We start from the raw sequence: 47,558 nt of genomic DNA, 5'->3' as shown, positions 1-47,558 counted from the left end.
GAACTGCTGGGCGACCAGGTGAACGCTTCCACCGGACGCCACAGCACGAACGATGCGTTCCCGCAAGTCCAGCCCATACCCTCGCCCGCCCACCGCTTTCATACCTTCATTATGACAAATGCTCTAATTCAGCCAGCTGCCGTTGCAGAGTCTGGCGTTGGATAAACGTCCTCTCCTGCTGCGCCTCCGCGACTGACCGTTGAACAGCCGCATCGACTGCTCGCTGCAAAGCTAAGCGTTCACCAGCTGGCACGAGGCCCAGCACCACCCGGCTCACCGGGGCACTGACCTCGTGCCGTTGCAGCGTGGCCAAGTGTTCGCCGTAGATGTCGTACCGACTCTGTGCGGGGCCTCGATCAGACCGAAAGCTCTGGACCAATGTTTGCGCCACCTGACGTTGCAACGCGGTAAACTGCGCGTATTGCCGACTGTCCAGTGACTTGCCTTCGACCTGTTCGGCTTGGTGGCGCATCACGGTCACCCAATCAGCGGGGCTCTGGGGCTTGGCTGGGATGGAATGGACCTGACGCTGGAACATCACCGTTTCTGGCTGTGGTAAGGCGTCCAGTTGCTCTACCACCGTTTGACGCTGCAAATACAGCTGCTCGACCTCTTGGCGCTCCAGACTGGCTGCACGCAGGGGCGCCTGAGCGATCTGTTGCTGCGCTGTGACGGGCCGTGACGTATGCCGCTGCACCGCTTGCTGCGCCATCTGAAGAAAGGCGGACGGTTCATCCCTCAGCGCTGGGGAAGTTGTGGAACGGGTTTCCGGCTGCTCCCGCTTTTTGAAGATGGGCGCGCTCACGTCCCGCAGCGTACTTCACAGGTGCACGCATGGTCAGCGCACATGTGGTTTCCTTCCCCTGCACCCTGCGTCACCCTTTGCCGAACCTTCATTCGGTACACTGGCGCGTTATGCCGCGTGCCCGCATCAAACCCGAAGTCATGAGCCCCGTGGGGGGACAGGCGCAGTTGCGCGCCGCTGTGGAGGCCGGCGCCGACGCCGTGTTTTTTGGGGTCAACCCGGCGCGCGGCGAGGGCCGCGCCGACGGGGCCGGCTTCCACGCCCGCGCCAAGGTGGGCTTTGACCTCGAAGCCCTGCCCGAGATCATGCGGGGGCTGCACGCACGCGGGGTAATGGGCTTTGTCACCTTCAACGTGCTGGTCTTTGACCGGGAACTGCGCCAGGCCGAGCGCCAGCTGATCGCCCTGGCCGAGGCGGGGGTGGACGCCCTGATCGTGCAGGACCACGGCGTGGCCTGGCTGGCGCACGAAATCTGCCCGGACCTGCCCATTCACGGCTCCACCCAGATGAGCATCACATCCGCCGAGGGCGCTGAACTCGCGCGGCGCTTCGGGGCCAGCCGCGTGGTGCTGGGGCGCGAACTGAGCCTGCGCGACATTGAGCGCATTGCGGGCGCCACCGACGTGGAGCTGGAAACCTTCGTGCATGGCGCGCTGTGCGTGAGTTACAGCGGCCAGTGCTTTTCCAGTGAAGCGTGGGGCGGGCGCAGCGCCAACCGGGGCCAGTGTGCCCAGGCGTGCCGCCTGCCCTACGACCTGCTGGTGGACGGTGAATGGCGCGATCTGGGTGACGCGCGGTATCTGCTGTCGCCCGGCGATCTGTACGCACTGCATCAGGTGCCGGAGCTGGTGCGCATCGGCGTGGACTGCCTGAAGATTGAAGGCCGCTACAAGGACGCCGAATTCGTGGCCCTGACCACCGCCGCCTACCGCAAGGCCGTGGATGAAGCCTGGGCGGAGCGGCCCCTCAGCGTGACCCCGCAGGAGGAGCGCGATCTGGAGCAGGTGTACTCGCGGGGGCTGGGGCCGCACTTCATGGCAGGCACCAACCACCAGACCGTGGTGCGGGGCCGCGCCCCCAGGCACCGGGGCGTGCGTGTGGGCACCGTGCGCGGCACCACCGAACGCGGCGTGCTGGTCGAGCTGACTGAACTGGTCAAGCCCGGCGACGGCCTGGTGTTCGACCCCGCCAACTGGCGCGCCCCCGAGGGCCGCGAGGAAGGCGGCTTTGTGTATCAGGTGAACCCGGTGGCCGCGTCGGGCCGGGGCCAGCACCAGAGGGCGCTTCACGAACTGCGCTTTGGGCGCGGCGCGGTGGACCCCGCGCGGGTGCGTGAAGGCGACCCGGTGTGGCGCACCCAGGACCCCACGCTGGCCGCCCGGGTCAGGCCGCTGGTGGAGGCCGCTGACCCGGTGCATACCCGCGCGGTGGACGCCCACTTTATGGGGACGGTGGGCGAGGTGCCTGCCCTGACCCTCACCGACGAGGCCGGGCGGAGCGTGACGGTCACGCTGCCCGAGCCGCTGTCCCCGGCCCGCAACCGCGCCCTGGACGAGGCCACACTGCGCGAGCAACTGGGCAAGCTGGGCGGCACGCCCTACCACCTGCGCACGCTGAGCGTGGACCTTCAGGGCGCGGGGTTCCTGCCGGTGAGCGCCCTGAACAGCCTGCGCCGCGAGGCCGCCGCCGCCCTGAGCGCCCGGCGCGAACAGGCCCCGGAGCGCCGCGTGGCGCCGCGCCTGGAAGGCACCCTGCGCCGCCTGGGCCAGCCGACCCCACCTGACCAGGGACGGACCCGCCTGCACGTCCTCGTGCGTGCGCCCGAACAGCTGGACGCTGCGCTGGAGGCCCGCCCCGATTCCATGACCCTGGATTACCTGGAACTGTACGGCCTGAAGCCCAGTGTGGAGCGCGTGAAAGCGGCGGGTCTGCCGGTGCGGGTGGCCAGCCCGCGCATCCTCAAGCCTACCGAACAGAACCTGCAGAAGTTCCTGCTGTCGCTGGACGCCGGCATTCTGGTGCGCTCGGGTGGGCTGCTGGAAGGGCTGCAGGGCCAGAGCGGCGGGACTGAGCTGACCGGGGATTTCAGCCTGAACGCCGCCAATGTCCTGACCACCCGCGCCCTGCTGGACCTGGGCCTGACCCGGCTGACCCCCACCTACGACCTGAACGCACAGCAGATCACTGAGCTGGCCGCACTGGTGGGCGGGGCCGTGTTAGAACCCGTGGCCTACGGGCACCTGCCGGTCTTTCACACCGAGCACTGCGTCTTCTGCCGGTTCCTGAGTACCGGCACCGATTACACGAACTGCGGCCACCCCTGCGAGGCTCACCGCGTGGCCCTGCGCGATGAACGGGGCCGCGTGCACCCGGTCATGGCCGATGTGGGCTGCCGCAACACGGTGTTTGAGGGCCGCCCGCAGGTGGCCGCCGCCCATCTGGGCGCGTGGCAGGCCGCCGGCATCCGCGACCTGCGCCTGGAATTTGTGCACGAAACGCCCGAGCAGGTGCGCGAGGTGCTGGCCGCCCACCGCGCCTTCCTGAACGGCGACTTCAGTGCGCCCGAACTGGAAGCGGCCCTGACCACCCTGACCGATCAGGGCGTGACGGAAGGCAGTCTATTTGTGCCCCACGACTTCGGGCTGCTGGACGCGCTGCCGGTGGTGTAAGGGCTCTGGGCCATGAGCCGTTTTTTCTGTTCCCCAGGACCCAGGCCTCAGAGCCCATAGCCTTTTCTAAAGCAACACTTAAGCCCGGTTCAGGTTCTCTGGCTCCTTTTCTGACCTGCCAGTCAGCTTGAGCGGGCTCACCGAACTGGGTCCGGCACTCATCTGCCTCCTGCGCTGCGCCCGGTACGCTGGAGCATGGTGACCCTGGTGCCCGCGGCAGTCCATCCCGTCAAGGTGGAGCGGCACGACGTGCCCGCCCTGCGCCACTACACCAACACGGGGGTGCGCCGCGTACAGACCTACGTTGAGACCCCGGCCAGCCTGTATGTCTCCCGCGCCTTCGTGGACCATCCGCGCGTGCGCCACTGGCAGGCGCACCTGCTGCCGACCCTGAATCTGGTGGTGTGCCGCTACGACTTTCATGGCGAGCGCGAACACGACTATCACCTGGATGTGGCCGACATCTGGCGGGAGGGTGAGGTTTGGGTGGTGCGCGACCTGTACCTGGACCTGCTGCTGCACAGTGGCCTGATGGCCGAGATCGTGGACACCGACGAGTTGCTGGCTGCCCGCGCCGCTGGTTTTCTGAACGAGCCGGACATGCACCGCGCCGTGGCCACGGCCCACCGCACGCTCTCGGGGCTGGCCCGGGCGCGCTACGACCTGCACGGCTGGCTGGCGGCGCAGGGAGTGCAGGTGACCTGGGCTGGCATCCCCGGCGCCCCGCACGCCCAGGTGACCGGGAGCTAAGGACGTTGCCTCTCATGGTGCGACTGTTCAGGAGAGCACCGAACAGTCTCCACGCCCGGTACAACGTCCTTTTTTCGAGACTCGCTCCGCTCGGTTGATCTAATGATCAACCGGGCAGGGACAGCGGCGCCGCAGCGCGAGTGGCGAAGTAAAGTGCCTCACACCGGGAATGGACATGTTTCTGCACTGTCCTGAACCGTTGGACTGGGGGAGGGGCGAGGCACTTAGGCCAGAGGGCGCCGGTCCGGGCGGCACCCGCCTGATCATTCTCTTGCGGTTGATTTTCAGATCACCTGGGCGAAGCGAGGAGCGAGCAAGGGGCCCTGCACCGGGACTGAGAACGCTTTGGCACTTTTCTGAACCGTTGAAATGGGAGGGGCGAGGCCCTTAGCCTCCGGTATGACAATGGCTGCGCAAGCCCGCCTGGAAGCCGCTCTGCCTGCCGTGCTGAGGCGCATTCGGGCCACGCCGGGCACCTGTGCCGCGCTGTGGTGTGGCAGCGCCGCGCGGGGAGAGGCAAACCGGCACAGCGACCTGGACCTGCACGTTCTGGTGGAGGGTGATCACCGCTGGCGGGCCAACTGGGTGGTGGATGGGGTGCCGGTGGAGGTCTTTCACAATCCGGCCAGGAAGGTCCGGGCGATGTTCGCGGCGGGGGACGCGGCCACCATCGCCATGTACGCCGAGGGGCAGGTGGTGTGGGCCCACCCAGAACTGGAGGCCCTGATCCGCGAAGCCCGCGCCCTCTTTGCCGCTGGCCCCGCGCCCCGGCCGCTGAGCGCACAGGCCCGCTTCACATTGATTGACGCCGTGGTGGACGCCCGCGCCCTGGCCGAGCAGGCTGACCCGCTGCACGCCCTTATGGCCCAGCTGTGCGTGGGCAAGGCGGTGGGCGCCCTCTTCCAGGCCCGGGGCTGGTGGGAGGTCAAGCCGCAGCGCTGGCTGACCGAGCTGGCCCAGCGGGAGCCCGGCGCTGCACAGGCGCTGCAAGCCGTGCTGACGCGCACCGACGCCCCGGGCCGGCAGGCGGCGCTGGAAGCCCTGGTGACCGGCGTAACTGGCGACCTGACGTACCGCGAGAGTGAGAGCGAGCGGCAGTCGGTGGGGGAGTGAAGAGGGTGAATATGGACTCGGCGAGCGGCTTCGCAGCGCGAGCAGGAGCAGATGCCGACTGCCGCGAGATGGAAGCGCAGACGGTGCCGTTCCGGCCGCGCGGCAATGAACGGCAGTCCGCATCAGGCGTCAGGAAACCTCAATCTTTCGACGCCTGGACTCCTTGACGCTGTTCACTTCCCTCCACCCACCGCTTCGGTCCCCCGCGCCTCGCGCTGCCAGCGGTGCAGCAGTTCCAGCGCCTGCAGGGGGGTCAGGCGGCCCAGGTCCAGGGCGCCCAGTTCGCGCAGCAGGCGGGTGTCGTCGCCCTGGGTGCTCAGGGCGGCCAGCAGCCGGGCGGCGCGCGTGGTTACCGGGCCCGGCAGGCCAGCCAGCCGCGCCACCTCTACCCCGTAGCTCTGCCGGGCGGCGCCGGGCACCACCTGGTGGTAGAAGGTGAGGCCGCCGCTGCCCGCCGCGTCCTCCTCGGCGGCCACATGCAGGTTGCGCAGACCCGGCCATTCGCCCTCCAGCCGGGTCAGCTCGAAGTAGTGGGTGGCAAACAGGGTGTGCGCGCCCGCGCCGTGCAGGTGTTCCAGCGCCGCCTGGGCAATCGCCAGTCCGTCCAGGGTGCTGGTGCCGCGCCCGATCTCGTCCAGAATCACCAGGCTGCGCGCGGTGGCGCCGTGCAGAATGGCGGCCAGTTCGCTCATCTCCACCATGAAGGTGGAGCGGCCCCCCGCCAGATCGTCGCTGGCGCCAATGCGGGTGTGAATGGCGTCGTACACCGGCAGGGCGGCCCCGTCGGCCGGCACAAACGAGCCGATCTGGTGCAGCAGCGCGCACAGGGCGGCTGTGCGCAGGTACGTGCTCTTGCCCGCCATGTTGGGGCCGGTCAGCAGCACCAGCCGCCCGCGTTCGTCCAGGGTCACGTCGTTGGGCACGAAGCGGCCACCCAGGCTGCGCTCCACCACCGGGTGCCGGGCCTGGGTCAGCCGCAGGTCGCCGCCTGTGGTTTCAGGGCGAATCCAGCCGGCTTCTGCGGCCACCTCGGCCAGCGCCGAGAGCACGTCCAGTTCGCTCAGGGCGCCCGCCGCTTCCGAGAGCGCCTCGGCGTGGGCGGCCAGACTGGCGCGCAACTCGGTGAACACCTCCAGTTCCAGGCGGCCCGCCGCCGCTTCCAGCCGGGCAATCTCGCGTTCGCGCTCGCGGAGGTCCGGGCGGGTGAAGCGGGCGCGGTCTTTCAGGGTGGCAATCTGGCGGTAATCGGCCGGCACCTTGCTCAGGTGCGGCCCCGTGACTTCCAGGTAGTACCCGAACACACCCGTAAAGCCCACCTTCAGGTTGCCAATGCCGGTGCGAATGCGCTCGCTGGCCTCCAGTTCGGCCAGCCACGCGCGGTGCCCCAGGGCCTCGGCGCGCAGGGTATCCAGCTCGGCGTGAAAGCCGTCGCGGATCAGGCCGCCCTCGCCCAGGCGCAGTGGGGGCTCGTCCACCAGCGCGGCCCGGATGCGGGTCACCACGTCGGGCAGGGCGCCCAGGCGTTCGCGAACGCCGGCCAGCAGGCCGGCCTGCCCCGAGAGGAGGGCCGCCGCTTCGGGCAGCAGGTCCAGTGTGCGGGCCAGGGCCGCCACTTCACGCGGCGCGGCGCGGCGGGTGGCCACCCGGGCGGCCAGCCGCTCCAGGTCGTGGGCGCGGTACAGCAGGGCGCGCACGCCGCCGCGCAGGTCCGGCGCGCGGGTCAGGGCTTCGACGCTGTCCAGGCGGGCGCGGATGCTCAGTTCGTCCAGCAGCGGCGCGCGCAGCCACGCCCGCAGGCGCCGCCGTCCGCCCGCCGTGCGCGTCTGGCACAGCACGTCGGTCAGGGTGCGGCCCTGGGGCGTGTGCGCCTGAAACAGTTCCAGGGCGCGCACCGCCGCGTCACTCAGGCGCATGTGGGCGCCCGGTTCAAAGCGCACCACCCGCCGCACCATGTCCAGCTGGCCCTGCTGGGTCATGCGGGCGTAGCCCAGCACCGCCCCGCAGGCGCGCACCAGCGCCGATGAACTCAGGCTGCCGGGCACCTCGCCCAGCGTCTGGGCCAGTTCCTCCCGGCTCCGCGCCTCGTCGAAGCTGGCCGGCGAGAGCATGACCGGAAAACGCTGCTGGAAGTCGGCCAGCAGGGCCGCGTTGCCCGATAGCTCGGGCGCCAGCAGCACCTCGCGGGCGCGGCAGCGCGAGAGCTCGTCGTACAGCGCCAGCCGGGTGTGAAAGGCCGCGCAGCGAAATTCCCCGGTCGAGACGTCCAGCAGGGCCAGGGCGTAGCCTTCGCCGGTGGCCACCGCCGCCAGATAATTCTCGTCGGCGCCCAGGTGCCGCTCCTCGGTCACGGTGCCTGGGGTCAGCAGCTGCGTGACCTTGCGTTCCATAAGCCCGGAACCCGGTTCTTCAAACTGGTCGGCCACCGCCACGCACACGCCCGCCGAGAGCAGCCGCTCCACATGGCTGTCCAGCGCCCGCAGCGGAATGCCGGCCATGGGGGTGGAAAAGTCCTTGCTGCTCTTGTGGGTCAGGGCGAGGCCCAGCAGCCGGGCGGCGCGCTCGGCGTCTTCACCGAAGGTCTCGTAGAAGTCCCCCACCTGAAACAGCAGCAGCGCGTGGGGCAGGCCCTCGGCCACCTCGTCGCGCATGCGCACGTACTGCTCCAGCATGGGTGGCAGCGCCCCCGAGCCGGTTCCCTTGAGGACGTTCTGTGCCCGCATCCGGGGCAGCATAGCGCCGGCCCGGGGCTGCGAAAGGACTCTGGCGACGATTGTCCGGGCCCAGTCCCGGGCCGGTCACGCGCCCTCTGGCACGCTGGGCGCCTCAGCCCCCGGCTGGGAGAGAGGCCCCCCATGAACTTCAGCCTCGCCAATGGTCAGCAGCTGACAGTGCCAGTGGGCCGTGTGGAGGAATGTCTGGCCACCAGTCTGGTGTGCGCCGGGCCATGTGTGGTGCTGCCGGCTGGCACGCTGCCGCTAAGGAAGTCGCTGCCAGGCCCCCGATCAACCGAGCGGGCGGGGACAGCGGCGCCGCCCGGCAGAGCCAGCAGGGCGGCGCACTCAATCTCAGGCTGTTCGCTACTCATCGCAGCCCAGGGCGCGCAGCAACTCCAGTTCAGTAATGGCCCGGGGCCGGGGCGCGGGAACAGGGCGGGGAAGACGACGGGCGAACAGACGGCGCAGCAGTGCAGTCATGACCAAACTCTCCTGAAACTGATGTAAGCCTGATTGTATCTAAAGGGTTCTTTATAAAAATGTGAATTGACCTGCGGTCTGCCCTGGTTGGCCCGCGTGCGGCTGTACCCCGTCCCGCCCTTCAGGGCCAAGCGGCCCGCACCCCCTACCATGCCGGGTATGGCGTACGACCCGCGCATGAACTATGACCCCACCCGGAAACTCACCGACGGCGACGTGATGGACCTGAAGCCCGAGGGCTGGTACGGGGACGCCGGCAAGCTGTTTCGTGACTTCACCTTTCCGGATTTCAGGACCGGCATGGCCTTTGCTGTGCGCGTAGCCGAGCAGGCCGAGGCGCGGGGGCACCACCCGGATATTCACGTTCACTATCACAATGTGCGCGTCAACTTCTTTACCTACGACGCAGGCGGCGTGACCCGGCAGGACATTGACGCGGCGTATGCCGTCAACGGGCTGGCGCAGGAAGAGGCTTGAAACTCCGCATTCCAGATGCCGACGTGCTCTGGGAGAGCCTGCCGGATACCCGGCGCCACGAGCGCTTCCTGACTGTGGGCCCCGAGGACCTGGACGACCTGAACCACGTGAACAACACCGTCTATCTGACCTGGTGCGAAACCGTGGCGCGCGACCACGCCAGCCGCCTGGGCATGGGCACGCAGGCCCTGACCGAGCTGGGGGCGGTGCCGGTGGCGCGCCAGCACGTCATCGAGTACCACCGCCCCGCGCGGCTGGGCGACCGCGTGCGGGTGCGCACGGCCCTGACCCTGCACGCCGGGGTGCGCAGCGTGCGCGCCTACGCCCTGGACCGCCTGAACCCCGGCGACCCGCCCGAAGGCGTGCGTCTGGCCGAATGTCAGACCGAATGGGTGTGGGTGGACCCGCACAGTGGGCGGCCCAAGCGCGCGCCGGGCGTGGTGGGCCAGACCTTCGGCTTTGAACCGCCCGCTCCGCGCCCACCCGCCTGAGCCGCGCTCTGGCCTGCACCCCTTGCACTTGACGCAGCGTCAACGTTTAGCGTGACGGGCGGAGGTGCAGGGTGTTTTCCATTGGCATGTTTGCACGAATGGCGCAGGTCACCACGCGGCAGTTGCGCTTTTACGACGCGCTGGGCCTGCTGGTGCCGGACGAGGTGGGCCCCGGGGGGCGGCGCACGTACCGCGCGGCGCAGCTTCCGCAACTGCAGCGCATTCTGGCCCTGAAGGACCTGGGGTTTTCCCTGGACCAGATTCGCGCGCTGCTGCGTGACAGCGTGAGCCCAGAGGAACTGCGCGGCATGTTGCGCCTCAAACAGGCCGAAAGCCAGCAGCGCCTGCAGGCCGAGGCCCAGCGCTGGCGGCGCATTCAGACCCGGCTGGACTACCTGAGCGTGGCCGGGCACGATGACCGGGCGGTGGTGCTCAAATCGGTGCCGGCCGCGCGCTGGGTGCACACGCGCGCGCGGGTCACGGGCCCTGCGCAGGCCGGAGCCCTGTTTGGGCGCGTCACGGCGGCGCTGGGCGGCGCGCCATTTGCCCCGGACAGCCTGTTCGTGGGGGTCATTCACGACCCGGAAGCGTGGAGCGGCGAACTGGAGGTCCAGGCCGGGCGCCTGCTGCCCGAAGGGGGCCACTGGTCTGCCGCTGCCCCCGGCTTTGCGGTGGCCGAACTGCCCGCCCACGACACCGTGGCGGCCGTCATTCACGCGGGGCCGGTGGAACAACTGCCCGTGGCCTACCACGCGCTGGCGCAGTGGCTGGCGCGCGGCGGCGCCGGGCCGGCCGGGCCCGCGCGCGAGGTGCTGCTGTGCCCGCCGCAGGGCCCGGCCGGCGAGGGCGCCGTGACCGAGGTGCAACTGCCGCTGCGGCTGGTGGCCGGGGGCCCGGCATGACGCCGCCCCGCACCGCCCTGATCTCGGGTGCGGGCATTGCGGGGCCGGCCGTGGCCTACTGGCTGCGCCGGGCCGGTTTTGCGCCCACCCTGGTGGAGCGGGCGCCGGCTCTCCGGCACGGGGGTCACCTGATTGACTTCTGGGGGGTGGGCTATGACGTGGCCGGGCGCATGGGCCTGCGCGGCGCCCTGCATGAAGACGGCTACGCCGTGCGGGGCATCCGCTTCATAGACCGCTGGGGGCAGGCGGCGGCCACCCTGCCGGCCGAGGCGCTGCTGCCGGGCCACCACCGCCGCTATGTGAACCTGCGCCGGGGCGACCTGGCCCGGCGGCTGTGGGCCCTGGTCGAGCCGGAGGTGGAGGCCGTGTTTGGGGACAGCGTCACGGCCCTGACGCCGCAGGGCAAGCGGGTGGGGGTCACGTTCGAGCACGCCCCGCCGCGCGAAGTTGATCTGGTGATCGGTGCCGATGGCCTGCACTCCCGGGTCCGGGCCCTGGCGCTCGGCGCTGAACGAGACACGGTGACCTCCCTGGGCTACTGGACGGCCGCCTTCACCGCGTCCGATGCGCACGCGGGTGAGCCGGGCACGTACATCAGCTTCACTGCGCCGGGGCGGCAGGTGGCGCGCTTTGCCCTGCGTGGGGGCCACAGCGCCTATTTTCTGCTCTGGGCACAGCCAGGGCGGCCCACGCCGGGGCTGGACGGCGCCGCCCAGCGCCGCGTGCTGGAGCGGGTGTTCGCCCACAGCGGCGTGCTGGGTGACCGGATGCTCACGGCGTTGCCCCGCGCCCAGGACCTGTATCTGGATGTGGTGGCGCAGGTGCGCCTGCCCCACTGGTCCGCCGGGCGGGTGGCCCTGGTGGGCGACGCGGCGTATGCGCCCTCCTTGCTGTCTGGGCAGGGCTCGGCGCTGGCGCTGGCCGGGGCCTACCTGCTGGCCCACGAACTGGCGCGCACGCCGGACGTACCCGAGGCCGCGTTTGCCCGGTACCAGGCGGCCTTCGGGCCTTTCGTGGCTGCCAAGCAGCGATCTGCGGCCCGCTACGGCCCCTGGTTTGCGCCCCGGACCGAGCTGGGGGTGCAGCTGCGGAACGTTGCCCTGCGGCTGATGGCCGCGCCGGGGGTGGCGCGCTGGGTCGCGGGGCGCGCCTTCCATGACCGCTTCACGCTGCCCGATCAGGTGCCTGCACCGCTCAGCTGATCCGGCACGCTCCCCGCCGGCAGCAGCACCGCGCGGGCGGGGGCGCCGTCGGTGTCGGTCAGGGGCAGGGGCAGGCACACGAGGTCGTACTCGCCGTCCGGCACGCCGCTCAGGTTCAGGCCCTCCAGAAGAAAGACCCCGGCGGCGCGGCAGGCGTGGTGGGCGTCCAGCGTCTTGCTGGTCAGCGGGTCCACGCTGGGGGCGTCGGTGCCCAGCAGGCGCACGCCGCGCCGGGCGGCGTCCTGCACGAAAGCGGGCGCCAGGGCCGCGAACGCCTCGGGGAACACGGCCCAGACGGCGGGCTGCCCGCTGCGCAGCAGCAACCGGGGTGGCAGGTGCGCCGGCAGCCCGTTCAGCGCGCTCGCCTCCACCAGCGGGCCAGCCACCGTCAGCACGCGGCAGCGGCCGATATACACCGTCAGGGGCACCTCACCCAGGCGCTCGCCCGCGTCGTCGTAGTGCCACGGCGCGTCCACATGGGTGCCGGTGTGGGTGCTGGTGTGCAGCACGCCCGTGTTCACGCTGTCGCCGCCGGCAATGCGCGCCCCGGGGTCCACGCGAAAGGGCGCGTCGCCGGGCCAGTTGGGGTGGCCGGGGCTCAGGCGGCGGGTGATGTCGTGGGGGAAGGTCAGCATGGCGCTGAGCATATCCAGGCCGCGCCCGTGGCCGCGCCTCTTGTGGCGCCGCCCACAAATCGCAGACAATGCCGGTATGACCCTGCGGACACTGGGGGGCCTGTCCGTGGAAGGTGTGACCTTCCGGCGGGAAAAGGTGCTGCTGCTGCTGGCCTATCTGTGCCTGGAAGGCCCGCAGCCCCGGCGGCGGCTGGCCGAACTGTTCTGGCCGGAAGCCGCCAACCCCATGAATTCGCTGGCCCAGCATCTGGTGCATCTGCGTGGGCTGCCCGGCGCCCTGGCCGAGGACGGCCCGCGCGTGGCGGCCGGGATGCCCTGCGACGCCGCCCTGCTGCGCGAGGCCGCCCGCCGGGGCCGTGCGGGCGAGGCGGCGGCCCTGTACGCCGGGGCCTTTCTGGACGGCCTGGGCATTCCCCTGGGCCATGATCTGGAAGAGTGGGTGTACGACACCCGCGAGGCCCTGGCCCTGGAAGCGCGCGCCGCCCTGCTGACCCTGGCCGGCCAGGCGGCGGCCCGGGGCGACCGCGCGGGGGCCGGAGACGGCGCCGCCCGCGCCCTGGGCCTGCCCGGCGCCCCACCCCCCGATGAACTGGACCTGCCCCGGCTGCACCACTACCTGACTCTGGCCGGTCATCCGCTGGCCACCCAGGTGGAGCGCGACGCCCGCACCCTGGGGCTGGACCTGGACGCCGCGCCGCAGCTGGACGCCGCGCCCTTTGTGGGCCGTGAAGCTGAACTGGCGGCATTGGGCGCCCTGGCCCCGGGGCAGCTGGCCTGGATCAGCGGGCACGCGGGCATGGGCAAGACGGCCCTGCTGGAAGCTCTGGCCCGCACGGGTGGCTGGACGGTGTTGCCGGGGCGCTCGGACCTGCCCTACAGCACGCTGGCGCCGCTGTGCTCGGCGCCCCCGACCAGTGCGCACGCCGCCCTGGCCCCGCTGCGCGACCCTCACCTGAAAGTAGCAGTGGACGGCTGGGAACAGGTGGACGAGGCCACGCGCGCCGTGCTGGCCCAGGCGGCCCGCACCCGCCCCGGCGCCGTGATCGTGGTCACGGGCCGCGCCCACCCGCCCTTTGATGTGGACGGGCACCTGTACCTGGGCCCCCTGACCGAAGGCGAACTGAGTGACGCGGCCCTGCACGGCCAGACCGACGGCCACCCCGTGCTGGTGGGCGCGGCCCTGCGCGGACAACCGCTGGACCTGCGTCTTGGGGCCCGCGTGCGCGCCTACCCTTCCGCCACCCGTGACGCCTTCCTGCTGCTGGCGCTGCAGGACCAGCCCAACCTGCGCGCCACCCGCGCCGCCCTGGGCCAGACCGCCGACGACTTTGCCCGCACCCTGTCCTTCCTGACCACCGAGGGCCTGACGAACGAGGCCGGGCGCGTGTACGCCGCCGCGGCCACCCGCGAGCACCTGCACCAGATTCATGTGCACGCCGCGCTGCTGCACCTGAAACTGGCCCGCGCCCTGCCCGAGGCCGACGCGTGGCCCCACTACGAACAGGCGCGCGACCTGTGGGAAGACCACGATGAAGTGCGCGCCGCCCGCGCCGCCTGCCTGCGGGCCCAGACGCTGCTGAGGCGCGGGTATCCCGGCCCGGCCGCCGCCCTGCTGGATACGCTGCGGGACGTGCCTTCGCTGGCCGTGCCGCACGCCTGGGCCCTGATTGGCGTGGGGCGCTACAACGACGCGTATGCCCGCCTTGAGGCCTTACCCGAACAGACCCAAACCCGCCCGGATGTGCTGGCTGTCCGCGCCACCACGTTGGTGCGCCTGGGGCGGGTGGAGGAGGCGGTGGCGCTGGCCGATCAGATTAGGGGCAGTGGCCCGGAAGCGGCCCATGCGGCGAGCGTGAAGGCGCATGCGGCCAGGATTCGGGAGCAGTGGGAAGCGGCGAGACGTCACAGCCAGATCGCAGCCGATCTCTGGCAGCTTCAAGGAGACGAGGAACGGGAACTGACGGAGCTGGTGATGGTGGCCTGCGCGCGTGTTCGGTTGGGTGCCCAGCCTCAAACAGCTTTCGATGATGTCCTTCGGGCGACGCGTGATCTCCCCAGCGTGCATGGCTTGGCGTTAGTCAACTTCGCCCAGATGCTATTAGACACCGGGCAGCCAGATCGGGCGGACGACGTGATGAGCGAGGCAGTAGAGATCTTGACGCTCTCTGGCGATCAGATTGGCCTCGCTTCGGCACTGGGCAACTTGGGAGTCCGGCGGCACTTACAAGGCCGTTTAGAAGACGCAGCAAGGCTCTACCGGCAGGCACTGCATTACATGAGAGGTACAGGCAACATTCGTCATCTGGGTCAGCTCATAAGCAACCTCAGTGAATTGGAGGGCGACCTCAGCGCCTTTGAGGACTCACTTCACATGCTGGAACAGGCAGGTCATCACGAGCTTGTGGCGCAGATCAGGCGCAATGCCCATATAGCAGCCCAGAGCGCGGGGCAGCCGTTGCAGTCTTGACGTCCTGGCGGCTGTTCATGCCGCGATCATGCCCGCCCTGGCACCCTGGGCGCAGGAGGACAAACATGGCAAAAAGACGCGGGTGGATGCGGGCAGGAGTGATTGCTGGGCTGATCGGACTATGGAGTGGAGGCTGGGCCGGGGCTCAGAACCAGGCAGCGGTGGCTGGCGGCGCTCGCCTGTACCCGGTGGCCGCTGCGCCCGGCGACACGGCCTGGGTCATTGGCGGCAGCATTCTGGGGGAGCGCGGCACCCTGTGGGTAGGCGGGCAAGCCACCTCTTTTATGCGTGACCCGGCTTCGGGCTGGCTGGCCTTCCAGGTGCCGAAAACGGCGGCGGGCGGGCCGCAGTTTGTGAGCGCGCAGGGGCTGGGCCAGCGCAGTGCCCTGGTGCTGAACGTGCTGCCCGCTGAAGCTGCCGCGCAGAACGTGGTGGCATACATTCCGCCGAGTACGCTGAAAACTGTGCAGCAGGAGTACGCCGAACGCCTGCGGCGACTGTCCAGCAACTGTCAGAAAACCTGCCCACAGCAGGTTCGCGCCGTCGTTGACCGGCTGGCGGCGCTGGGCGTGCCCAGTTTCACCCCGTTGACTTCCGCAGTGACGGGGCAGCAGGTCGCGTCCGGCCCCCTGACGGTGTCGCCGTCCACCGCTGTCCTGAGCCCTCAGGTGCTTCAGAACCTTGACCTGCAACGACTGGTGCCGTCTGCAGTGCCAGCCCGGTCCGCTTCCTCGTTCTGCACCTCACTGGCCGGAATTTTTCCGACGGCTGGGCTGCCTACCGGTCAGGTGCTGACAGTGCTGGGCCTGCTATTCGGGCCAGACATACAGGTGGACCCGACGACCTTTGGCCACCCTGCACAGACTGATGCCCCCTATAAAAACGGCCAACCCACCGCCCTGCTCAATAAGTTCATCGGCCTGAAAGGTGGAAACGGCAAGGGCGTCACGGTCCATGTCCTCGACACCGCCACCAGTGCCACGGACGATTACGTCTTCCGAAATCCAGATCCCACTCGACCGGCGCTGTACTACACCACATCCATTGACGGCCGCCCCCTTCACGGTCAGGCTGTCGGACAGGTCGTGCGCGCAGTGGCCCCGAATGCTGCCCTCAGCTACAAGCAGGTCTGCGACAGGGAGGGCAATTGCGCCACCCTCAAAGTTGCCCAGGCCCTGTGCGCCGTGGCAGCCGAGGCCCGGCGCGGCGGGCGGCATGTGGTGAACCTCAGCGCGGGGGGACCGTACCCTACCGTTGGTGTGCAACTGGCCCTGCGGGAAGTGGCGGCGGCCGGCGTGCCCACGGCCGCTTCGTATGGCAACCGGGAAGACTGCGCGGGCCTCAGCAAGGGCGACCGCTGCTGGCACTTCCCCGCCGACTGGACCAGGGACTTTGAATTTGGCCCTGGCATTGCCCTGGGCCGCACCACCCTGCGCCAGACCATGCTGTTCAGTGTGGCCGGCTGGGATATTGCCACCGGACAGCTGGCCAACTACAACCGGGGGGTGGGTACGCCGGGCGTGGTGAATCTGCCCCCCAGCGTGCAGGCCCCGGGCGAGTTCTGGCTGGGCGGCTGGCCCTACTTTGGCACCAGCTTTGCCGCGCCGGTGGTCAGCGGCGTGCTGGCCAACTGGATGGCCTGCCGGCCGGGGGTGCCGCTGCTGCCGCTGATCACGGCCCCAGGGCAAGCCCCGCTGCCTGCGGCCACCGTGAATTCCTGCTAAGCGCCGATTCTTTCGAGGGGCCGTCAGGAGCGTTCTGGCGGTCCTGTCCTCATTCTGGCTTGACGCCCCCACCGGGCGGATCACTACAATGTTCTATGAAACTTCTCACGTTCGGGGGCCTCTCGGTACAGGGGGCTGTTTACCGCCGCGAGAAACCGCTGCTGCTGCTGGCCTACCTGTGCCTGGAAGGCCCGCAGCCCCGGCGGCGGCTGGCCAGCCTCTTCTGGCCGGAAGCCGCCAACCCCATGAATTCGCTGGCCCAGAACCTCATTCGCCTGCGGCCCCTGGCCGGGGTGATCCGTGAAGAGGGAGCCCGGGTGGCCGCCGATCTGGAGGCCGACGCCCAGATGTTCCGTGCCCACGCCCGCGCCGGACGCTGGGAAGAGGCGCTGGCCCTGTACACCGGCGCGTTCCTGGGCGAACTGGGGGTGGCCCTGAACCCGGACCTGGAAGAGTGGATCCTGGACACCCGCGAGGCCCTGGGTGCCGAGGCCCGCGCCGCGCATCTGAGCTGGGCCGAACACTGCGTGGCCCTGGGCCAGGGCGCCCAGGCCACCGAACACGCCGAGCAGGCCCACCAGACCCCCGGCGCGCCCCCCTGCGCCCCGGAAGACCTGCCCCGGCTGTGGGCCTGCGTGGGGGACCCGGCCCATCCCCTGGGCGTGCGCCTGCGCCGCGAGGCCGACGAACTGGGCTTGGCCCTGCAGCCTCTGGCCACACGGCCCGCGCCCCCGGTGCTGCTGGGGCGCGCCGCCGAACTGGCCGCCCTGAACGCGCTGGCCCCCGGCGAACTGGCGTGGCTGAGCGGGCCGCCCGGCATGGGCAAAACAGCGCTGCTGCAGGCGCTGGCGTCGCGGGGCTGGCGGGTGCTGCCCGCACGCGCCGGGCTGCCGCTGGCCACCCTGGACCCCCTCAGCCCCCGGCCCCTGGGCAGCGTGGCAGAGGCCCTGAACCTGCTGCGCGACCCCCGGCTGAAGGTGGCCATTGACGACTGGGAGGACACCGACGACGCCACCCGCGCAGCGCTGACCCTGGCCGCCCGGCAGCGACCCGGCGCGGCCCTGATTGTGGCGGCGCGCCAGCCCCCGGCAGTGCTCACGCCGCATCACGTGCCCCTGTACCCCCTGAGCGCGGCCGAGCTGCAGGGCCAGCCCGGTGCCCACGTGGCCACGGGGGGGCACCCGGCACTGCTGCAGGCGTTCCTGCGCGGCCAGCCCCCGGAGCGCACCCTGGACGCCCGCCTGACCCTGCTGGGCCCGGATGCCCGGCGCCTCTTTCTGGCCCTGGCGGCGCAGGGCACGCCCGACCTGAAGGCCACCCGCGCCGCCCTGGCCCTGGGCGCAGCGGCGCTGGCCCAGACCCTGGACCTGCTGGTGCGCGAGGGACTGGCCGCGCCCGACGGAACGCTGCGCGCCAGCTCTCCGGCGCGGCAGCTGCTGGCCACGGCCCCGCTGGACACGGCCCTGGTTCACCTGCGGCTGGCGCGGGCCAGCGCCGTGCAGAGCGCGTGGCCCCACTGGCAGCAGGCACGCGAACTGTGGGAGGAAAGCGATCAGGCGGCCTGTGCCCAGGCGGCCCACTGGTATGCCAGCCAGGAACTGGGGCGGGGCTACCCGGGGCGGGCGGCCCAGACGCTGGAAGCGGCGCCCCAAACCCCCGAGGTGCGGCTGCTGCGGGGCTGGGCGCTGGTCCGGTCAGGGCAGGTGAACGATGCCTGGACGCAGATTCAGTCCCTGTGTGCTGGGCAGGCCGAGCATCTGGCCTTGTCGGCGGTGGTGCTTGAACGCCTGGGCCGCTGGGATGAAGCGGCGCGCTGTGCCCAGGCGGTGGGGCCGGAAACAGGCCCGGCGGCGGGCTATGCCCACTACATTCTGGGCAGCATTGACCTGCGCTCCAGCCGGCCAGCAGAAGCCGAGCAGCACTTGCGCCGGGCTGTGGCCCTGGGCACCCTTTGTGGTGATCAAGGGCTGTGGGCGCGCGCTGGTAGCCTTCTGGCCTTGCTGCGCACCCGGCACGAGCCGCCCCAGCAGGCATTTGCCGAACTTCTCTCTCATCCGGGCCTGAATCCGCTGGACCGCGCGGGCATTCTGGTGAACTACGCCACCTGTCTGGGTGAGTCTACAGACTGGCCAGAGGCCGACGCAGTCTTCGCCCAGGCGGAAGTCTGTTTCTGCGAGGTGGGCAGCCTGGATGGCCAGGCGCACACCGTCAATGCCCAGGCGGTCATGTTGCATCGCCGGGGTGCCCTGGCCGAGGCGGAACCCCTGTACCGGCGCGCGCTGGCTCTGGTCAGCGGCAGCGGTCATGTCCAACTCTTCGCCAATATTGCTAGCAATCTCGCGGAACTGGCTGGGCAGGTGCAGGACCACGCGGCTATCCTGTCGCTCTTGTCAGATTACGGTCTGCACGAGCAGGTGCAGCGCATTCGGAGCAACGTGCTGGCCCAGTCTTAACGGGGCCTGTCACGCTGCGGTCACGGCAGCGGTCCTAGGGTGCGTACCGGAGGATATATGAGGAGATTGGCACTGCTGCTGGTGTTGGTCGGCTGGACGGGGGCTCAGGCTCAGGTGGGGCGGAAGGCGTCGCCCCGTGCGGCGTTCGTGGGTCAGCAGATCACGGTCAGTTGGCCTGATCTCGCTGCGCAGGCGGCGCCCCGTCTGTGGGTGGGGGGTGCGCGATCAGAGGAGCCTTGTACCTGGGAGCCCTCGTCCCGCCTCTGGCGGTGCACTGTTCCGGCTGGTGCCCAGCCGGGGCCGCAGCGGGTCTCCTTGGGGCCAAACGTTACGGGCGAGGACCCGCAACTCACCGTGCTGCCGCAGAAGGCATCGGTCATCCTGAGTGCAGGCGGCGTGGTGCTGGGCGCCCAGAGCTTGCCGACAGGGAGACTCCCCCTGGCCGCCGTGTCCGCGCTGCCCCAGTCCACCCCTGTGCTGGTGAAGGCTTTTCCCACGGGGGGTGGCGTGCCACCTGGGCTTAGCTCTGCCCAGTGGAGGAACACCCGGGATTACATCCGCCGCCAGGGTCTCGTGCTGACCCCCAGCGATATTCAAAACGGTCTGCTCAGACCTGGGCTTCTGAACCCAGCGCAACTGCAGGGCCTCCGGGACAAGCAGGGTGGGGCCGCAAGGCCGCTGATTGTGCCGTTCAATCTGCCGCAGAAAAATCTAGTGTTGCTAGATCCTTTGCCTCTGGGTCGCCTGCCTGGCATATTCGACTTTAAGCAGGCCCGAGCAGCGTTTGGGGATCTGCCGCCCGAGCAGCTGCAGCGGGGCCTGCAACTGCTGCGTGAACTGCCTGTGCGGCAATACGGGATTGATCAGGTGCCCAGCGAGGACGGAGGCGTTTGTGCGGATGGCGGCCTGCTGACATCCCTGGCCCACGTGCAGCGCCAGCTGGGCGGCGCCGTGGCTAGGGCCCTCCTGGAGCAGACCATCGGCTTTGATCCCAACACTGATCCCTGGGTGGCGGCCACCGGCACCGTGACCATCGGGGCTTCCGGGGTACAGGCACTGGGCGCCGTGTCCTCGCCGCAAGCCGAAGTGGACGCGGTTGTGCTGGACACCTGGGATTTTGGCAAAGCCGATAGTTATAAGACTCCTGTGGGTGCCGGCCACGGACAGGTGATTGCGCGCATTATCAAGGCGCGTGCAGGGATGAAAGATGGCAGCGCGAGTACGGAAGGCTTGCGGGCCTTCAGTGTCTGCGCCAACGAACAAGAATGTCAGTCTGGAACGACCATACGGGTCATTGCGCAGCTATGTCAGGCCATCGCGCAGCATCAGCAGCGTCAGCAGCCTGGGGGGCTACCAAAGTTGACGGTGGTCAATCTCAGCTTCTCGCAGCCAGTCTCGAGCCCACTGCTTCAGAAGGTCATCGCCCTGGCTCTGAGAAACGGCATGTTTGTCCTGGCTTCTCACGGGAATTCCACCGCCTGCAAGGACCATCGCTCCGGCGATCAGTGCAATGCCTACCCGGCTGATTTCCAGTTTAGTGCAGACCTTGAGGGACGTTTCTGGCGCGTCAGTGCACAGCTCAATGCGGGTCAGCCGGGCCGGGCCGCAGAAATCAGCCGGGCCGCCTTCATGCAGCGGCCGGACTATAACCAGAGTGACTTCCATAAGCGGGTGAATGTGCCTGTGCCGCCGGATCTATTTGCCCCCTACAGCTTCTGGTTCCGGCAACCTGACAGGCCTGCCCCCAGCGGCCACGTGCCCAATCGCCCTGCGCCGTTCACCGGCACCTCGTTTGCAACGGCCTACGCGTCTGGAACGCTGAGTTGGTGGCTGACCCGCTGTGGACGCCCACCACAGAATGCGGTTCTGCAAGCGCTGATTCATAGTCAGCTTGCGCCGAAGTGCTGACCTGATACGGACTGCCGTCCATTTCCGTCACATCCGGGAAAGAGCCGGATGTTCCTCCAATGCCCGGAACTCCGTATTTTTCCTTCTCCCTCTGGTCGGAAAAGTTCCGCAACGTGTTCCGGAACTTTTCGGAACCCGTATGAAGGGGCAAGCACCAAAAAAGTAGAGCGGCCCTCCACTGGGGGCCGCCCTCTTTTCCTGCTCGTTTACACGCTGATTTCGGCGAACCGCGCGTTTTCCTGAATGAAGGTCTTGCGCGGGGCGACTTCCGAGCCCATCAGGTTCTCGAAGACCTCGTTGGCCACGATCAGGTCTTCAATGCCCACGCGCTTGAGCGCCCGGGTTTCGGGGTTCATGGTGGTGTCCCACAGCTGGTCGGCGTTCATCTCGCCCAGGCCCTTGAAGCGCTGGATGTCGTACTTCTTGCCTTCCTTGTTGGCGCGGGCCACGTGCTCCTTGAGTTCCTCGTTGGTGTAGAGGTACGTGCCCTTCTTCTCGCGGCCCACCATGATGCGGTACAGCGGCGGCTGGGCAATGTACAGGTAGCCGGCTTCCACGATAGGGCGCATGTAGCGGTAGAAAAAGGTCAGCAGCAGCGTGGCGATGTGCCCACCGTCCATGTCCGCGTCGGTCATGATGATGATCTTGTGGTAGCGCAGGTTTGACAGATCGAAGTGCATGCGGTCGCCCGTGCCTTCCACCCCGGCCCCAATCGCCCCGATCAACGCGCGGATTTCGGCATTTTTCAGGATCTTGTTCAGCTCGGCCTTTTCCACATTCAGAATCTTGCCGCGCAGGGGCAGGATGGCCTGGAAGCGGCGCTCACGCCCGCCCTTGGCCGAGCCACCGGCCGAGATGCCTTCCACGATAAACAGCTCGGATTCACTGGGGTCCTGCGAGGAGCAGTCGGCCAGTTTGCCGGGCAGGTCGTCGTTTTCCAGGGGGTTGCTGCGGCGCACGATGTCGCGGGCCTTACGGGCAGCCTCGCGGGCGCGGGCGGCCTCGGCGGCCTTTTCCACGATGGTCTTGCCGACCCTGGGGTTTTCCTCCAGGAACTCGGCAAACTTCTCGCCCACAATCGCGTTCACGGCGGTCTGTGCCTCGCTGTTGAGCAGCTTGACCTTGGCCTGCGACTCGAACTGCGGGTCCTGCACTTCCACGCTGACCACGCAGTAGATGCCTTCGAGCAGGTCGTCGCCGCTGGGCACCGGGTTGCCGCTCTTGATCAGGTTCTTGTCCTTGGCGTACTTGTTCAGGATGCGGGTGTACGCGGTTTTGAACCCGGTCAGCGGCGTGCCGCCGTCGCGGGTGCGGATCATGTTCGCGTAGGTCAGGATGTTGTCGCTGGCATACGTGTTGGCGTGGATAAACGCCACTTTCACGTTCACCTCGCTGTGCGTGCCCACCATCACGATGGGCTGGTCGTACAGCAGCTTGGTGTCGTCGGTCACCAGGGCGCGGGCAAAGTTGGCAATGCCGCCCTGCTCAAAGAAGGTCTCTTCCTTGATCTGCCCGGCGTGCAGTTCCTTGCGCTCGTCGCGGATCACGATTTTCAGGCCGGTCAGGTAGGCCAGTTCGCGCAGACGGTTGCGAATGCGGTCGTAGTTGAACTGGTTGTCGAACTCCTTGAAGATCGTGGGGTCCGGGTGAAAGGTCACGCTGGTGGCCCAGGTGACCGTGTCGGGGGTCTCGCTGTCCACCGTCAGGGGCTTGACCAGCAGGCCCTTTTCAAAGCGCACGTTGTGCAGCTTGCCGTGTTTGTTGACCGTTACATCCAGGTAGGTGGACAGGGCGTTCACCACCGTGCTGCCCACGCCGTGCAGGCCGCCCGACACCTTGTAGGCGCCCTGGCCGAACTTGCCCCCGGCGTGCAGCTCCGAGAAGATCACTTCAATGGCAGGGCGGCCCTTGGACGCCATGATGTCCACCGGAATGCCGCGCCCGTTGTCGGTGACAGTGGCGCTGCCGTTCTCGTGCATGATCACGTGGATCTCGGTGGCGTAGCCCGCCAGCCCCTCGTCAATGCCGTTGTCAATAATCTCGGTCAGCAGCTGGTGATAGCCGTCCACGCCCGTGCCGCCCTGCACGTACATGCCGGGCCGCTTGCGCACGGCGTCCATACCTTCAAGCACAGAGATGTCGGCGGCGGTGTATTCGGCGCGGGCGCGGGTGCTGCCCTGCTCGGTGTCGGTGCTGGGATCGTCAATCTTCGTCATGTCACTCCTGGGGCGCGGCACCCCGAAGAGGGCCAGCGCTGGATGGGGGAGAGGAGGGATGGGGCGCGTCTGCATGCGCCTTCCGGTTCTGTTCAGTATACTATCAGAGTTGAAATGGGTCAAATATTTTACGTTCATAACGTAATATTGGGCCAGGGCTTGAGTAGAGCAGAAGAGCGTTGCAGCGCGGCTTCTGTCCTGCTCTGGGTGAAGGGCAAGGTGTGACGTTACAGGAACGGACGGTGGCGCAGGAAGGCGCGGGCTTCGCGCTCGCCCTCCTGGTCCCAGTCGGGCCGCCGGGCAAAGACCCGGTCGCGCCCGCTGCCGCGCACCGCACCCACCTGGGCCGCCGCCTGGGCAATGGCGTGCAGGGCCTGCCATTCCTGCCCGGTCAGGGTGTCGGCGTTGGGGGTGAAACGTCTGGAGGGTTTGCCGGGCATCTGGCCCGGCACGTCCTCGCCCGGACGGGTGCACGGCATGGCCCGCAACATCGTGGGCAGCTTGTACAGCGCATACACCCGGTGGTAGTCCACCAGCAACTCGCCCAGGTCTGCCACCACGTTGCGCCACACGAAGGCGTTCAGGGCCTCCTGGCCCCAGGGCTGGCCGGGCGTGCCAAAGCGCTTGCCCAGGATCTGCGCCGCCTCCCGTCCCTTCCCCAGCAGCGTGTGAATCTGGCCCGGGGTCATGCCCAGATTCAGGCCCCCCAGCCCCGGCCCCAGCGTGATACAGGCGGTCTGCTCGGCGGAGCCCGGCAGGCTCAGCAGACTCTGATCGAACCACAGCCGCGCGGTGTCCAGCAGGGCGCCGGCAAACTGCCCCGGCGTCTGAATATGGGTGTTGTACGGCTGCCAGCGCCCTTCCTCGCCGGCCAGAAACACCGGCTGGTCCCTGGCGCGGTACTGCAGGTTCAGGGCCAGCAGGGGCCGCCGGGGCACCGGCTCGTCAAACAGCATCAGGGGAAAGTTGCTGGTCAGGCCGCCGTCGCTGAACAGCACGGAAAAAACACGCAGGCGGGTGGCCTGCACCTGCGCAGGCTGGCCGCCCTTGGCCGCGCGCCAAGTCCAGACCTCGCCGGGCCGCAGGGCAGCGGCCGGCCAGGGCCGCTCGTGGCGAATGAAATGCAGCGGCAGGGCGCTGAACAGCAGCGGAAAACTCATGCTCAGGCGGGCGGCCACCAGCACGGGCAGCTTCTCTTCCGGGGGCAGGCGGTAATAGGCGAGGCCGGGTGTGGCCCGGGGGGTGGCGCCGGGTTTTGCGGCTTCTGGCACGCCAAAGGCGCGCTCACTGCCCGCCACCAGGGCCGACAGCACCTCGGGGGGAAAGTAGCGGGCCCACTCTTCAGGGCGGAAATACAGGTTTCTGGCGTCGCGCACGTTCTGGGCCAGGGGCAGCACGTAGGGCCGCTGGCGCGACAGGCACGAGGTCACCAGCTTCAGTTCGATGCCCTGGGCACGCAGGTGCCCGAAGGTCAGCACCTCGCCCTGCCCGGACAGGCGCTGCAGGTGGCGGTGCAGCCACGGAGTCAGGCGACTGGCCTCGCCCCGCCCGTAGCCGGTGGCCAGCCCGAAAGTGTTGGCGCTCAGGGTGGCCTGTGCCTGGGCCAGCAGGGCGCGGCTGTCGGTGTTCAGGGTGCGGCCCAGTTCGCGCGCAGCCCGTATCCAGCCGGCGGCCCAGCGCCACAGCCCCAGGCCCATCACCACCAGGGCCAGCACCAGGGCGCCCAGACTGGCGGCCCAGGCCGGGCACCAGCGCGAGAGCAGCGCTGTCCCCGCTGCCGTGAGCAGCAGCAGGGCCAGCAGGGCGAGCGCGGCCATACCCCTCAGGCTGCCCCAGGGCCGGGCGCCCGGGGCCAGGGTGCCCAGCAGTGGGCTCAGGGCTGCGTTCCAGCGCCCGCCACCCAGCAGGTCCAGCAGTGGCCCGCGCAGGCGCCCACCGGCCAGAACTGCGCGGGTGCGGGCCAGGGCGCCGCCCGCCGCCCCCCAGTCCAGCAGCGCGTGCAGGGCCGCGGCCGGGTCCCCTCGCATGGCCGCGCGTCCGGCGTGGTACAGGCCAGCGGTCGCCTCATCCGGGGCAAACAGGCCCTCCAGTACCGTGGGGCCGCCGGTCTGGCCGGGATTCAATGGGCCGGCCAGTGACTGGCCCAGGGCGTCCAGCGCCTGAAAGGGCGCCTGGCAGGCCGGGGCGGAGGCTCCACCTTTGCGCGCGCGCTCCCGGCCACATTCCGCTGCCGCCAGCAACGCCGCCGCAATCGCCCCCGCCGAGGTGCCCCCGATGCGGCAGAAGCGGAAGTGCGCCCCCAGTTCGGCCAGGGCGCCGGGAAACACCACCCCGCTGGTCACGCCGCCCTGCATGACCAGGTCCACAGTGGGCCTTTGCTCGGGGGCAGCGCCCGGCGTCATGGGGACCGCCGCACGCTGCCGCTCAGCAGGTTCACGGCTTTGGCCAGGGCCTCGCTTTGCAGCAGGGTGGCCACCGTGTAGGCCCCGGCCCCCAGCGCGGCCGCCAGGGCGTAGTCCATGACGCCGCGTGCACCCCAGGCACTCTTCGGATCGGCCCACAGCTCGTTCAGGCCCACCACCATGGCGAGCAGCGCGGTCACGGCGATCAGGGGCAGGGCCGAGACGCGGAAAGCAACGTTCTGCGCGCTGAGGGATGGGCGGGGCGTGAGGTAATCCGTGTGCCAGGGCTGCTGCTGGTGGCTGGGCAGCTCAGACCGGGCCTCGCCTCCGGGATCATTGCAAATCTTGATCAGGGTGTTGGTGCAGGCGCGCAGATCGGCGGCGCTGGCACTGGCGGGGACCTCGTGGGTCAGGAAGGCCTTCAGGGGCGCGTTGGCAGGCACGTCGGGCGCCCAGCGCGCCACCGTCTGGGCCAGCACCTGCGCCTCTTCCAGTGAAGCCACCACATCGGCCACCCGATCGGCCGGCACCTCGAACTGCCGGGTCGTGCCGTTCAGTGGCAGACCCAGGCGCTGGCCGTTGCGGATGTCCTGAACAAACGCCAGGACAGGGACAGAGATAGGCAACACCGGGCCCAGCGCAGCGGAGGCGTCCGTTATGGCCCCCTGAAGCTGACCCAGCAGATCGCGGGGCTGGCCCAGCTCGCGCCACTGGGCCAGCGCCGTGTAGGCGTGGCGGACATCCGACATGGGTTGCAGCAAAGAGGGTGGGGTGCGCAGCAGCCCCGGGTCCAGGTCCAGCCGGAAGGGGGGAACTGGACCGTGGGTAGACGGCACCAGCGCGGGCAGATGGGCCGGGTTGAGCTGCAACCCGGCCAGATGGAACTTCAGTTCCTCTTTTTCCCGGCGGCGCCGCGCCAGAAAGCCCAGCAGGGGCGGCAGCAGCAGCCCCGCCAGAATGGCCAGCGCCGCGTGCCACCAGGGCCGCCGGACCACCAGGGTGGCCGTGGCTGCCTCGGTGCCTGTGGTGAAGTGGGTGGCGTTGCGGTACAGGTCGGGGGCAACTTTTCCGGTCAGACCATCCAGCTTGCCATCGGCATCCAGGCACGCCTCGACCTTCTGCCCGGCCGCGCTGGTGAATGGCACCTTGCGGCTGCACTTCGTTTCGTCCCACCGGTCATCGGTGTCGCGCAGCCACTGCGGATCGGCCGGGACGTCGCGCGTGGCCGCCGCCAGCCCGGCGCTCAGGGGCAGCAGCAGGTCGGCGGCGTCGGGGCCCGCCGTCCTGACACGCAAATACGCTGTGGCGGCGGTGCTGGGCGCCGGATTGACCGCCGAGGTTCTCACCCACAGGCACACCGAAGCCTCCGGATCCAGGGTCACGGTGGGGGCTTCCGGTGCCCCAGGGATGTTGCGTGCCGGTCCCCGGCATTGACCGTTCAGCACGCTCTCGCGGCGCAGCAGCCCAGTGTCGCCCGCCACAAGGTCCAGCGTGACCGGCTGCGGCGTGCGGCGCCCGTTCTTCAGCAGGAATCGCCCCTCGGGCTGCGCACTCAGGGTAATGAGCGGTGGGGGTGTGACACTGGCCCCCTGCCCCAAAGCGCTGCTCCCCAGCAGCCCGAACAAAGCGGCGATCACTGAAAGCTGCTCCAACTGGCTTCGTTGCATGCTCCTGCCCTCCCGGGGCGCGGCGAGCGAAGGGAAAGAAGGGAGCCGCACCCTCTGAGAGCCAGCGTGCGCCCGGCAGCGTGACCGGGCCGTGACTGCCTGGTGGGGCTGCCCTTTCACCCTTCAGTGCACCTGCTCTTTGCACCGGGCGCAGACGGCGCGGCCCTCTTGCCCCGATCTGGCTACAATGCGCCTCGAATGCGCCGTCCCGCTCTGCTCTGTGCCCTGCTGCTGACCAGCGCCGCCGCGCAGGAGGCGGCCTGCACCCTGCCACAGGGGGGCGCGCTGCCCACCCGCACGCGGGCCGTGTTTGTGCTGGACACCAGCGGCAGCATGCGCGGCATCGGCGACGGCCGGGCCGACATCTTCGAGCGGGTCAAGGCCAGCATTGGCGCCTATGTGCGCGGGCAGCGCCCCGACCGGGTAGAACTGCTGACCTTCGATTCGGGGCTGCGCTCGCGGCGCAGCTTTGCCCAGCCGGCGGGCACGGCGGCCTGGAACGCGGCTCTGGCGAATCTGAAGGCCGACGGCACCAACACCCACCTGTACCGCAGTCTGCAGGGTGCCCTGGCCCCCCTGACGGCGGCGGGGGGCGACGTGACGCAGGTGTTCGTCCTTACCGACGGCATAGACAACGACACCCGCGAGGCGGGCCGGGCCGTGACTCCGCAGGTGGCGCTGGCGGCCTTCCGGGGACGGGGCCCCCTGGACCGCCTGACCTACGTGGCCCTGGGCACCGAGATTCCGCCCGAAGCCCGCGCCGCGCTGGAAGCCAGCACCTATGCCAGCGGCCTGACGGTGCCGGTGGGCGAGGTGCCGGACTTGGCGGGCGCAGGCCTGGAGGGGGGCCTGCGGCGGGTGACGGACGCGGCGCGGCTGCCCCCCACCTTTGCCCCGGGCACGCCCCTGACGCTGGGAGTGGGCCCCGCCCTGAAAGGCGCCGCGCTGGTGCCGGGCCAGGGTCGCCCCGCCCTGCGGCTGCCCGGCCGGGTGCTGCCCGGCGAGCCCGCGCTGCTGTGTGCGCCCCCACCGGGCGGCGCCGGCTGGATTGCGCCGCGCCCACGCCGGGTGCTGCTGCGCCTGACCCTGCCCGGCGCGGGGCTGACGTGGCTGAACCCCGGGGCTGACCGCACCCTGCGCGCCGGTGAGGACGTGGTGCTGCGTCTGCGCGCCGCGCCCGGGCTGAACCCGGCAGCGGCGGCTGTGGGCGGCCTGGGGCCTGGGGTGCGCGGCGTGGTGGAGGCCCGGCCCGGCGCCCGCGAGTTTGCCGTGCGGCTGACCGGCTGGCGGCCCCAGCCCGGCGTCACCCTGACCCCCACCCTCACCTTTCCGGGGCTGCCGGCCCTGGCCCTGCCCACCGTGCAGGGCGCCGCCGGAGGGCGGGTGCCCGTGGCCGCGCGCCCGCCCGCGCCCCAGGGGGCTCAGGTTGAGCCCGGTCGCCGGTCGTTGGGGGCCCTCTGGCCCGGGCTGCTGGCGGCGCTGGTGGGGGGCGGCCTGCTGGCGGCCCTGCTGCTGGGGCGGGGCCGCCCCCGGCGCGCCGCCCCGTCCGCCGCGCGCCCGGCCCCACCCCCCGCCGTGGAGGGCCTGACCTACCGCGAGGACCGCACGCTGTCGCTGGTCTCGGCCCAGGGCGACGTGACCGGGGTGCCCACCCCGCTGGGCGGCCCCTTTGACCTGGGGCAGCTGTCCAGCGTGCCGCACCTGAGTGGCCTGCGCGCCGAGCAGCACCGCGACGGCCTGCGCATTCTGCGCATTCCCCCCGATCTGGATGTCAGCCAGGGCGCGCGGCTGGTGGGGCCCGGCGATGTGATTCGCCCCGGCACCCTGCTGGGGGTGGCGGTGGCCCGCCGGGCCCGGGCGCCCCACCCGCCACTGGGCGAGCTGGCCGGGCTGGGCCTGCCGCTGGCGCTGCATGTGGGCGCGCAGTCGGTGCGCCTGCGCGGCCCCTACGGCGAGCACGCCCTGAATCTCTCGGCCCCGGTGACCGACCTGGGGCGCGTGCTGCGGGCGCCCGCCCTGGAAGATCTGGCAGTCAGCCTGAGCGGCCGGGACGTGCTGCTGCTGCGCGTGCCCGAACACCTGCAGGTGCGCCCGGCCGGTGAAGCGTCGGCCCTGCGCCCGGGGGCCGCCCTGCCGGCGCACGCCGTGATTGATTTTCTGAAGGGCTAGGCAGGGCCCCCTGATACGCTGCGGGCATGGCGTTCTTGCAACTCATTCACGGGTACCAGTTTCCCAGTTCCCTGGCGCTGCTCTTTCCCACGCCATACGCCCTGGCGACGCTGGTCCTGTTCGTCTGGAGCCTGGGGCCCGCGCTGAAAAACCGTGTGGGCACCTCCTTTCTGGTGTGGCTGCGCATCACCTGGGCACTGACGCTGATTCCCGGCGTGACCGGCCTGCTGCTGGCCCTGAGCGGACTGAAGGTGCCCAGCGCCACCCCCCTGAGCGGCGGCGCCACCAAGTACGGCTACCCGGCCGACCCCAGCCGCGACTGGGAACACTGGATGTACGCGGGCTTTTGCCTGCTCACCCTGTACGTGATTGAGGTGCTGGTCAAGGGCCGCATGGTCGAGCACCGTGTGGGCCTGAAACTGCTGCCGGTGGCCACACTGTTTCTGTATGGCTGCGCGTACATGGTGGGGCGGGTGGCAGTGTTCCCGGGCAGCACCCCGGGCACCTGAGCGCACCTGCGTAAACAGCGCCGTCAGGTTCACTTCACGTCCCACTGGCAGAACTGTGATGAGGTGTGACCCCATGCGCCGACTCCTTTCCTTGCTTCTGCTGGTCACGGCCAGTGCGGCCCTGGCCGCCACCGCGCCCACCGTCAAGGTGCAAAAGGGCGACACCCTGTTCCGCATTGCCACGCGCCACGGCCTGAGCGTGGCCCAGCTGCGCACCTACAACGGGCTGAAGGGGGACACCATTCGCGTGGGCCAGGTGCTGCGCCTGCGGCCTGGGGCAGTCCCGGCCAGTGCCGCGCCGCGCCGTTACACGGTGCGGGCGGGCGATACCCTCAGCCGTATTGCTGCGCGCACCGGCACCTCGGTGGCCGCGCTGCAGGCCGCCAACCGCCTGCGCAGCACCGTGATCGCCCCGGGGCAGCGACTGGTGGTGCCGGCCCCTGGAACGGCCGCCCGGCCCCCGGCGCCGCGCCCCACCACCGAGGTGCGGACCGTGTACCGCTACGTGTGGGTGGGTGTCAAGGATACGCCGGCCCTGCTGGCGGCCCGCTACCGCCTGAGCGTGGACGGCCTGCGCCGCCTGAACGGCATGACCACCGCCCGCGCCATCGTGCCGGGCAAGAAGGTGCTGGTGCCCATGCGGGTGCCGGTGCCCATTCCGCCCCGCCCGCAACGCCCGCCTGTCACCTTCAAGCGTCTGATTCCGCTGAACGTGCCGGTGCAGATTGCCAGCGTGGACCTGCGCTGGCGCCACGTGCTGGTGGCCCCGGTCATGCCGTCCGGGCGCCTGAGCTTCGGTTCGGGGGCGCGGGTGAGCGAGCTGGCGCGGCGCAGCGGCGCGCGCATGGTGGTCAACGGCTCGTATTTTCATCCGCAGTCCTACGCGCCGGCGGGCGACATCGTGACCCAGGGGCGGCTGCTGACCTGGGGCCGCATTCCCCAGGCGCTGACCATTACCCCAGACAACCGCGCGGCTTTCCGCATCAGTGCGGCGGCGGCGCTGGGGCGCCCGCTGGAGACCACCTGGGCGGGCCTGGAAACGGTGGTGGCCACCGGGCCACGCATCCTCAGCGGCGGACAGGTGGTCACGCGCTACAGCAGCGCCTTCCGGGACCCGGCCCTGTTTGGCCGCGCCGCCCGCAGCGCCGTGGGTCTGATTGGCAACCGCGACCTCGTGTTTGTCAGCACCCATGTCCGGGTGACCACCACCGAGATGGGCAAGATCATGACCCGCCTGGGCGTGCGCGACGCCCTGCTGCTGGACGGCGGCAGCAGCACCGGCATCGCCTGGAATGGCCGCGCGGTACTGGACAGCGTGCGCCGCGTCAGCTACGGCATCGGGGTGTTCACGGACTATGCCGGGCGGCGCTACGCGAAGTAGGGCAAGAGGCGGGCAGGAACAGGTCTGGAGAAAGAGGATTTCATGCTCAGGCTCAGCTTGGACAGCTTGGAAAGTCTCGGCGTGAATCGTTTGCGCACCTCAATACCGGCTGAGCAAAGCGGGCAGAAGCGGGCGTGGGCCCTGGCAGCTGATACGGGACTCAGGTGAGTTCCGATTGAACCGCTTTTGTCAGAGATTCAATCCGAGCAGAGCGAGCAGGAGAAATAGATGCCTCCGGGCGTAGAGTCGGCTCATCGGCTCTGTTCCGATGTGTCGGCGGAAGAGACGGCAGCCCGTATCAGTCCAGCAATCCCGGATCGTCCAGCAGCGCCTGCACCGCCTCGAAATACGCGCCCACATGCCGCCCGTCCATCAGGGCGTGGTGAACCTGCACCGACAGCGGCATCTGCCAGCGGCCACCCTGCTCGGTAAAGCGGCCGGTGGTCAGGCGGGGAATGCAGTCCGGGGGCTGCAGGTGCATGGCGTGCGTGATCCCGGTAAAGGCCACCCACGGCAGGCTGGACAGGTACAGCAGGTCGTCCTGCGCGGGGTCCTCGTCCAGGGTGGGCTGGGCGCGCCGGGCCGCCAGGGCCTGGGCCGCGCCCTGCAGGAAAGCGGGGGCGCCGGGCTGGTAGGGCAGGGTGCAGAAATGAAACAGCTCGCTGCCGGGTTCGGTGTCAATCACGGACGGGTGCACGCGCCCGTGTTCCACCACCGCCTCGCCCCGGATGCGCCAGCGAAAGGGCGGCAGCTCGTTGGCCGCGCGCCCCAGCACGTAGGCGGTGGCGGCCATGTAGGACAGGCCCCGCTCGCGCACCCCGGCGCGAAAACGGGTCACGTCCACCGGGGCCGTCACGCTGAAGTGCGGCTGGGTGTGGTGCCGGAAGAACTCAAAGTGCGCCCGCCGGGGCCACGTGGTCAGGTCAATGGTCCGCACGCCCCCAGGCTACGGCACGGGCCCCGCCATGCCGTACCATGCGGGGATGCAGGGCTTGAAGAGTCGGTTGGTCTGGGGGTTGGCATGAAGCCTGAGCAGGTGCAGGCCCAACTGACGCGTGTGCTGAGTGAAGCGATTGCCGGGCTGCGCGATCCCCGCGTGCCCATGATCGTGACGGTGGAGCGCGTGGCGGTCACGCCCGATTACGGGCTGGCGCGGGTGTACGTGAGTGCCATGTCCGGCGAGATGGACGAGTTGCTGGACGCCCTGCGCGGGGCCCGGGGGCACCTGCAGCGGCAGGTGGCCGAACACGTGCGTATGCGCCGCACACCCACGCTGGAGTTCTACGCCGCCGGAGACGGCTGGTGAGCCGCACCTTCGTGTCCACGCTGCGGGTGCGCTACGCCGAGACCGACGCCATGGGGGTGGCGCACCACGCCACCTATCCGGTGTGGTTCGAGGTGGCCCGCACCGACGCCATGCACGCTCTGGACCTGCCCTACCGTGACCTTGAGGCGCGCGGCTATTACCTGATGCTCTCGGGGCTGAACGTGGAATACCGCCGCGCCGCGCGCTACGACGATGAACTGCAGATTCACGCCACGCTGGGCGCGGTGCGCTCACGCACCCTCACCTTTTCTTACGAGGTGCGCCGGGGCGACGAGCTGCTGGCCACCGGGGAAACCCGCCACATCGCCACTGATCACACCTACCGCCCCGCCCGCCTGCCCGACGACCTGCTGACGCTGCTGGGGTTGCCCACCTCCGCCTGATACGGACTTCCACCCCAGCGCCTGCCAAAGCGGTTCAATCCGAAGGAGGCGAGCAGGAGAAATACGGGCTGTCGGGCATGGGGCCGCCACATCGGCTCTGTTCCAGGGTGCTGGCGCCACAGACGGCAGTCCGTCAGAAGCGTTGGCGCAACACAGAAGCCCTCTCCGGCGGCCTTTCAGAGCGGTGCGCTAGACTGCCTCCCTCATGAGCCACCTGTCCCGTACCCTGCCGATCAAGCGGGCCGCACATGTCTATCTCGTTCAGGACGGCAAGCTGCTGCTGGTCGAGGAGCGCATGGACGACGGCAGCATTTTCTACGGCCTGCCCGGCGGCAAGGCGCTGCCCGGCGAGACGCTGGGCGACGCGGCGGTGCGGCAGGTGCTGGTGGAAACCGGCCTGACCGTGACCGACCTGATGTTCGTGAGCCTGCTCGAAGGCGAACTGCTGACCGGCACCCGCAACGAGTGCTACGCGATTTTTGGCCGTTTCACCGCCACCTTCCACGGGTCTATTGACCCCACCGACCCCGAGGTGGTGGGCGTGAAATGGGTGCCGTTCGATCAGGTGGAGGGGCTGGTGCGCTACGGCCCGCCGCCCGAGGTGGAAGAGCGCAATCCCCTGATCTGGGTGCCCACCCGCGACTTCGTACAGGGCCAGCCCCGGGCCTATTACCCCATCTGATGCGCCGGAGCTGGATCCTGGCCCTGGCGCTGCTGGGAAGCGCCCTGGGCGGGGCGGCGCAGGCGCCTGTCCTGCCCGCCGCCTGGGGTGACCGCATCTATCCGCGTCTGGGGCAGGCCGGGCTGGACGTCACGCACTACGATGTGGCGCTGCGCGTGCCCCAGCCCGGCACCCGCACCCTGCAGGCCGAGGTGACCCTGAGCGCGCAGGCCACGAGGCCCCTGCCCCTGCTGAGCCTGGATTACCTGGGCCCGGCGGTGCAGGGCGTGACCTGGAACGGCGCCGCTGTGCCGTTTGAACGTGCCGGCGAGAAACTGCTCATCCGCCGTGCCCTGACCCCGGGGACCACCGCCCGCGTCACCGTGCGCCTGAGTGGCCCCGCCGGCCGCGTGCCCGACCCCGATCTGCCGGTGGACCTGGGCTGGCAGGCCCTGCCCGGCCAGGGCGCGCAGCCGGGCGTGAATTTCTCCTTCAGTGAGCCCGACGGCACCCGCGCCTTTCTGCCGGTCAATGACCACCCGGCCGACCCCGCCACCTTTACCCTGCGTGTCACGGTGCCCCAGGGCGTCACGGCCGCCGCCAGTGGCGTGCACACCCGGGTGCAGGACACACCGCAGGGCCGCACCTTCACCTTCGAGCAGCGCGAGGCGATTCCCACCTACGCCCTCTCGGTGCATGTGGGGCCGCTGGAACGGGTGGACCGCCCGGCTGTGCAGGTGGCCGGCAAAACCGTGCAGGTGCGCGACTACTTTCCGCCCGGCATCCCGCCAAACATCCGCGCGCCCTACGAACGCACCGGCGAGATTCTGCGCGTTCTGGGCGAGTGGTTCGGGCCCTATCCGTTCGCGGTCTACGGCTCGGCGGTGGTGCGGCCCGCGCTGCCCGCGCTGGAAACGGCCACCCTGTCCACCATGCCAGTCACGTCCAGCAACGTCCGGGTCATCGTGCATGAGGCGGCGCACCAGTGGTTTGGCAACAGTGTGCCGCTGGGCGACTGGAGCGATACCTGGCTGAACGAGGGCTTTGCCACCTACGCCGAGTTGCTGTGGGTACAGGCGCAGGGCGAGGGAGAAGCCGCTGTCGTGCAGCGCTGGCGTGACAGCGTGCAAAGCGGCCCCACCCGCCCGCTGGTGGCGCGCACAGCGGCCGAACTGTTTGACCGCAGCGCCTACCTGCGCGGCGCCCTGGCGCTGCACGCCCTGCGCGCCGAGGTGGGGGACGGGCCTTTTCGCACCTTCCTGCAGACCTACGCCCGCGAGCGGGCCGGGCAGCCCACCCGCACCGCCGATCTGCTGGCCCTGGCCCGCAGGGTGCTGGGCCCAGATGCCGAGGGTGTGCTGCGCGCCTGGGTCGAGTCGCCCGGCCTGCCGCCACTGCCGTAAGAGGGCCAGCCAGCGCCCGGTCTTGACCCAAGCTGAAGAAACGGAGCTGGGTCCCGGGGTCGGGGTGTACGCTGGCGGGCATGTGGCCTTTTGGAAAGAGCACGGCGGAGCGCGTGAAAGACGCGCTGAACGAACAGCCTCGCCTGCAAGGTCTGGGCCTGCAGGTACAGGAACGCGGCGGCGAGGTCAAGGTGACGGGCATGGTGCCCAACGACCGCTACCTGGGCCTGATTCGTGTGGTGGCCGGCGGCATCAACGGGGTCAAGACCGTGGACGTGAGCGGCGTGACCTTTGAGCAGGCCAGCGCGCCGCCCACCAGTGCCTCTCCGCAGCGCAGCGCCCCGGCGGCCTCCACGCCGGCCGCCCCGCTGCCCGAACTGCAGCCGCAGGTGGCCCCCACCACCGGCAACATGAACGCCCGGCCCCAGGCCGCGCCGGAGCAGGCCGCAGAGCTGGAGCCCCTGGCCCAGGCCAGCCGCCAGGACGACGACGCCGAGCTGGAAGACAACAGCCGCATCGCCAAGGCCGTTCACCAGGCCCTGCGTGGTAACGGCGAACTGGCCGACGACCCCATTGACGTGCTGCAAAGCGGCAAGAGCATCATCCTGCGCGGCGTGGTGGACAACGACCACGAGCAGCGCCTGGCCGAGAAGCTGGCCCGCGCTGTGGACGGGGTGGCCGGCGTGGACATCAGCGGCCTGCGCGTGGCTGCGGGTGCCAAGGCCCTGGCCAAGGAAAAGGACCAGGACACGGGCGACACGGTGTACACCGTCAAGGCCGGCGACAGCCTGTCCGAGATTGCCCAGAAGTATTACGGCGACGCCATGCAGTACAAGAAAATCGCCCATTACAACAACATCAGCAACCCGGATCTGATTCAGCCGGGCCAGAAACTGCGCATTCCGGGCTGAGCACAGGTATGCAGGGGCGGGGCACCAGGGGCAACCTGGATGCCCCGCTCTCACTCGCTTGCTTCTCAGATTCTGATATCAGATACTGATACCCGACATGGACATCAACCTCTTCAAGGGGAATCTGGACCTGATTCTGCTGAGCGTGCTGCAGCGGGAAAGCGGCTATGGCCTGGACCTCGCCAAGCGGGTCGAGGCTCTCACCGGGGGCCGCATCACCCTGAATGTGGGCAGCCTGTACCCGGCCCTGCACCGACTGGAACGGGCCGGCTTTCTGCAGACCGGCGAAGCCACGCTGGCCCGGGGCGGCCCCCCGGTGCGCACCTACGCCCTGACCGACGCCGGACGCGCGGAACTGGCACGCCGCCGCGAGAATTACGCCGCCTTCGACCGCGCCCTGCGGAGCCTGTGGTGAGGCCCTGCCCCCCCGCCGCGCAGCGCTACCTGCGCCGCCTGACCCTGCTCCTGCCGCCCCAGGTGCGCCGCCGCGTGGCCGCCGAGGTGGAGGCCCATCTGTGTGGGCTGGCCCACGACGCCCAGGTGCGCGGGCTGACGGAAGTGCAGGCGTGGGCATGCGCGCTGCAGCAGGCCGGTCCGGTGTGGCCAGCGGCGCTGCGGCTGGCCGGGGTGTACCTGGGGCGGCCGCTGCGGGTGGCCCTGCTGGCAGGCGCGGCCCTGGGCGGCGCGGCGTACGCGGTGCAGGTGCAGGGCGGGGGTATGCCGGCCCAGGTCGTGGGGGAGCGGCCATGAACCGCCCCTGGCCAGCGCGGGTCTGGGCCGCTCTGCGCGAGTGGGGGCAACCGCTGCTGTTCGCCCTGATGGTCACCCAGTTCGGGGCCTCGGCGGTGCAGGTGGACGGCGCCAGCATGATGCCCGCCCTGCGCCACGGCGAGTGGCTGGCGGTGGAAAAGGCAGGCGGCTGGGCCCACCGCCTGGGGGCAGGCGGCTACGCCCGGGGTGACATCGTGGTGTTCAAGCCCCCGCGCGGCGCGCCTGTTGCCTGGAGCAACGTGTACCGGGGCCTGGGGCTGCCGTGGCGCTACCGGCCCTTTCTGGTCAAGCGGGTCGTGGGCGTGCCCGGGGACCGGGTGAGCCTGCGGGGCGGGGTGGTGCGGGTGAATGGCCGCGTCCTGCCCGAAGCGGCGCGCACCTTCTGGGCCGGGCACTGCCTGGACACCTTCAGCCCCCAGGCCAACCGCGTGGCCCCGGGCCCGGACGCCCCCCCGCAGCCGGAAGTGACCGTGCCGCCCGGGCACTACTACCTGCTGGGCGACAACCGCTCGCCCGGCGGCAGCCTGGACAGCCGCAGCTTTGGTCCGGTGCCGGTGGGCGATCTGGCGGGGCGGGCGGTGCTGAGCGTGTGGCCCGTGGTGCGCCCCGCCCAGGCCACGCCCCCCTGCGACGGCCTGCCCCAGCCTGAACAGCGGGTGCGCCTGAGCGGCGAGACAGAACTCAGCCCCCGCTGGCTGCTGGGGGCGCCCTGAGCTGCCTCTTTCGGGGGACGCACCGGCGCAGCGCGGCGCAGTAGGCTGCGCGGCATGATGAAGGTCATGGGCACCGGCGCTGGGCGCGACCCAGCTCCCACGCGGGGCGGCCCCCTGAGTGACCTGCTGGACGCCTCCACCTACCGCGCCGCGCTGTATGTGCTGCTGGCCCTGCCGGTAGGCGGCACGGTGGCGGGGCTGCTCACGGCCGCCGTGGTGGGGGGGCTGCTGACCCTGCCCATTCTGGTGGGGGCCGCCTTCCTGCTGCTGGCGCTGTGGCTGGTGGTGGCGCTGGGCGAGGTGCAGCGCGCGCTGCTGGGCCTGCTGGGGGTGCGGGTGGCGCGCCCGGCCGCCGCGCCCCCGGCCGGGCTGCTGGCGTGGCTGGGCCGTACCCTGGCCGACCCGGTGACCTACCGCACCCTGCTGTTTCACGCCATTCAGCTGCCGCTGAGCCTGCTGTGCTGGGTGGTGCTGGGCACCCTGCTGGCGCTGGAGGTGCTGGGCCTGGGCGCGCCGCTGTGGGCCCTGAACAGCGCGGTGCCGGTGGTGTGGGGCGAGTGGACCCTGCGCCCCGGGCCGCTGTCTGTGGCGGGGCTGATGCTGGCGGGGGCGGGCGCCCTGCTGGTCAGCGCGGGCGTGCTGAGTGTGATGGGCCGGGTGTGGACCCGCCTGGGCATTGCCCTGCTGGCCCCGGACGGCGACGGCGCCGCGCGGCGCGAGGTGATTGCCCTGCGCCGCGCCGCCGGTCGGGTGGCCCTGGGCGACGATCTGGGCGTGACCCTGGCCGACCTGACCGAGCAGGCGCGGCAGGCCAGCACCGCCGCTGCCGTGGCCCTGTGCGCCCCGGACGGCACCCTGCGCGCGGTCAGCGGCGTGCCGGGCCCACTGCCGGCCCCCGGTGAGCTGCAGCCCGCCCACGGCGAGGCCAGTGTGCGCGCCCTCAGCGGCGGCGAGGTGCTGGCCACCCTGCCCGTCAGCCTGCCGGCCTCGGCCGGAACCCTGGAAGGCGGCACCCTGCGCGCGTGGTATGTGGGCGGCGCGCGTCCGGGGGCCGATGAACTGGCATTTTTGCTCTCCATTGCCGATCATGCCGGTACCGCCCTGCACGCCGCGCAGCTGATCGAACGCGCCGGGGCCCGCGCAGGCGAACTGGAACGTGCCCGGCTGGCGCGCGAACTGCACGACAGCGTGGCCCAGGCCCTGTACGGCATCACGCTGGGCGCCAAGACCGCCCGCGCCACCCTGGAACGCGACCCCGCCCGCACCCGCCAGAGCCTGGACTACACCATCCGGCTGGCGGAAGGGGGCGTGTCGGAGATGAAGGCGCTTCTTTTCAGCCTGCGCCCCGACGCCCTGGAAGAAGGTGGGCTGGTGGCCGCCCTGACCCAGCACGCCCACGCCCTGGAAGCCCGCCACGGCCTGACGGTGCACGCCGACCTGAGTGCCGAACCCGAACTGCCCCCCGACGCCCAGGCCGCCGCCTACCGCGTGGCCCAGGAGGCCCTGCACAACGTGGTCAAGCACGCCCGCGCCGCCCAGGTGTGGCTGAGCCTCACCCAGACGGACGGCGTGGTGACCCTGAGCGTGCGCGACGACGGCCGGGGCTTTGATCCGCACGCCCAGGGGCGCGGCACCCTGGGGCAGCGCTCCATGCGCGAGCGGGCCTCGGGGGCGGGGGGCACCCTGGCGGTGGACTCGGCTCCGGGCCAGGGCAGCGCCGTGACCCTGACCCTGCCCCGGGGGGGCGCGTGACCACGTGGCCGCCGTCCCGGCCCCTGCTGCCGGTACTGGGCCGCATGGCGCTGGGGCTGGCGCTGGCCGCGCTGGGGCTGGGGCTGGCATGGCACGGCGCCGAGCGCACCCTGACCCCCGGCATGAGCGTGCAGAACACGCCGCTGCAGGTGCCGCTGGACGGCCCGCTGCCCCTGGACCTGGCCAGCAGCGCCGCGCTGAGCTTCAGTGGCGACCGGGTGAACGTGGCGCTCTCGCCGCTGCCGCCCGGCAGCCCCATGGCGGTGCAGGGCGCGGCCCGCCACCGCGCCCGCAACCCCGTGCAGGCCGAGGTCAGCCGCCAGGGCCGCGCGATCACCGCGCAGGTGACCCTGAACGTGCAGCCCTACAGCGTGCGCGGCGTGGTGCTGGGCGGCCCGGAACCGGTGCAGCACACCCTCAGTCTGGCCCTGGCGCGGGGGCTGCCCCTCACGCTGGGCAGCGTGACCACCAGCGGCGATCAGCGCCTGCAGCTAACCCCGCTGCGGGTGCGCGCCCTGACCCTGCGCAGCGACAGCGGCGACCTGACGCTGGGGCTGCCGGCCCGCCCTGCCGGCCCGGTCAGTGTGGTCACCCGCAGCGGCGACGTGACCCTGAATGCGCCCCCTGGCAGCGCGCCAGACGCCGTGCGCGTGAATACCGCCAGCGGCGGGCTACGGCTGAACCTCGCGGGCATGCGCACCCAGACCCTGGGCGTGGGCAGTGACAGCGGCGACCTGCGCCTGACCCTGCCGGTGATTCTGGGCCGCGCCACTGTGACCACCGCCACGGGCCACGTCACGGTCAGCGCCACGCCCCTCACGCGCGGCACCCTGGACATCCGCACGCAGGGCGGGCGGGTCACGCTGCGCCTGCCCCCGCGTCTGAGCACCCGGGTGCGCTTTGCCGACCGCGACACCCTCACCTGGCCGCGCACCCAGGCCCCCAGCCCCACCCCCGCGCTGGACGTGTTTGTAGACGCGCCCCGCTCTGACTTCACCCTTGTGCCCCTGGAGGAGACCCCATGACCATCCCTGACCCTGCCCCCACCGCCGTCCGCGTGCTGCTGGTAGACGACCACGCCGTTGTTCGCCAGGGCCTGCGCCTGTTTCTGGGCCTGGACCCCCTGATTGACGTGATTGGCGAGGCTGCCAACGGCGAGGAGGCCCTGCAGGCCGCCGCCCAGCTGCGCCCCGACGTGGTGATCATGGACCTGATGATGCCGGTGATGGACGGCATTCAGGCCACCCGGACCCTCAAGCGCCAGCAGCCCGACACCGAGGTCATTGCCCTGACCAGCACCCTGGAAGAACACAAGGTGAACGGCGCCATTGAGGCCGGGGCCATCAGCTACATGCTCAAAGATGCGTCGAGCGACACCCTGGCCGACGCCATTCACGCCGCCGCCCGGGGCGAGGTGAGATTGCACCCCGAGGCCGCCAAGCGGCTGGTGCGCGATTTCCGGGGCGGCGAGATGCGCGAGACCCTGACCCCCAAGGAAACGATTGTGCTGCAACTGCTGGCCCACGGCTACAGCAACAAGGACATCGCCGCCGACCAGGGCGTGAGCGAGGCGACCGTCAAGACCCATGTGTCGCGCTTGCTGGGCAAGCTGGGCCTGGACAGCCGCACCCAGGCCGCCCTGTACGCCCTGAAACACGGCATTGCCCAGCTGGACGGTGTGGCGCTGTAGGACGGAGCAGAGGAGGTGTACGGCGAACGCAGCGCTGTGGCGCTGGCACGCGGCCTGCACGCGGCTGCCCGCCTGATCAGCGCGCCCCCCGGCAGGCAGGCGCTAGGCTCTGGGCCATGACGGCGCCGCACCCGACCCCCCAGCCCACCCCCGAGCCGGTCGCCCCGCTGTCCCCGGCGCCCCCGGGCATCCGGGCGGTGGACGGCAACCGCGCGGCCCTGACGCTGCTGGTGGTGCAGAACGTGGTCTCGGCGCTGCTGATGGCCGCCGGGGTGCCGCTGGGCACGGCCCTGCTGGGCGCCTTCGCGCTGGTGGTGCTGGTGGCCCTGACCATTTTCCGCGAGGTCATTGACGTGCTGCGGCGCGACACCCGCTGGCGCACGCCCCCGGCCTGGGGCACGGCACTGGCGGCTTTTGTGCTGGCATTTCTGGCTTCGCGCGCCTTTGTGCTGGCCGTGGTGACCCTGTTTCCCGAATCGGTCAACAGTGTGCCGCAGTTTCTCAGCCGGGGCGCCGACCTGTGGGTGCTGCTGCTGGCCGCCGGACTGCTGATTCCCTTTGCCGAGGAGGTGGCCTTCCGGGGCCTGCTGATGCGGGGCCACGAACGCGCCGCCGGCTTCACAGTGGCCGCCCTCACCAGCACGGTGGTGTTCTCGCTGGCCCACGGGGCGCCTGCCAGCGTGGCCGGCATTCTGCCGCTGGCCTACGTGCTGGCCCGCGTGGCGCAGCACACCGGCAGCCTGTGGAACAGCGTGATTATCCACGCACTGAACAACACCCTGGCGGTGGGCCTGGGTGCCTTTGTGGCGGGGCGGCTGCCCACCGATACCGCCCAGGCCACCGACCTGCTGCAAAACCCGGCTCTGAAACTCCCGCTGGCGCTGGGCTCGCTGCTGTTCGGGACCGTGGTGCTGGCCGTGCTGCACCTGTGGCTGACCCCCCGCCCCGATCCCCAGGCGCGCAGCGCCCCGGGCCCCTGGCTCAGCGCCGCACTGATCACGGTGCTGCTGTTTGGGGTGGTGGCGGCCCTGGCCACCCTGCCGGCCGTCACGCAGTGGCTGACCGATCTGCGCGGGGCGCTGCGCTAGGCCGCACCCGTGTCCAGACCCTCCCTGTTCACGCGGCTGCGCACCCTGGCGCGGCGCCTCAAGGCCGAACTGCTGGCCCTGAGCCTCGCCGCCCGTGATCCGCGCACGCCCTGGTACGCCCGCGCCTGGGCCGCCCTGGTGCTGGCCTACGCCCTGAGCCCCATTGACCTGATTCCCGACTTCATTCCGGTGCTGGGGCAACTGGACGACCTGCTGCTGGTGCCGGCCGGGCTGTGGCTGGCCCTGCGCCTGATTCCCCCTGCCGTGATGGCCGACGCCCGCCAGCAGGCCGAGGCGGCGCCGGCACGGCTGGCCCGCAGCACCTGGGGCGCGGCGCTGATCGTGGTCGCCTACCTGGGCCTGCTGGTGCTGGCCTGGACCCTGTGGCGCCGCACGGCCCAGTAGCATGGCGGGGCCTATGGCCCGCGCCCCCGCTTCTGCCCCTGCCCCCGCTCCGGCGGCCCCCCTGCCCACCGTCTTTCTAACGGGTCCGCGTGTCTTTGCACGGCAGCTGGCCGCCACCGAGCCCACGCCCCTGCGGTACCTGGGGGTGGCGGGGCTCTCGGCCGCGCTGTCCGGCGTGGCCTACGCCGCCCTGGTGTCGCCCGCCGTGAACCTGGCGGCGGGGCTGGCCGGTGGGGTGTCGCCCGTGGCCACCCACGCCACCAACGTCCTGGGCGGCACTTTCCTGACCCTGTTCACATACGGCCTGATGTGGGGCCTGGGCCGGCTGGGCGCGGGCCGGGCCGGGCGGGCGGCCGAGGTGTACGGCGCCAGTTTCGCCCTGCTGCCGCCGCTGTACCTGCTGGTGACCGTGCTGGCCCTGCTGACCCCGGACAGTGCGTGGCGCCCGGACGCGGCGGCGCTGGCCCAGGCCGGCGAGAACAGCCGCCGGGTGCAGCAGCTGGCGCTGGCCGGGCTGGCCCAGACCCCGGCGGCTGCGCTGCTGCTGGCCGTCACGCTGCTGGGCACCGCCGCGCAGTGTGCGCTGGCTTTCTTCGCCTTTGCCGTGCTCACGGGCCGCCGGTTGCGGGCCGCCGCCGGGGCACTGCTACCCCTGCTGCCCGCCCTGGCGGTGGGCTTCATTGCCCTGGCCCCGGTGCTGCTCAGCCGCTAGGCGCGGGCCACCGAAAAAGCCCCCGGGGAAGGGGGCTACAGGTCACCGCGATTGGTTTAGCCAAACACGCTCTTGGCCGGGTCCCACAGGCGCCACAGTTCGTACAGGCCGATCAGGAGGTGCAGCACCAGCTTGGCGGCCAGGCCGGTCAGCAGGCCCACCAGGGTGCCCCAGGCGGCGCGCAGGGCGTCGGCGGGGGGCTTTTTCACCACCACCAGTTCAGCGATCAGGGCGCCCAGCAGCGGCCCCACGATCAGGCCGAAGGGAATGATGGGCAAAATCCCCACCACGCCGCCAATCAGGGCACCCCACACCGCCTGCTTGCTGCCGCCGTACTTGCGCGCCCCCCAGGCCGAGGCCACGTTGTCCACCAGCCCGATCAGGATGGTGATGGCCAGAAAGGTGATCAGGAAGGGCAGGTCCGGCCAGGGCTGAAAGCCGTCCACCAGCGTGGCGGCCACCGATCCCAGAAAGATGATGGCCGTGGCGGGCACCACCGGCACGAAGGTGCCCACCATGCCGATGATCCAGGCGACCAGGAAGATCAGAAACGCAAGACTCATATGCTGCCTCCTTACGCGCCCCGCGCTGCCAGGGTTCCGCGCGGCCCTGGCGTGGCCGGCACAGCAAAAACCCCCACCGAAGTGGGGGCGAAGTGGTTGCAGGGACAGGATTTGAACCTGCGACCTCCGGGTTATGAGCCCGACGAGCTACCAGACTGCTCTACCCTGCGATACTGTGGTCTTGCGTGTGCCTGTTTCAGGCGCTCAGAAAGAGTAGCCCCGACTGCCCCATCTGTCAAGGGGTGCGGGGCAGCGGGCGGACGCGTCACTTTGTCGGCGGGGCCACACCCGGGGCCCCCACCGGGCCCGCTAGGCTGGGGCTGTGACCTTTCCCGAACGGCCGGGCAGCGCCATCCAGACGCGCAAGCTGCGCCACATTGAAGCCTGCCTGCGCCCCGAGAGCCAGTACCAGCGCCAGACCACCGGCCTGGAACACGTGCCCTGGCCCTACCGCGCCCTGCCAGAGAGCAACCTGGACGAGGTGCGGCTGGACACCACCTTTCTGGGCCGCCCGCTGCGCGCTCCGGTGCTGATTGGCGCCATGACCGGCGGTGCCCAGGCGGCCGGGCGCATCAACCGCCACCTGGCACAGGCGGCGCAGCGGCTGGGCGTGGGCCTGATGCTGGGCTCGCAGCGGGTGATGCTGGAGCGCCCGGAGGCCCGCGCGTCCTTTCTGGTGCGCGACGTGGCCCCAGAAGTGCTGCTGATCGGGAATCTGGGCGGCGCGCAGTTGCTGCTGGGCTATGGCCCGGCGGAGGCCCGGCGCGCGGTGCAGGAGGTGGGGGCCGACGCCCTGGCCATTCACGTCAACCCGCTGCAAGAAGCCCTGCAGCCCGGCGGCGATACCCGCTGGGCGGGCCTGAGCGCGCGCCTCGCCGAGGTGCTGCCGCAGCTGGACTTTCCGGTGGTGCTCAAGGAGGTGGGCCACGGCCTGGACGCCCGCAGCGTGGCCGCCGCCGCGCCGCTGGGCTTTGCCGCGCTGGATGTGGCGGGCGCCGGGGGCACCAGCTGGGCGCGGGTGGAACAGCTTGTGCACCACGGGGCCGTGCAAAGCCCCGACCTGTGTGAACTGGGTATTCCCACCGCCCAGGCGCTGCGCGGGGCCCGGCAGGCGGCGCCCGGGATGCCGCTGATTGCCTCGGGCGGCATTCGCACGGGGCTGGACGCCGCGCGGGCCCTGGCCCTGGGCGCGCAGGTGGTGGCCGTGGCCCGGCCGCTGCTGGCACCTGCCCTGGACAGCGCCGAGGCTGTGGAAGCGTGGCTGACCCAGTTCATTCACGAACTGCGGGTGGCCCTGTTTGTGGGCGGGTACGCCAGTGTGGCCGAGGTGCGGGCGCTGTCTCCGTAGCGCCCTCTAGCGCAGCCGGCCCAGCCCCTTGCGAATCAGGGCGTCGGCGTTCAGCTCGGGCTCGGCGGCCAACAGGTCGGCCACGGCGGCGCGCACCTGCGCTTCGCGGAAGCCCAGGGCCAGCAGGGCGTCAATGGCGTCGCGGCCAGCGGTGCTCACCACGCGCGCCGCCCTGGCGCCACCGGCCGCCGGGGTGGCCAGGTGGTCGGGCACCTTGTTCTGCAGTTCCAGCACCAGCCGCTCGGCGGTTTTCTTGCCCACACCGCTCACGCTGCTCAGCAGCTTCACGTCGCCGCCCAGCAGCCCGGCCGCCAGTGCGCTGACCGGCATGGCCGAGAGCAGCGCCAGGGCCAGCCTGGGCCCCACGCCGCTCACGCCGGTCAGCAGGTCGAACAGGCGCAGACTGTCGGCGTCGTGGAAGCCAAACAGCAGCTGGGCGTCCTCGCGCACCACGAAGCGGGTGTTCAGCTCGGCCACCTCGCCCACGGTCAGCTTGCCCAGGGTGCTCACCGGGCACTGCACCTCGTAGCCCACGCCGCCCGCCACCACCACCGCGCTGTTCTCCCGGATGTCCCGGACCACGCCGGACAGATAAGCAATCATCGCGCTCAGTGTACATTCTGCCCGGAACAGAAAAGGTGGCGGTGGGCAGGGGTGGCCCGGTGGGTGCTGGCCTTTACCCCTGGGCGCGTGGAGCCGGGCGCAGGCTCAGGGCCAGCAGGGCCGCGGCCATCACGGCAGCCAGGGCCGACCCCGCCGCAAAGCCCTGCGCCTCGTGCCCGGCGGAAGACACCAGTACCAGTGGACTGAGAAACTGGCCCAGAAACACCGCGCTGCTCATGCCGGCCGTGACCCGGCCGCGCCACGCAGGGGGCGTGAGGTCGGCCAGCCAGGTGTACAGGTTGGGGAAAATCAGGCCGCCGCCCAGCCCAGCCACCAGCAGCCCGGCCTCCACCACACCCAGCCCCGGCGCACGAAACACCAGCAGCCAGCCCAGCGCCACCACGGCCATGCCCAGCCCGGCCAGGCGCCGCGCGTCAAAGCGCCCGGCAAAGCGCGAAAAGATCAGTGCAGTCACGGCCGCCATCAGGGTGGAACTGCCCAGCATCAGGCCGGTCAGGCCGGGTTCAGCGCCCAGGGCGCGCAGCAGAAAGGGCCCCTGCGCGGGCATGAGGTAGAACACGATCATGTACCCCAGTGCCAGGGCGTAAACCACCGCAATGGCGCCCCAGCGCGGCGCGGCCTGGGGGGCGCTGCCTGCTGCCGCCTGCCCGGGAACGCCACGCGGCAGGCGCAGCACCAGCGGCAGCAGCAGCGCGGCGGCCAGATACAGCGCAAACGGCGCGCGCCAGTTCAGGGCCGCCAGCACGCCGCCCAGCGGCAGCAGCACTGCGCCCCCAAAGCTGGTAAAGGCCGCCTGCTGACCCAGAAAGCGCCCCCGCCCGGGCCCGCTGAACAGGTCGTTGACCAGCGCGCCCGCCGCCGTCATGGTGCCGGCCACGGCCAGGCCCAGCACCACGCGCCCCAGCAGCACCTGCCCCAGGCTCTGGGCCACAAGCCCGCTGGCACCGCCCAGGGTGTACAGCAGCAGGGCCCCCAGCAGCACCGGGCGCCGACCGATACGGTCGGCCAGCACGCCACTCAGGGGCGCAGAAATGGCAATCACCACCCCCAGAATGGTCAGTGCCAGCTTGGTCAGCAGCGCGGCGTTCGGGGTATCGGCAAAGTGCGCCTGCATGGCGGGCAGCGCCGGGGCAATGGTGGCGCCGGACATCACTGTCAGGGCCGCCAGCAGCAGCAGCGTGGCCTGCGTCAGGCGGTCTGGGGCCGCGCGATTGGGCGCGGCGGGGGCAGGGGAGAGGGCCGTCATGGCTCTATCTTAGCTTTGAAAAGTCAATTGGTTTATTTGAACAAGCCGCCGGGTGGGTGGTCGGGCGCAGGGTGCTTGGCCGATGTGCTTGAGTGGAGGGCATGGTAACCCTGCGCCCTGCCCGCGAAGCTGACCGCGCCGCGCTGTACCGCATCTGCCTGGAAACCGGCGACAGCGGCCAGGACGCTTCCGGGCTGTACGCCGATCCGCAGCTGCTGGGCCACATTTACGCCGGGCCCTACCTGAGTTTTGCTCCGGACTGTGCTTTCGTGCTGGAAGACGCTGCTGGCGTGGGCGGCTACGTGCTGGGCGCGCCGGACACCGCCGCCTTTGAAGCCACACTGGCGCGCGAGTGGTGGCCGGCCCTGCAGGGGGTCTATCCAGAACCCCTTACCCCGCCGGAAGCCCGCACCCCCGACGAGCGCCTGATCTGGCTGCTGCACCACCCCCGCCGCACCTCGCAAGCCCTGCTGGAGCGCTATCCGGCCCACCTGCACATTGATCTGCTGCCCCGCGTGCAGGGGGGTGGCCGGGGCCGGGCCCTGATGACCACCCTCCTGCACGCCCTGCGCGTGGCTGGCTCGCCCGGCGTGCATCTGGGGGTGGGCGAACGCAACACGCGGGCCCAGGGCTTTTACCGGCACCTGGGCTTCGAGGAACTGGGCCGCTCGCCGGGCGCGGTGACGTTTGGTCTGCGCCTTTAGAGCATTTGTCATAATGAAGGTATGAAAGCGGTGGGCGGGCGAGGGTATGGGCTGGACTTGCGGGAACGCATCGTTCGTGCTGTGGCGTCCGGTGGAAGCGTTCACCTGGTCGCCCAGCAGTTC

General features: G+C 70.5%; 40 protein-coding genes and 1 tRNA gene. 30 read left to right on the top strand and 11 right to left on the bottom strand.

Annotated features, from left to right (window positions below; genetic code table 11):
- Window positions 1-109 precede the first annotated feature (109 nt).
- Window positions 110-805 (bottom strand): hypothetical protein, encoded by a 696-nt coding sequence (locus C8263_RS16795; RefSeq protein WP_146160742.1) that lies wholly within the window; start codon window positions 803-805, stop codon window positions 110-112.
- A gap of 110 nt (window positions 806-915) precedes the next feature.
- Between C8263_RS16795 and C8263_RS16790 the strand changes: the two genes are divergently transcribed.
- The 3 genes from C8263_RS16790 to C8263_RS16780 all read left to right on the top strand — a co-directional run bounded on the left by C8263_RS16790 (window position 916) and on the right by C8263_RS16780 (window position 5,337).
- Complete coding sequence (locus tag C8263_RS16790; protein ID WP_233218878.1) at window positions 916-3,474, top strand: U32 family peptidase; 2,559 nt, start codon at window positions 916-918, stop codon at window positions 3,472-3,474.
- Window positions 3,475-3,669: 195 nt separating this feature from the next.
- Window positions 3,670-4,224 carry a DUF402 domain-containing protein gene (locus C8263_RS16785; RefSeq protein WP_107139278.1) on the top strand — a complete coding sequence of 185 codons (555 nt, stop codon included), beginning with the start codon at window positions 3,670-3,672 and terminating at the stop codon, window positions 4,222-4,224.
- Between the two features lie 405 nt (window positions 4,225-4,629).
- Entirely contained in the window at window positions 4,630-5,337 is a 708-nt protein-coding gene (locus tag C8263_RS16780) for a nucleotidyltransferase domain-containing protein (protein WP_107139277.1), read from the top strand.
- Window positions 5,338-5,510: 173 nt separating this feature from the next.
- On the opposite strand, the gene mutS is transcribed toward C8263_RS16780, so the two are convergent.
- Window positions 5,511-8,057, bottom strand: a complete 2,547-nt coding sequence (gene mutS / locus C8263_RS16775) for a DNA mismatch repair protein MutS (protein ID WP_107139288.1) — start codon at window positions 8,055-8,057, stop codon at window positions 5,511-5,513.
- Between the two features lie 633 nt (window positions 8,058-8,690).
- Between mutS and C8263_RS16770 the strand changes: the two genes are divergently transcribed.
- The 4 genes from C8263_RS16770 (at window position 8,691) to C8263_RS16755 (ending at window position 11,603) form a co-directional block, all read left to right on the top strand.
- On the top strand, window positions 8,691-9,008 hold the full coding sequence (locus C8263_RS16770; RefSeq protein WP_233218877.1) for a 4a-hydroxytetrahydrobiopterin dehydratase: 318 nt from the start codon (window positions 8,691-8,693) through the stop codon (window positions 9,006-9,008).
- Window positions 9,005-9,499 carry an acyl-CoA thioesterase gene (locus tag C8263_RS16765; RefSeq protein WP_107139276.1) on the top strand — a complete coding sequence of 165 codons (495 nt, stop codon included), beginning with the start codon at window positions 9,005-9,007 and terminating at the stop codon, window positions 9,497-9,499. Before C8263_RS16770 ends, C8263_RS16765 begins: the two co-directional genes overlap by 4 nt.
- A gap of 86 nt (window positions 9,500-9,585) precedes the next feature.
- A complete protein-coding gene (locus C8263_RS16760; RefSeq protein ID WP_269845149.1) occupies window positions 9,586-10,401 on the top strand; it encodes a MerR family transcriptional regulator in 816 nt (271 codons plus the stop codon).
- Entirely contained in the window at window positions 10,398-11,603 is a 1,206-nt protein-coding gene (locus C8263_RS16755) for an FAD-dependent monooxygenase (protein ID WP_107139274.1), read from the top strand. Before C8263_RS16760 ends, C8263_RS16755 begins: the two co-directional genes overlap by 4 nt.
- On the opposite strand, the gene C8263_RS16750 is transcribed toward C8263_RS16755, so the two are convergent.
- Window positions 11,579-12,238 carry a cyclase family protein gene (locus tag C8263_RS16750; protein ID WP_107139286.1) on the bottom strand — a complete coding sequence of 220 codons (660 nt, stop codon included), beginning with the start codon at window positions 12,236-12,238 and terminating at the stop codon, window positions 11,579-11,581. The two genes, C8263_RS16755 and C8263_RS16750, sit on opposite strands and share 25 nt — an antisense overlap.
- A gap of 76 nt (window positions 12,239-12,314) precedes the next feature.
- On the opposite strand from C8263_RS16750, the gene C8263_RS16745 reads away from it, so the two are divergent.
- The 4 genes from C8263_RS16745 (at window position 12,315) to C8263_RS16730 (ending at window position 20,790) form a co-directional block, all read left to right on the top strand.
- Window positions 12,315-14,705, top strand: a complete 2,391-nt coding sequence (locus C8263_RS16745; protein ID WP_107139273.1) for a tetratricopeptide repeat protein — start codon at window positions 12,315-12,317, stop codon at window positions 14,703-14,705.
- Window positions 14,706-14,770: 65 nt separating this feature from the next.
- A complete protein-coding gene (locus C8263_RS16740; protein ID WP_146160741.1) occupies window positions 14,771-16,429 on the top strand; it encodes a S8 family serine peptidase in 1,659 nt (552 codons plus the stop codon).
- Window positions 16,430-16,524: 95 nt separating this feature from the next.
- A complete protein-coding gene (locus tag C8263_RS19060) occupies window positions 16,525-18,882 on the top strand; it encodes a hypothetical protein (protein WP_146160740.1) in 2,358 nt (785 codons plus the stop codon).
- Between the two features lie 354 nt (window positions 18,883-19,236).
- Window positions 19,237-20,790, top strand: coding sequence for a S8/S53 family peptidase (locus tag C8263_RS16730; protein WP_158263840.1), 1,554 nt, complete (start codon window positions 19,237-19,239; stop codon window positions 20,788-20,790).
- A gap of 206 nt (window positions 20,791-20,996) precedes the next feature.
- Here the strand turns inward: C8263_RS16730 and C8263_RS16725 are convergent, their stop codons facing one another.
- The 3 genes from C8263_RS16725 to C8263_RS16715 all read right to left on the bottom strand — a co-directional run bounded on the left by C8263_RS16725 (window position 20,997) and on the right by C8263_RS16715 (window position 27,075).
- Complete coding sequence (locus C8263_RS16725; protein WP_107139270.1) at window positions 20,997-23,006, bottom strand: DNA gyrase subunit B; 2,010 nt, start codon at window positions 23,004-23,006, stop codon at window positions 20,997-20,999.
- A gap of 227 nt (window positions 23,007-23,233) precedes the next feature.
- The gene (locus C8263_RS16720; protein ID WP_107139269.1) at window positions 23,234-25,408 is read right to left on the bottom strand and encodes a patatin-like phospholipase family protein; all 2,175 of its coding nucleotides are present in this window, start codon (window positions 25,406-25,408) and stop codon (window positions 23,234-23,236) included.
- Window positions 25,405-27,075 carry a hypothetical protein gene (locus C8263_RS16715; RefSeq protein WP_146160739.1) on the bottom strand — a complete coding sequence of 557 codons (1,671 nt, stop codon included), beginning with the start codon at window positions 27,073-27,075 and terminating at the stop codon, window positions 25,405-25,407. The genes C8263_RS16720 and C8263_RS16715 overlap by 4 nt, the downstream gene beginning before the upstream one ends.
- Window positions 27,076-27,273: 198 nt before the next feature.
- On the opposite strand from C8263_RS16715, the gene C8263_RS16710 reads away from it, so the two are divergent.
- The 3 genes from C8263_RS16710 (at window position 27,274) to C8263_RS16700 (ending at window position 31,134) form a co-directional block, all read left to right on the top strand.
- Entirely contained in the window at window positions 27,274-29,244 is a 1,971-nt protein-coding gene (locus tag C8263_RS16710) for a vWA domain-containing protein (RefSeq protein ID WP_107139267.1), read from the top strand.
- 26 nt (window positions 29,245-29,270) lie between these two features.
- Window positions 29,271-29,753, top strand: a complete 483-nt coding sequence (locus C8263_RS16705) for a hypothetical protein (protein ID WP_107139266.1) — start codon at window positions 29,271-29,273, stop codon at window positions 29,751-29,753.
- A 73-nt stretch (window positions 29,754-29,826) separates the two neighbouring features.
- Complete coding sequence (locus C8263_RS16700; protein ID WP_107139265.1) at window positions 29,827-31,134, top strand: LysM peptidoglycan-binding domain-containing protein; 1,308 nt, start codon at window positions 29,827-29,829, stop codon at window positions 31,132-31,134.
- A gap of 298 nt (window positions 31,135-31,432) precedes the next feature.
- Here the strand turns inward: C8263_RS16700 and C8263_RS16695 are convergent, their stop codons facing one another.
- Window positions 31,433-32,071 carry a chloramphenicol acetyltransferase gene (locus C8263_RS16695; RefSeq protein WP_107139264.1) on the bottom strand — a complete coding sequence of 213 codons (639 nt, stop codon included), beginning with the start codon at window positions 32,069-32,071 and terminating at the stop codon, window positions 31,433-31,435.
- A gap of 84 nt (window positions 32,072-32,155) precedes the next feature.
- On the opposite strand from C8263_RS16695, the gene C8263_RS16690 reads away from it, so the two are divergent.
- From C8263_RS16690 to C8263_RS16625, 14 genes are all read left to right on the top strand, one after another.
- A complete protein-coding gene (locus tag C8263_RS16690; RefSeq protein WP_107139263.1) occupies window positions 32,156-32,440 on the top strand; it encodes a ribosome-binding factor A in 285 nt (94 codons plus the stop codon).
- Window positions 32,437-32,844, top strand: a complete 408-nt coding sequence (locus tag C8263_RS16685) for an acyl-CoA thioesterase (RefSeq protein ID WP_408608072.1) — start codon at window positions 32,437-32,439, stop codon at window positions 32,842-32,844. Before C8263_RS16690 ends, C8263_RS16685 begins: the two co-directional genes overlap by 4 nt.
- 205 nt (window positions 32,845-33,049) lie before the next feature.
- The gene (locus tag C8263_RS16680; RefSeq protein WP_107139262.1) at window positions 33,050-33,526 is read left to right on the top strand and encodes an NUDIX domain-containing protein; all 477 of its coding nucleotides are present in this window, start codon (window positions 33,050-33,052) and stop codon (window positions 33,524-33,526) included.
- Window positions 33,526-34,908 carry a M1 family metallopeptidase gene (locus C8263_RS16675; protein WP_107139261.1) on the top strand — a complete coding sequence of 461 codons (1,383 nt, stop codon included), beginning with the start codon at window positions 33,526-33,528 and terminating at the stop codon, window positions 34,906-34,908. Before C8263_RS16680 ends, C8263_RS16675 begins: the two co-directional genes overlap by 1 nt.
- Window positions 34,909-34,988: 80 nt before the next feature.
- Window positions 34,989-35,819, top strand: a complete 831-nt coding sequence (locus C8263_RS16670) for a BON domain-containing protein (RefSeq protein WP_107139260.1) — start codon at window positions 34,989-34,991, stop codon at window positions 35,817-35,819.
- Window positions 35,820-35,916: 97 nt separating this feature from the next.
- Window positions 35,917-36,234, top strand: coding sequence for a PadR family transcriptional regulator (locus tag C8263_RS16665; protein ID WP_107139259.1), 318 nt, complete (start codon window positions 35,917-35,919; stop codon window positions 36,232-36,234).
- Entirely contained in the window at window positions 36,231-36,569 is a 339-nt protein-coding gene (locus tag C8263_RS16660; RefSeq protein ID WP_146160738.1) for a hypothetical protein, read from the top strand. The genes C8263_RS16665 and C8263_RS16660 overlap by 4 nt, the downstream gene beginning before the upstream one ends.
- Window positions 36,566-37,303: a signal peptidase I gene (lepB, locus tag C8263_RS16655; protein ID WP_107139257.1), complete on the top strand. Its 738-nt coding sequence runs from the start codon at window positions 36,566-36,568 to the stop codon at window positions 37,301-37,303. The genes C8263_RS16660 and lepB overlap by 4 nt, the downstream gene beginning before the upstream one ends.
- 57 nt (window positions 37,304-37,360) lie before the next feature.
- A complete protein-coding gene (locus C8263_RS16650; RefSeq protein ID WP_233218879.1) occupies window positions 37,361-39,055 on the top strand; it encodes a sensor histidine kinase in 1,695 nt (564 codons plus the stop codon).
- Entirely contained in the window at window positions 39,052-40,080 is a 1,029-nt protein-coding gene (locus C8263_RS16645) for a DUF4097 family beta strand repeat-containing protein (protein WP_233218876.1), read from the top strand. Before C8263_RS16650 ends, C8263_RS16645 begins: the two co-directional genes overlap by 4 nt.
- The gene (locus tag C8263_RS16640; RefSeq protein ID WP_107139256.1) at window positions 40,077-40,745 is read left to right on the top strand and encodes a response regulator; all 669 of its coding nucleotides are present in this window, start codon (window positions 40,077-40,079) and stop codon (window positions 40,743-40,745) included. Before C8263_RS16645 ends, C8263_RS16640 begins: the two co-directional genes overlap by 4 nt.
- 116 nt (window positions 40,746-40,861) lie before the next feature.
- A complete protein-coding gene (locus C8263_RS16635) occupies window positions 40,862-41,833 on the top strand; it encodes a CPBP family intramembrane glutamic endopeptidase (protein WP_107139255.1) in 972 nt (323 codons plus the stop codon).
- 9 nt (window positions 41,834-41,842) lie between these two features.
- A complete protein-coding gene (locus C8263_RS16630) occupies window positions 41,843-42,238 on the top strand; it encodes a YkvA family protein (RefSeq protein WP_233218875.1) in 396 nt (131 codons plus the stop codon).
- Between the two features lie 13 nt (window positions 42,239-42,251).
- Window positions 42,252-42,950 (top strand): hypothetical protein, encoded by a 699-nt coding sequence (locus C8263_RS16625; RefSeq protein ID WP_107139281.1) that lies wholly within the window; start codon window positions 42,252-42,254, stop codon window positions 42,948-42,950.
- 56 nt (window positions 42,951-43,006) lie between these two features.
- On the opposite strand, the gene C8263_RS16620 is transcribed toward C8263_RS16625, so the two are convergent.
- Window positions 43,007-43,513: a DUF456 domain-containing protein gene (locus tag C8263_RS16620; protein WP_107139254.1), complete on the bottom strand. Its 507-nt coding sequence runs from the start codon at window positions 43,511-43,513 to the stop codon at window positions 43,007-43,009.
- Between the two features lie 93 nt (window positions 43,514-43,606).
- Window positions 43,607-43,683, bottom strand: a tRNA-Met gene (locus C8263_RS16615).
- A 152-nt stretch (window positions 43,684-43,835) separates the two neighbouring features.
- Between C8263_RS16615 and fni the strand changes: the two genes are divergently transcribed.
- On the top strand, window positions 43,836-44,861 hold the full coding sequence (gene fni / locus C8263_RS16610) for a type 2 isopentenyl-diphosphate Delta-isomerase (protein WP_199188437.1): 1,026 nt from the start codon (window positions 43,836-43,838) through the stop codon (window positions 44,859-44,861).
- 6 nt (window positions 44,862-44,867) lie between these two features.
- On the opposite strand, the gene ruvA is transcribed toward fni, so the two are convergent.
- Entirely contained in the window at window positions 44,868-45,464 is a 597-nt protein-coding gene (gene ruvA, locus C8263_RS16605) for a Holliday junction branch migration protein RuvA (protein ID WP_107139253.1), read from the bottom strand.
- A gap of 73 nt (window positions 45,465-45,537) precedes the next feature.
- A complete protein-coding gene (locus C8263_RS16600) occupies window positions 45,538-46,731 on the bottom strand; it encodes an MFS transporter (protein WP_107139252.1) in 1,194 nt (397 codons plus the stop codon).
- A 101-nt stretch (window positions 46,732-46,832) separates the two neighbouring features.
- On the opposite strand from C8263_RS16600, the gene C8263_RS16595 reads away from it, so the two are divergent.
- Window positions 46,833-47,435, top strand: coding sequence for a GNAT family N-acetyltransferase (locus C8263_RS16595; protein ID WP_107139251.1), 603 nt, complete (start codon window positions 46,833-46,835; stop codon window positions 47,433-47,435).
- Window positions 47,436-47,558: the final 123 nt, after the last annotated feature.

Origin of the sequence: Deinococcus arcticus (assembly GCF_003028415.1) — a bacterium.
In the GTDB taxonomy this organism is placed as follows: Bacteria; Deinococcota; Deinococci; order Deinococcales; family Deinococcaceae; genus Deinococcus; species Deinococcus arcticus.
Note: the sequence above shows the minus strand (reverse complement) of the source record. Positions and strands in the feature narration are given on the sequence as shown.

What these genes read in the sequence shown, in the direction of transcription:
- C8263_RS16790 (WP_233218878.1), top strand. Translation starts at nt 916, where the DNA reads ATGCCGCGTGCCCGCATCAAACCCGAAGTCATGAGCCCCGTGGGGGGA.
- C8263_RS16785 (WP_107139278.1), top strand. Translation starts at nt 3,670, where the DNA reads ATGGTGACCCTGGTGCCCGCGGCAGTCCATCCCGTCAAGGTGGAGCGG.
- C8263_RS16780 (WP_107139277.1), top strand. Translation starts at nt 4,630, where the DNA reads ATGGCTGCGCAAGCCCGCCTGGAAGCCGCTCTGCCTGCCGTGCTGAGG.
- mutS (WP_107139288.1), bottom strand. Translation starts at nt 8,057, where the DNA reads ATGCGGGCACAGAACGTCCTCAAGGGAACCGGCTCGGGGGCGCTGCCA.
- C8263_RS16770 (WP_233218877.1), top strand. Translation starts at nt 8,691, where the DNA reads ATGGCGTACGACCCGCGCATGAACTATGACCCCACCCGGAAACTCACC.
- C8263_RS16760 (WP_269845149.1), top strand. Translation starts at nt 9,586, where the DNA reads ATGTTTGCACGAATGGCGCAGGTCACCACGCGGCAGTTGCGCTTTTAC.
- C8263_RS16755 (WP_107139274.1), top strand. Translation starts at nt 10,398, where the DNA reads ATGACGCCGCCCCGCACCGCCCTGATCTCGGGTGCGGGCATTGCGGGG.
- C8263_RS16750 (WP_107139286.1), bottom strand. Translation starts at nt 12,238, where the DNA reads ATGCTGACCTTCCCCCACGACATCACCCGCCGCCTGAGCCCCGGCCAC.
- C8263_RS16745 (WP_107139273.1), top strand. Translation starts at nt 12,315, where the DNA reads ATGACCCTGCGGACACTGGGGGGCCTGTCCGTGGAAGGTGTGACCTTC.
- C8263_RS16740 (WP_146160741.1), top strand. Translation starts at nt 14,771, where the DNA reads ATGGCAAAAAGACGCGGGTGGATGCGGGCAGGAGTGATTGCTGGGCTG.
- C8263_RS19060 (WP_146160740.1), top strand. Translation starts at nt 16,525, where the DNA reads ATGAAACTTCTCACGTTCGGGGGCCTCTCGGTACAGGGGGCTGTTTAC.
- C8263_RS16725 (WP_107139270.1), bottom strand. Translation starts at nt 23,006, where the DNA reads ATGACGAAGATTGACGATCCCAGCACCGACACCGAGCAGGGCAGCACC.
- C8263_RS16720 (WP_107139269.1), bottom strand. Translation starts at nt 25,408, where the DNA reads ATGACGCCGGGCGCTGCCCCCGAGCAAAGGCCCACTGTGGACCTGGTC.
- C8263_RS16715 (WP_146160739.1), bottom strand. Translation starts at nt 27,075, where the DNA reads ATGCAACGAAGCCAGTTGGAGCAGCTTTCAGTGATCGCCGCTTTGTTC.
- C8263_RS16710 (WP_107139267.1), top strand. Translation starts at nt 27,274, where the DNA reads ATGCGCCGTCCCGCTCTGCTCTGTGCCCTGCTGCTGACCAGCGCCGCC.
- C8263_RS16705 (WP_107139266.1), top strand. Translation starts at nt 29,271, where the DNA reads ATGGCGTTCTTGCAACTCATTCACGGGTACCAGTTTCCCAGTTCCCTG.
- C8263_RS16700 (WP_107139265.1), top strand. Translation starts at nt 29,827, where the DNA reads ATGCGCCGACTCCTTTCCTTGCTTCTGCTGGTCACGGCCAGTGCGGCC.
- C8263_RS16690 (WP_107139263.1), top strand. Translation starts at nt 32,156, where the DNA reads ATGAAGCCTGAGCAGGTGCAGGCCCAACTGACGCGTGTGCTGAGTGAA.
- C8263_RS16680 (WP_107139262.1), top strand. Translation starts at nt 33,050, where the DNA reads ATGAGCCACCTGTCCCGTACCCTGCCGATCAAGCGGGCCGCACATGTC.
- C8263_RS16675 (WP_107139261.1), top strand. Translation starts at nt 33,526, where the DNA reads ATGCGCCGGAGCTGGATCCTGGCCCTGGCGCTGCTGGGAAGCGCCCTG.
- C8263_RS16670 (WP_107139260.1), top strand. Translation starts at nt 34,989, where the DNA reads ATGTGGCCTTTTGGAAAGAGCACGGCGGAGCGCGTGAAAGACGCGCTG.
- C8263_RS16665 (WP_107139259.1), top strand. Translation starts at nt 35,917, where the DNA reads ATGGACATCAACCTCTTCAAGGGGAATCTGGACCTGATTCTGCTGAGC.
- lepB (WP_107139257.1), top strand. Translation starts at nt 36,566, where the DNA reads ATGAACCGCCCCTGGCCAGCGCGGGTCTGGGCCGCTCTGCGCGAGTGG.
- C8263_RS16650 (WP_233218879.1), top strand. Translation starts at nt 37,361, where the DNA reads ATGAAGGTCATGGGCACCGGCGCTGGGCGCGACCCAGCTCCCACGCGG.
- C8263_RS16640 (WP_107139256.1), top strand. Translation starts at nt 40,077, where the DNA reads ATGACCATCCCTGACCCTGCCCCCACCGCCGTCCGCGTGCTGCTGGTA.
- C8263_RS16635 (WP_107139255.1), top strand. Translation starts at nt 40,862, where the DNA reads ATGACGGCGCCGCACCCGACCCCCCAGCCCACCCCCGAGCCGGTCGCC.
- C8263_RS16625 (WP_107139281.1), top strand. Translation starts at nt 42,252, where the DNA reads ATGGCCCGCGCCCCCGCTTCTGCCCCTGCCCCCGCTCCGGCGGCCCCC.
- C8263_RS16620 (WP_107139254.1), bottom strand. Translation starts at nt 43,513, where the DNA reads ATGAGTCTTGCGTTTCTGATCTTCCTGGTCGCCTGGATCATCGGCATG.
- ruvA (WP_107139253.1), bottom strand. Translation starts at nt 45,464, where the DNA reads ATGATTGCTTATCTGTCCGGCGTGGTCCGGGACATCCGGGAGAACAGC.
- C8263_RS16600 (WP_107139252.1), bottom strand. Translation starts at nt 46,731, where the DNA reads ATGACGGCCCTCTCCCCTGCCCCCGCCGCGCCCAATCGCGCGGCCCCA.
- C8263_RS16595 (WP_107139251.1), top strand. Translation starts at nt 46,833, where the DNA reads ATGGTAACCCTGCGCCCTGCCCGCGAAGCTGACCGCGCCGCGCTGTAC.